Here is a 57,671-nt window from a genome sequence, read left to right on the forward strand (position 1 = left end):
CGGCCACAGCACGCTGGAACTGGCGTCGCCTGCTGACTGAGCTGGAAGCCGCAGCCGCCGGGGAAGAATCCAAGCCGAAGACGATCCACGCACAAAGACAAAGATAATTTGAAAAGACAAAGAAAAAGCAGCGCCTGCCACCCCGAAGGACGACAGGCGCTGCCCAAGCGGCGTCGACTACCGCCGTTTCACCATCTTCACCAGACCCTTGAACGTCTCCTCCAGCCCCGACGAGAACGGGTTGTCGTGGACCAGGTACGTCCACGTCGTGTTCGGGCGCTTCACGCCCGCCGCCGCCAACTCCGCCCCCTCCGGCCCGATCTTCGCCTCGGCGAACGTCTCCTCCGCCGCTTCCCACGAGTCCGGCACGATCCGGTTGAACGTCGGGATCGCCTCGCGGTGGAACTCGTCCAGCGGGTTCTGCCGGGCCAGCGCCCGCAGGTGGATGCCTTCGCGCAGGTCCGTCAGGAACGTCAGGTGTTCGCTCCACCGCTGGTCCAGGTGGTACAGCGTGATCAACCTGGCCGCCGAGACCAGGACTTCCTCGGGGACGTCCTCCTTCAGCTCCGCCGCCCTCTCGGGGGCGCGCTTCGCCAGTTCGTCCCACGCCGCGTCGGTCGTCAGGACGCGGTCGCGGTGGGCGACCAGGAGTTCCCGCTGGTGTTCGACCAGCTTGTTGTACCGCCACGTGTTCCGGTGGATCTCCAGGTGCACGCCCTCGGCGACCCGCTGCGCGTGTTCGACCGTGTGCAGCGTCCCGGCGTCGGTGATCCGGCCGTCGTCGTCCACCTCGGCGGGCTCGTCGTGGTCCGGCGCGAACTGCGTCACGACCTCGTCCTGCAACGAGCTGAAGAACACCGAGCCGCCGGGGTCGCCCTGACGCCCCGCGCGGCCGCGCAGCTGGTCGTCCAGGCGGCTCGACGTGTGGCGTCCGGAGCCCACGACGTAGAGCCCTCCGAGTTCCACGATCCGGTCGTGGTCCTCGCCGTCGTGGCCGCCCAGGCGGATGTCCGTTCCCCGCCCGGCCATCTGCGTCGACACGGTGATCCGCTCGAACGACCCCGCGTCGGCGATGATCGTCGCCTCTTCGGCGTCGTTCTTGGCGTTCAGCACGACCGGCTCCAGGCCCGCCGCGCGCAGCTTCGTCGACAGCCGCTCGGACTCGGCCACGTCCAGCGTGCCGACCAGGATCGGGCGGCCGGTCTCGTGGACGGCCGCGATCTCCTTGACGAGCGCGGCCTCCTTCAGCTCCAGCGTCGTGTACAGCCGGGGCTTCTCGTCGTCCCGCACGCACTCCTGGTTCGACGGGATGACCAGGACTTCCAGGTTGTAGAACGTCCGCAGCTGCTCGGCCACGGCCACCGCGGTACCCGTCATGCCGCACACCGTCGGGTAGCGGTTCAGCAGCGCCTGGACGGTGATCGAGTCCAGCACCTCGCCGGAGTCGGTCGCCGCGACGGACTCCTTCGCCTCCACGGCGGCCTGCAAGCCGTCGGGCCAGCGCTGCAACCGGGCGATCCGGCCGCGGGTGTCGTTGATCAGGTGGACCTTGCCGTCGCGCACGATGTAGTCGATGTCGCGGTGCAGCAGGACGTGCGCGTGCAGCGCCACGTTGACCTTCGACAGCGTCGTCTGCACGTGCTCGTCGGAGTACAGGTCGATGCCGCCCAACGCGCGTTCGACGGCCTCCGAGCCCGCGCCCGTCAGGTAGACGTTGCGCTCCTCGTCGTCGACCTCGAAGTGCAGGTCCTTGCGCAGCCGCCGCACCAGGTCGGCGATCACCGGGTCGGCGGCCTCGTTGGCGGTGGAGCCCGCCAGCACGAGCGGCACGCGGGCCTCGTCCACGAGCACCGAGTCGGCCTCGTCGACCAGCACCACGCGGGGCTCCGGGACGATCCGGTCGGCCTCGTCGACGGCCAGCCGGTCGCGCAGGACGTCGAAGCCGATCTCGCTGACCGCCGCGTACGTCACCTCGGCCTCGTAGGCCGCCCGGCGCTCGTCCGGCTTGGAGCTCTGGCTCAGCCACCCGACGGACACGCCGAGCATCTTGTACAGCGGACCCATCCACTCGGCGTCGCGCTGGGCGAGGTAGTCGTTGACCGAGGCCACGTGGACCTGGCCGCCGCTCAGCGCGAACCCGGCCGCCGCGATGGCGCCGGACAGCGTCTTGCCCTCACCCGTGGCCATCTCGACGACGTGACCCTCCAGGAGCCCGAGGGCGCCGAGGATCTGCACGTCGAAGGGGCGCAGGCCGAGCGCGCGGTCGGCCGCCTCTCTGGCCAGCGCGCACACCTCGACCAGCTCGTCCTTGCCGAAGGGCGCTTTGCCGCGCAGCTCCGTCGCCGCCTCGGTGAGCTCCTCGTCGGTGAGCGCGCCGACGCGCTCCTCGTGGGTGTTCACGGCGGTCAGCAGGGTCCGGTAGGGCGTGAGGTCGGCCGAGCCGGGGCGTTGTGCGAACCGACGCATCCGCTGCTTCAGCCGTGCCATGAGTGTGGTCACGGTGCCGAAACGTACGGCACGCGAGTTGCGTTCCCGGTGTGGTGGTGGCGCCGGAGCACGAGGACGCCACCACCAGCCCTGGGTCAGGCGGTGCCGACGTCCTTCAAACGGTACGCCGCCCCGAGCGTGATCAGGCTCATGACCACCAGGTACGCCGACACCGACGCCGACGTCCCGGTGCTCGCGAGCAGCGCCGCCATGACGAACGGGGTGCCTCCGCTGACCAGGATCGACGCCAGCTGGTACGCCAGCGAAGCACCCGAATAGCGCACCTCGGGGGTGAACAGCTCGGCGAGGAACGCGGCGATCGGGCCGTACACCAGACCGGACGCGCAGCTGTTGACGGTGATCGCCAGCAGGATCAGCCACAGCGAGCCGGTGTCGACCAGCCAGAAGTACGGGAACGCCCACAGCAGCATCACGGTCGCGCCCGCGAGGATCATCGGCCGCCTGCCGACCCGGTCCGACAGCGCGCCCGCGCCGATGATCACCGGGATGCTGATCAGGCCCGCGAGCATGCTGACGATCAGCACGTCGTTGCGGTTGATCCCGAGCGTCCGGGTGGCGTAGTCGAGCAGGCCCGCGATGCTCACGTAGTAGGTGGCGTTGCTGGCGAACATCAGGCCCGCGCCGAGCAGGATCGCCCGCCGGTGCGTGCGCAGCACCTGCCGCAACGGGGCCTTGGCGACCGCGTCCGGGTTCTCCGCCCGCCGCGCGGCGAGTTCCCGGAACACCGGGCTGTCCTCGACCTTCAGCTGCACGTAGAGCACGACCGGGAACAGCAGCGCGCTCGCCAGGAACGGCACCCGCCAGCCCCACGACAGGAAGTCGGCCGCCGAGAGCGTGCCGCCGACGACCAGGAACATTACGTTGCCGAGGATGATCCCGATCGGCACGCCGATCTGCCCGAACGTGCCCGCGAAGCCGCGCTTGCCCGCCCGCGCGGACTCGGTGAGCAGCAGCACGACGCCGCCCCACTGGCCGCCGACCGCGATGCCCTGGAGGAAGCGGAGCACGACCAGCAGCACCGGCGCGGCCACGCCGACGGCCGCCGTGGTGGGCAGGACGCCGATCAGGAACGTGGCCGCCGCCATCAGCAGCAGGCACGCCACCACCGCGGGCTTGCGCCCGAACCGGTCGCCGACGTGCCCGAACACCAGGCCGCCGATGGGCCGGGCCACGAAACCGGCCCAGAACGTGCTGAAGGACAGGAGTAACGCGATCAGCGGCGAGGCGTTCGGGAAGAACACCTTCGGGAACACGAGCGCCGCGGCGGTCGCGAAGACGAAGAAGTCGTACCACTCGATGCTGCTGCCCACGAGGCCCGCGGCCATCAGCTTGCGCAGCGACCTCTGTTCGGACCGGCTGGGGACTTGCAGGGTGTCCACGCGGTTGTCTCCTTCACCAGGTGTCGATGAACGGCCTTCGGTGACCGGCGGGCGGGGCGCCGGGGTCGGGGGTGAGGGACGCGGCGATCCAGCGCCGGGTGTCGGCGGGGTCGACCACGTCGTCGATCTCGAAGGCGGCGGCGAGGTTCAGCGCCTTGCCGTGCTCGTAGGAGGCGGCGACCATCCGGTCGAACGCGGCCTGCCGCTCGGCGGGGTCGGCGATGGCGTCGAGTTCGCGGCGGAACCCCAACCGCACGGCGCCTTCCAGGCCCATCGGGCCGAACTCGCCGCTGGGCCAGGAGATCGCGAACCGCGGTACGGCCAGGCTGCCGCCCGCCATCGCCTGCGCGCCGAGCCCGTAGGCCTTGCGCAGCACCACGAGCCCGAACGGCACGGAGAGGTTCGCGGCGACGACAACCATCCGGCTCAGGTGCCGCACGGTGGCCGTGCGCTCGGCGTCGGGCCCGACCATGAACCCCGGTGTGTCGCACAGGGACAGCACCGGCAGGGCGAACGCGTCGCACAGCTGGAGGAACCGCGCGGCCTTGTCCGCCGCGTCGGCGTCGATCGCGCCGCCGAGGTGCGCCGGGTCGTTGGCGATCAGCCCGATCGGCCTGCCCTCCACGCGGATCAGCGCGGTGACGATCCCGCGGCCGAACGCCCGGCGCAGTTCCAGCACGGAACCGGTGTCCGCCAGGGTGTCGACGACCGCGCGGACGTCGTAGGCGCGCAACCGGTTCTCCGGCACGGCGTGCCGCAGCGCCCGCTGGTCCGGGCACGTCCAGTCGGCCACCGGTCCGGCGAAGTACGACAGGTACTTCTTCGCCACCGCGACGGCTTCCGCCTCGTCGGCCACGGCGACGTCCACGACCCCGTTGGGCACCTGGACGTCCATCGGGCCGATGTCCTCCGGCCGGAACACCCCGAGCCCGCCGCCCTCGACCATCGCCGGGCCGCCCATGCCGATGTTCGCGTCCGCCGTCGCGATGATCACGTCGCACGTGCCGAGCAGCACCGCGTTGCCCGCGAAGCACCGCCCGGACACGATCCCCACCAACGGCACCGAGCCGCTGAGCTTGGCCATGGCGTGGAACGAGCCGGTGTCCAGGCCGCTGACCATCCCGTGGTCGGTGTCGCCCGGCCGCCCGCCACCGCCTTCGGCGAACAGCACCACGGGCAGCGTCCGCTGTTCGGCCAGCGCGAGCATCCGGTCGAGCTTGGCGTGGTTGCGCACGCCCTGCGTGCCGGCCAGAACCGTGTAGTCGTAGGACATCACCACGGTCTGGCGGCCGTCGACCGCGCCGATCCCGGCCACCAGCCCGTCGGCGGGCGTGCGGTCGACCAGTTCTGCCAACGACCTCCGCTGCCGCTGGGCCGCCAGCGCCAGCCCGCCGTACTCCACGAAGCTGTCCACGTCGCACAGGTCGGCGACGTTCTCGCGGGCCGTCCTGCGGCCGGTCGCGTGCCGCTTCGCCTCGGCGTCCGGGCGGCGGAAGTCGTGGCGCGCCAGCACTTCCGCGAGATCGGGCCGCACGGCGTCCAGGTCGACCGGCTCGTCGGGAACGGCGTCGGCGACCGTGCCGGACTCGGCAAGGGGAGCGCCCTCGGCCACCGCGTCACCGACCCGCACCAGCACCCGCCCGGACCCGGTGGGCACGACGTGCTGCATCTTCATCGCCTCGACCACGACCGCGCCGGGGTCGATGGCCACGACCGTCCCGGCGACGGGGGAGCGCGGGCCGTCCTGCGTGGTGGTCGTCAGCTCGTCGAGGAACCCGGTGTGCGCGTCGGTGAGGTCGAGGTCCAGCAGGGTGCGCAGGAACGGCAGGTTCGTCGGCACGCCGTCCACCCGGAACTCGGCCAGCGCGCGGCGGGCCTTGCGCAGCGCGGTGTCCAGGTCGTCCGCGTGCACGACGAGCTTCGCCAGCAGCGCGTCGAACCGGTCGCTCGCCCGGTACCCGCCGAACGCGTGGGTGTCGACCCGCACGCCCGGCCCGGTCGCGGGCTGGAACGCGGTCACCGTCCCCGCCGCCCCGAGGGTGATCCGCGCCTGCACCGCGCAGCCGCGTTCCCGGTGGGACAGGTCCGGCTCCTCGCCCGCCGCGACCTGGAGCTGCACGCGCACGAGGTCGATGCCGGTGACCTCCTCGGTCACCGTGTGCTCGACCTGGAGCCGCGGGTTGGCCTCCAGGAACACGAACCCGCCGTCGGGGGTCACCAGGAACTCGACCGTCCCGACACCCCGGTACGCCACGGCCTCCGCGATCCGCGCCGCCGCGTCGTGCAGCGCCTTGCGCAGGTCGGGCGCGAGCCGGGGCGCGGGAGCGATCTCCACGACCTTCTGGTGGCCGCTCTGGAGGCTGCAGTCCCGGTCGCCGAGCACGGTCGTGCCGACGATCTGCACCTCGACGTGCCGCGCGGGCGTGAGCAGCCGTTCCAGGAAGACGTCCCCGCTGCCGAACGCGGCCTCGGCCTCGGCGCGGCACCGGTCCAGCGCGGCGGCCAGGTCCTCGGCCCGGTGGACCTCCCGCATCCCCTTGCCGCCGCCCCCGGCGACGGCCTTGACCATGACCGGGCCGTGCGCGGCGAAGAACTCCCGAGCCCTCGTGAGGTCGTTCGTCCCCTCGACCACCGGGATGCCCAGCCCGACGGCCAGGTCCCGCGCGCGGCCCTTGTCGCCCAGCAGCTCCAGCACGTCCGGGCTCGGCCCGACGAACACCAGCCCGGCGGCGGCGCACGCCCGCGCGAAGGCCGCGTTCTCGGAGAGGAACCCGTAACCGGGGTGCACGGTGTCGCAGCCGTGGTCGAGAGCCGCGCGGACGAGCTGGTCGATGTCGAGGTAGGGGGCCGGACCCTCGCCGTCGAGCCGGACCGCCGTGTCGGCCAGCCGGACGTGCAGCGCGTCCGCCTCGTCGGCCGAGTGCACCGCGACGGTGCGAAGTCCCAGGTCGGCGGCGGTGCGCAGGACGCGGACCGCGATCTCCCCCCGGTTGGCCACGAGCAGTGCGGGCACGGAGACCTCCTGAGCGACCGCTTAGTATGTGATCGGTCCACCATCGTGGCAGTGGTCGCCGTTCCGCGTCTAGGTGGAACCAAAGGCCCCTGCCGGGCGTCAATGGGACACTTCACCCAATCGTGAACCCCCATTCCGCCCCAGGAGGTCCCCGTGGTGTTCAAGAGGATGTTGCGCGCGTTCGGAGTAGGCGGGCCCACGGTCGACACCGTGCTCACCAACCCGAACACGCGTCCCGGCGAGCTGCTGACGGGGGAGGTGCGCATCGCCGGGGGTGACCACCCTGCCGACATCGACCACGTCGCGCTCTCGCTGGTCACCAGAGTCGAGTTCGAGGGCAGCGACAGCGAGACCGTCCGCAACGTCGACTACGGCAAGGTCTACGTCGCCCAGCACATCACCGTCGCGCCCGGCCAGCACATGGCGATCCCGTTCCAGTACCAGGTGCCGCTCGAGTCGCCGATCAACGTCGTCGCAGGCCAGCAGCTCCACGGCATGACCCTCGGCCTGCGCACCGAGCTGGCCGTCCGCGGCGCCATCGACCCCGGCGACCTCGACCCGGTGGCCGTGCACCCGATCCAGTCGCAGGAGCGCGTCCTCGCCGCGTTCCTCCAGCTCGGCTTCCGCTTCACCCGCGCGGACAACGAGGCGGGGCGGCTGCACGGCGTCCCGCAGCAGCTCCAGTTCTACCAGGAGATCGAGTTCGTGCCGCCGCACCAGTTCATCTCCAAGATCAGCCAGGTGGAGCTGACGTTCGTCGCCGACCCGCACAGCCTGTGGGTCATCCTGGAGGCCGACCGCCGCGGCGGGATGTTCCGCGCGGGCGGCGACAGCTTCGGCCACTTCCACCTGTCCCACCACGAGGCCGTGAACGCCGACTGGGCCGGGATCATCCACAACTGGATGGACCAGACCGCGGGCCGTCGCGGCGTGTTCGGTCACTGAAGTGGGCGAATAAACCCGCTGTTCACGGCGCGAAAGCCCAGTTCGGTGGGATGATGATCGCCGGAGTCCCCGACACCGGGACCGGGCACTCCACCAACCCCGCAGGAGGAATCGTGGGCATCGGCAGCATCATCGGCGCTGTGGTCATCGGCTTGATCATCGGCCTGCTCGGCAAGCTGGTGGCGCCGGGCAAGCAGGCCATTCCGCTGTGGCTGACCATCGTGGTCGGGATCGTGGCGGCGTTCCTCGGGACGTACATCGCCCGGCTCCTCGGGGTCGAGGACACGCGGGGCATCGACTGGATCGAACTGATCGTGCAGATCGCCATCGCGGCGGTCGGGGTGACGTTGGTGGCAGGCGTGTACGGCAAGCGCGGCGTCCACTAGGACAGCAGTTCGAGCACAACGCCCGTCGACTCCTCGGAGTCGGCGGGCGTTGTGCTGTGCCGCAGGAATGCGGAAAGGAATTCCCCGGCTGTAACGCCGTCATCGGCACGTCGATAAACCGGAGACCCTGCGCGTCGACCATGCGGCGAGCAGGCCGAAAAGACCTTCGGGAATGCGCAAAGAACTACTCCATTGCGCGCTTGCGGGTCGAGAAATGGACGTGCTCGATGAATTCTCCGCATCTTGCCTCGACGACCGGGACTCGACCGGTCCGGCGATTAGACACCGCCCGCCGTCGCGCGACCGTCCTGGTGGCGGCCGCCTCCCTCCTGGCGGGCCCGATGACCGGGCAGGCGCTCGCCGCCCCGCCGCCCTCGGCCCAGTGCGGCGACGTCGTCACCACCGACATCAAGCTCACCGCCGACCTCCAGTGCTCCGGCCCCGGTCTCGTCGTCAAGGCGGGCGGGATCGTCCTGAACCTCAACGGCCACAGCATCACCGGGTCCGGGACCGCCACCGGGATCTCCGTGATCGGCCAGGCGAACGTCCGCGTTCGGAACGGCACGCTCTCGCGCTTCGGCCGCGGGGTGTTCCTCGCGACGTCGGTCGACGGCGAACTGCTCAACGTGACCCTCGCCGACAACACCACCGACAACGTCCAGACCGTGGACAACAGCACCAACCTCAAGCTGACCAACTGCAAGATCCGCCGCGGCAGGGTTCAGATAAACACGTCGTCCGGGCTGACCGTCGCCAACACCGAATTCTCCGGGGTCGGTCTCGAACTCGTGTCCTCCAGCCGGTCGCCGGTCATTTCCGGCTCCACCTTCACCGACAGCTCCGTGACCTACTCGACGAACGCGAACAACGGCTCGCTGACGAGGAGCACCTTCACCAGGTCGGGGATCAGCCTGCGCGAGGCGGACGACCTGACGGTGTCCGGCAACGTCTTCACCCAGGGGTACATCAGGGTGCTGAACGCCTGCCGCAACACCACGATCGCCGACAACCGCTTCAGCAACGGCGACCGCGCGGTCTTCGTCCAGCAGCCCGCCTCGTCCACCAACCTCCGGATCACCGGCAACAAGTTCACCAGGAACCAGATCGGCGTGGACGCGTCCGACACGTTCACCGGCCTGGAGGACGGGATCACGATCTCGGAGAACACGTTCACCGAGAACGCGGTCGCCGGGATCCTCCTCGAGTCCACGGTGAACCAGAGCCCCTACTGGGTGCGGATCGAGGGGAACACCCTGCGGTCCAACGGCCAGACGTCCGGCGGGAGGGTCGACTCCGCGGGCCGCCCGGTCAACGACGGGATCCACGTGACCGTCCCGGCGGGCGCTCCGGTGGAGATCACCGGCAACATCACCAGGACCAACGCCGACTACGGCATCGAGGCGGTTCCGGGCTCCGTGACGGACGGCGGCGGGAACACCTCCGTCGGCAACCCCTCCGGCTGCCTCGGCGTCACCTGCGCCTAGCGCTCAGCCCAGCGGGCGCAGCATCCGCAGCACCAGATCGGCGTAGAGGCCGCCGATCTCCCCCGGCGTCCGCTTCCCGTCCGGCCGGTACCACCGGGCCACGTCGATGCACAGCGACAGCACCGCCAGCGCCGCGCCGTTCTGGTCGGGCACCTGGAAGGCGCCGGACCTCACGCCGTCCTCGACGATGACCCGCACGTGGGTCTCGATCTTGCGGCGCAGCTCCGCCACGACGGCGTGGTGCTCCGGGGACAGCGCGCCCAGTTCGTACTGGACGACCCGTGCCGTGGTCCGGAACTCCGCGTGCCAGCTGGCGAACGCGGCGACCGTGGCGGCCATCCGGTCGGCGGGGTCGGGGTCCTGCACCGCGGTCAGCAGCTTCAGCGAGCGCTCGTGGCCGATCTTGCTGATCTGGAAGAGGAGGTCCTCCTTGGAGCGGTAGTGGATGTAGACGGCCGCCGGGCTCATGCCCGCGCGGGCGGCGATGTCCCTCGTCGTGGTGGCGTGGTAGCCCTTGTCGGCGAACGCCTGCGCCGCCGCGATGAGCATCCTGCGGGCCGCGTCCGGGGTGATGGCGTCGTGCCAGGACTGGTCGAGCAGGGCGAACTCGGCCTCACCCAGGCTGGTCATGTGTCCTCCGGACGTGTTGACAGAGGGGCGATCGTATAGCAATCTAAGCGCACGCTTAGCTCTAAGCAACCGCTTAGTATGTTCGTTTTCGGGGAGGCACTCGTGCAGCGGACGCTGTTCGACGCGGATCACCACGCTTTTCGGGAGTCGGCGCGCGAGTTCGTGGACCGCACGCTGCGGCCGAACTACGAGAAGTACGTCGAGCAGCGGTTCATCGACCGCGACGCGTGGCTCGAGGCCGGTCGGCAGGGGCTGCTGGGGCTCGAGGTGCCGGAGGAGTACGGCGGCAGCGGGGCGAACGACTACCGGTTCAACACCGTGTTCGGCGAGGAGCTGTGCAAGCTCAGCGCCGGTGTCGCCTCGTGCATCGGCATCCACGGCGACGTGGTCGCGCCCTACCTCGTCGACCTGGGCACCGAGGAGCAGAAGCAGCGGTGGCTGCCGCGGTTCTGCTCCGGGGAGATGACCACCGGGATCGGCATGACCGAACCGTCCGGCGGGTCGGACCTGGCCGCGCTGAAGAGCGTCGCCGTCCGCGACGGGTCCGACTGGATCCTCAACGGCTCCAAGACGTTCATCACCAACGGGTACTCGGCCGACATGATCGTCGTCGCCGCGCGCACCTCGCCGGAGAAGGGGGCGAAGGGCATCACGCTGTTCGCCGTCGAGACCGGGATGAAGGGGTTCGAGCGCGGGCGCAAGCTGGACAAGGTCGGGCAGCCGGAGTCGGACACGGCGGAGCTGTTCTTCTCGGACGTGCGGCTGCCCGCCGAGCAGGTCATCGGCGAGGTCGACCGCGGGTTCGTCTACATGATGGAGCGCCTGCCCCAGGAGCGGATCGGCGGCGCGATCTCGAACCTGGCGCACGCCGCGCAGATCCTCCTGGAGACGATCGAGTACACCAAGGAGCGCAAGGCGTTCGGCCAGTCCATCGGGTCGTTCCAGGCCAACAAGTTCCTGCTCGCCGAGCTGGTCACCAAGGTCGACGTGACGCAGGCGTACCTGGACCAGTGCACGCTGGCGCACACCCGCGGCGAGCTGACCGCCGTGGACGCGGCGAAGGCGAAGTACTGGAGCGCGGACGTGCAGAACGAGGTGCTCGACGCGTGCGTGCAGCTGCACGGCGGCTACGGGTACATGACCGAGTACCGGGTCGCGCGGGCGTGGATGGACGCTCGGGTCACGAAGATCTGGGCGGGGTCCAACGAGATCATGAAGGAACTCATCGGCCGCGACCTCGGTCTGTGACCACTCACCCGGAAAGGCTTTGCTGACATGGGAATCCTCGACAAGTTCCGCCTCGACGGCCAGGTCGCCATCGTCACCGGCGCGTCCTCCGGGCTCGGTGTCGCGTTCGCCAAGGCCCTCGCCGAGGCGGGCGCGGACGTCGTGCTCGCGGCTCGTCGCGCGGAGCGCCTCAAGGACACCGCGCAGCTCGTCGAGGACGCCGGTCGGCGGGCGCTGATCGTGCAGGCCGACGTGGCGCTGCCCGAGGACTGCCGTCGGGTCGCCGAGGAGGCCGCCGCGTTCGGGCCGGTCTCGATCCTGGTCAACAACGCCGGTGTCGGCACGGCCGTGCCCGCGTCGCGCGAGACGCCGGAGCAGTTCCGCGGCGTCATCGACGTGAACCTCAACGGCGCGTACTGGATGGCGCAGGCGGCAGCGGCGGCGATGGCGGGCGGCGGTTCCATCATCAACATCTCCAGCGTGCTGGGCCTGATGTCCGGTGGCCTGCCGCAGGCCGCGTACTCCTCGTCGAAGGCCGCGCTGCTCGGCCTCACGCGGGACCTGGCGGCGCAGTGGAGCTCCCGCAAGGGGATCCGCGTCAACGCCATCGCGCCCGGCTACTTCGAGAGCGAGATGACCGACACCTACCCGGACGGCTACCTGGAGGCGCACCTGAAGAGGGCGCCCATGGGCCGCGTCGGCGACGCCGAGGAACTGGCCGCTGCCGTGGTCTTCCTCGCGTCCGCCGCGGGCGGCTACGTCACCGGGGCCACGCTCGTGGTCGACGGCGGCCTGTCGATCGCGGGCTGACCGAGCCACTGGAAACCCCGCGTCCGGCGAAAGTCGGGCGCGGGGTTTCCGCATTCCTGCGACGATCTCCCGGTGAAACTGGATCGAGTGCTGGTGGTGGACGTCGAAGCCACCTGTTGGGCGGGGGAGCCGCCCGCGGGTCAGGTGTCGGAGATCATCGAGATCGGCGTGTGCGAACTGGACGTGGAGTCCGGGGAACGGGTCGGCAAGCACAGCGTGCTGGTGCGCCCCGAACGGTCGACGGTCAGCGAGTTCTGCACGTCGTTGACGACGCTGACCGCCGAGCAGGTCGCGGGCGGCGTCACCTACGCGGAGGCGTGCCGGTTGCTGCGCAAGGACTTCGGGTCCCGCGACCGGGTGTGGGCGAGCTACGGCGACTACGACCGCAAGCAGTTCGAACGGCAGGGCTCGTACCCGTTCGGGCCGCGGCACGTGAACGTGAAGACGCTGTTCGCGTTGACCAGGAGGCTGCCGCGCGAGGTCGGGTTGGACGCCGCGCTGAAGATCGCCGGCCTGCCGCTGGAGGGCACCCACCACCGCGGTGACGACGACGCGTGGAACATCGCCGCGCTGTTCTCGGGAATGCTGTTCCCGACCACCGGGTAGGTAGGCTTGGGCGGTGACCAACGGCACTGTCCCGGAACGGCTGATCGGCGCCGCCACCGAGTTGTTCGCGGCCAAGGGTTTCGACCGGGTGGCCGTGCAGGAGATCGTGGACCGCGCCGGTGTCACCAAGGGGGCGATGTACCACTACTTCGGGTCCAAGGACGACCTGCTGCACGAGATCTACGGCAGCGTCCTGCGGATGCAGACCGAACGGCTGGAGAAGATCGCCTCCGGCGACGGGCCGGTGGCCGAACGGCTGCACGCGGCCGCGGCGGACGTGATCGTGACGTCGATCGAGAACTTCAACCAGGCGAAGGTGTACTTCCGGTCGGCCGACCACCTCGCGGAGGACAAGCGCCTGGAGGTGCGGGCCGAACGCCGCCGCTACCACGAGCGCTTCCGCGCGCTGGTCGAAGAAGGCCAGAGCAGCGGGGTCTTCCGCGCGGACGTGCCCGCCGACGTGGCCGTGCACCACTACTTCGGCGCGGTGCACCACCTCGGCACCTGGTACCACGTGGACGGTCCGCTGTCGGCCGAGGACATCGCCCGGCACTACGCGGACCTGCTCATGGGGTCGTTGCGGGTGGCGTGACGAGGCCACGCCACCCACCCCGCTACGCCACGAACAGCACCACGGTCTCGGCAACGCAGCCGGGCTTCGGGTTGCCGTCGATCTCCACGGTCACCTTCACCACGGCCTGCTTGCCCGGCGGGAAGTCGACGACGTCGACGATCTCCGCACCGGCCCGCACCCGCGACCCGACGACCACCGGGCTGGGGAAGCGGACCTTGTTCAGCCCGTAGTTCACCCCCATCTTCAAGCCCTCGATGGTGTAGATGTCCTTCACCAGCAACGGGATCAGCGACAGCGTCAGGTACCCGTGCGCCACCGGTGCGCCGAACGGGCCCGCCTTGGCCTTCTCCAGGTCGATGTGGATCCACTGGTGGTCGCCGGTCGCGTCGGCGAACAGGTTGATCTCGTCCTGGGTGATCTCGTGCCAGTCGCCGTGCCCCAGGTGCTCGCCCTTGGCGGCGGCGTACTCGTCCAGCGAAGCGAAAACGCGCATCGGTGTGCCCCTCAGTCCTTCGGTCCGCCTGCGACGTAGATGACCTGACCCGACACGAACCCGGCCCCGTCGCTGACGAGGAACGAGACCGTGTGGGCGATGTCGTCCGGCGTGCCGACGCGGGCGACCGGGATCGCCGCGGCGGCGGCCTTCTTGAAGTCCTCGAAGTCCACCTTCATCCGCGCGGCGGTGGCGGCCGTCATCTCCGTGGCGATGAAGCCCGGCGCGATGGCGTTGACCGTGACGCCGAACTTGCCCAGCTCGATCGCGAGGGTCTTGGTGAAGCCCTGGAGACCGGCCTTCGCGGTGGCGTAGTTGGCCTGGCCGCGGTTGCCCAGCGCGGAGGTGCTGGAGAGGTTCACGATGCGGCCCCAGCCCTGCTCGGTCTGGAACTTCTGCACCGCGCGGCTCATCAGGAACGCGCCGCGGAGGTGGACGTTCATGACCGCGTCCCAGTCGCCGTCGGTCATCTTGAACAGCAGGTTGTCGCGGAGGATGCCCGCGTTGTTGACCAGGACGGTCGGCGCGCCGAGCTCGTCGGCCACCTTCTGCACGACCGCGGCGACCTGGTCCGAGTCGCTGACGTCCACGGCCGCGGCCAACGCGCGCCCGCCCGAGGCGTTGATCTTCTCGGCGGCGTCGGCGCAGCTCTGCACGTCGAGGTCGAGGAGCGCGACGGCGAAGCCGTCCTGGGCCAGTCGCCACGCGGTCGCGGCGCCGATGCCGCGCGCCGCGCCCGTGACGATCGCTACCCGCGAAGCGGTTTCTGCAGCCACTGGTTCCTCCTTGAACGTGAGCTAAGCAAGCGCTTAGAAAGTACTCCGCGCGGACTGGCCCGCGCCAGCCTGACGGCCTAGCATGACCACCAGGACCATACCGACTGGTCGGAATGTACGTCACGAGGAGGCAGTGCCGGTGGAGGACCGCAGGTTCGATGGCAAGGTCGCGCTGATCACCGGTGCGGCGAACGGGATCGGCGCGGGCGCGGCGAGGCGCCTCGCCGGGCTGGGCGCGCGAGTGGTCGTCGCCGACATCGACGGCGACCGGGGCAAGGTGATCGCCGACGAGGTCGACGGCCTGTTCACGCACTGCGACGTGCGCGACCCCGAGCACAGCAAGGCCGCCGTGGCGCTCGCGGTCGAGCGCTACGGCTCGCTGGACCTCATCGCGCTGAACGCGGGCATCTCCACCGGGTTCGGCCTCGGCGACGACTTCGACCCCGAGCGCTACCGCAGCGTCATGGGCATCAACCTCGACGGCGTCGTCTACGGCGTGCACGCCGCCCTGCCGGCGCTGCGCGAGAGCCGCGGCCAGATCATCGCCACGGCCAGCATGGCGGGCATCACGCCGACCCCGCTCGACCCGATCTACGGCGCCAACAAGACGGCCGTCGTCGGTCTCGTCCGCTCGCTCGCGCCCTCGCTGGTGCGCGACCACGTGCGCGTCAACGCGCTGTGCCCGTCGTTCGCGGACACCGCCATCATCACGCCGTTCCGCGCGCAGCTGGACGCCACGAACCTGCCGATCCTCGAGGTCTCCGACGTCGTCGACGCCTTCATGGCGATCGCGCAGTCCGACGGCACCGGCGACTGCTGGTTCGTCGTCCCCGGCCGCGAGTCGCAGCCGTTCACCTTCCGCAACGCCCCCGGTCCGCGCACCGCGACCGGTGACCGTCTGCCCGTCGACCCCGGCGCTTTCGCGACCGGTCAGGAGGCCTGAAACCCGTGCGCGCCATCCAGATCACCGAGTTCGGCGGACCCGAGGTCCTCACCGAGGTCGACCTGCCCGACCCTGTCGCGGGCCCCGGCGAGGTCCTGATCGACGTCCGCCGCGCGGGCCTCAACTACGCCGACACCCACCAGGCCGAGAACTCCTACCTGTCGAAGACGGTGCTGCCGATCGTGCCCGGCGGCGAGATCGCGGGCACCACGGCGGACGGCCGCCGCGTCGTCGCGCTGACCAAGGGCGGCGGCGGGTACGCGCAGAAGGCCGTCGCGCCCGCCGCGACCACGTTCGACGTGCCGGAGGGCGTGGACGACCTGACCGCGCTCAGCATGGTCGTCCAGGGCGCGACCGCGTGGCTGCTGCTGCGCCGCAGCGCCCACCTCCTGGAGGGCGAGAGCGTCGTCGTGCACGCCGCCGCCGGTGGCGTCGGCACGATCGCCGTGCAGCTGGCGAAGCTGTGGGGCGCGGGCCGCGTGATCGCGACCGCCAGCACCGACGACAAGCGCAAGCTCGCGCTCGACCTCGGCGCCGACGTCGCCATCTCCTCGACCGAGGAGAACATGACGGAAGCCTTGCAGGAGGCCAACAACGGCCGCCGCGTCGACATCGTCCTGGACATGGCGGGCGGCACGGTGACCGACCAGAGCATCGCCGCGCTGGCCCCGTTCGGCAGGCTCGCGTTCTACGGCATGGCCAGCCGCGAGAAGCCCGCCCCCGTCGACCCGGTCAAGCTGCTCGCGCGCTCCACGGCCGTCATCGGCATGTGGCTGCCGCACGCGTTCCGCCTGCCCGGCGGCGTCGTGCACCGCGCCATGGACGAGCTGTTCGGCCTGGTGCTGGACGGCAAGCTCCGCGCCATCCCCGGCGGTGAGTACGCCATGTCCGAGGTCCGCCGGGCCCACGAGGACCTGCGCGCCCGCCGCACCAGCGGCAAACTCCTGCTGGACCCCAACAGGTAACGCGAAGGGCCCCCACCGTCGTGCTCGGTGGGGGCCCTTCGTCGTCGTCCTACGTCAGTCGCTCAGCTCGGCCAACGCCTGCTTCACCTTGGCCAGCTCGGCTTCGAGCTCTTCCATGCGGGTGCGGTGCTGGTCGCGCGCCGCTTCGAGCACGGTCTCGATGCCGCTGAAGATGTCCTCGTGCAGCTCCTTCGCGGCCTTGGACACCGCGATGGCCGGGATGGTGAGGCCCTGCACGACACGCTGGGTGCCGTGCAGCAGGTCGGCCTGCCAGTCGCCGTCCATGGTCCCGGTCACCGTGAGCGTCAGCTCGACGGTCCGGGTCTTCTTGGCCGTGCTCTTGGCCCGCTTGACCGGCTTGGCGGGCGCCTCGTCCACAGCGGGCTCGGCGGTCGCGTCAGCAGCCACCTTCGCAGCGGCCTCGTCCACCGGCTTCGCCGCGGGCACCGACTCCACAACGGCCTCGGGGGCCGCCGGAATCTTGGCTTCCACCGCGTCTACCTGGTCACTCTGCTCCGTGAGCGTGTTAGACACGTTCTGGTTTCCTCTCTGGCAATACCGGCTCGACCCGGCCACAGCATAGAACACTTGTTCGATCCGGGAACCCCAGGCTCGGACGAACGTCCCGGCCAACCGCGGTCGTGCGACCCATCTTCCCACCCACGAACGAGCCACCAACAAGGACCACACACCAGAGCCCGAGCGGCCAAGGTGGTAATTGATCATCAACAGGCCAAGGCCAAGGCCGAAGACAGACCCAGGGCTGATCGGCAACCACAAGCGGTCCCTGGGCAAAGCGGTGGCCCACCACCAGAGAGCCAGGGACGGTGGTGACCGGGCTGGAACTCAAGCCCGCATGCCGACCCCGCTGGAACCGACGGTCGCAGGCCACGGAACGTGGCCGATTTTACTTGGGGATTTTGGCCTTAAAATTGGAGATCGGGCAGGGCTTTGGGGCACTGCCTTTTGGCCCGATCAAGGTCAAAATGAGGGGACCCAAGTAAAATCGGCCACAGCACGCTGGAAGTCGAAGCCGCCGGGCGACCCACACCAATCCGCCGGCCACCAACCGGCCATCTCCGAACCGGCGGCCGCCGACGGACCACATCGGAACCCGCAGCCACCGACCAGACCACGCCGGAACCCCCAGCCGACCCCCCGGCTCCAGGCGAACCACAGCGGCCCAGGGGTCCCCCGCAAGTGAGAACCCCCCGACGCACACGCTACGACAGGGGTACGACATTTCCGGCCACCGACAACTCCCAGGCCTGAAAACCCCACCACAGCCCGGAAACCCACCCGGAACCCCAGCCGAAAACCCTCACAACCCCACAGCCCGCTGCCTCTCCACCTCCTCAACCCCCGGCACCGCCTTCAACCGACCCATCGCCGACTCCGCGACACCCCCGGTCACCATCCCCAGGGCTTCCATCACGTCGTCCACGACCATCCCGGCCGCCTTCAACCCGGCGACGACGGCGTCCACCCGCCCCAGGCTCGAATCGGCGATCGACACCACGACCTTGACCACCGACCGACCTCCGGGGGGTGCGGGCACTCAGGGAGCTTGCACCAATCCTGCACCGACATCCGTGGATGGCAAGGGCAACCGTCGAGCCGTCTGCGCCAACCGCGCCCACAGCTCGAACCCCCGCGCCCCGTACTTCTCCGCCATCAACGCCGCCACTCCCGCCACGTGCGGCGTGGCCATGCTCGTCCCCTGCAACCTCTTCGTCCCCGGCGCGGCGTTCCACGACGAGTACACGTCCACCCCAGGCGCCACGACGTCCACGGCCCCGATCGTGTCCACGGTCCCGCACGAGAAGAACGCGATGGCCCGCCCGACGTCCACCGCCCCGACAGCCATGATCGACGGGCAGTTCGCCGGGTGCCCGGTCGGCGCCACCGTCCCAGGCCGACGGCTGTCGTTCCCCGACGCGGCGACGATCAACGTCCCCTTCGCCAACGCCCGCGCCGCCGCCTGCTCGAAGATCGTCGAGTACGGCGTGCCCGGCCGAACGGTCGCCCCCAGCGACATCGACACCACCGCGCACCCGTTCGCGATGGCCCACTCGATGCCCGCGAGGATCCCGCCGTCCGATCCGGACCCGGCGTTGCTCAACACCTTCCCCGCGTAGATCTCCGCCTCGTACGCCACGCCGTACCCCGGCCCGGACGCGGGCCGCCGAGGCCCGCACGACGTCCCGATGCAGTGCGTGCCGTGCCCGTGCGCGTCGTCCACCGTCTCGCCGGTGATGAACGAGCTCGTCGTCACGGTCCGGCCGACGAAGTCCGCGTGCGCCACGGTGAACCCGGTGTCCAGCACCGCGACCCGGATGCCCCGCCCGGTGGCGGTGCTCAGGTTCGCGCCGATGGCCTGGAGGCCCCAGGTGAACACCGACTCGTCCACGGCGGCCACGTCGGAGTCGGTCGACGTGGACGTGATCGCGTGCACCACCCGCTCGGCTTCCACGGCGAGCACCGGGCCGGGCTCGTCGACCGCGCGGTTCAGGCCCGGCACCTGGTCGGGGCTCGCGTCCACGACCGCGATGCCGAGTTCGTGGAAGATCACCCCGTCCGAGCCCGCGATCTGCTCGGCGACGGTGTCCGCGGTGGTCGCGACCTGGATGCCTGCTACCCGGTCCAGTTCGCGCACACCCGCGGCGGTGGCGTTGTTCTCCAGGAGCACCAGGTAACGACCAGTGGTCTCGGCGCTCGTCGGCTGTGACATGACGACCCCCTTCGGGGACGGTGGCGGCGGTTCTGACTCCTGCCCATTAGTGAGCCGCGCCACACCCCTCAGATACCGGGGTTCACCCGAACGTCGCAGAGCCGTTCAGGCGGTTGCCGTCTCCCGCACGCCGCGGCGCTTGCGCACCAGGCCCACCACCGGTTCCACGATGCGCGCCGTCACCGGGCCGAGCACGGCCATCAGCAGCACGTACGCCGTCGCCAGCGCGGCCAGCTTCTCGTCCACCGCGCCGGACGCCACGGTCAGCCCGGCGATCACGATGGAGAACTCCCCGCGTGCCACCAAAGCCGCTCCGGCACGGGCCCGGCCCATCTTCGCGATGCCCTGCCGCTTCGCCGCCCACCAGCCGGTCGCGACCTTCGTCAGCGTCGTCACCACGGCCAGCGCGACCGCGACGCCGAGCACCGGCGGGATCGACGCCGGGTTGGTGTTCAACCCGAACACCACGAAGAACATCGCGGCGAACAGGTCGCGCAGCGGTTCGAGCATCCGGGTCGCGTTCTCCGCCGTCGAGCCGGAGATCGCGATGCCGAGCAGGAACGCGCCCACGGCGGCGGACACCTGGAGCTGCGAGGCGATGCCCGCCACCAGCAGCGCCGACCCGAGCACCTTGAGCAGGAACACCTCGGCGTCCGGCGAGTCCACGATCGCGGACACGTACTTCCCGTACTTCAACGCGATCACCAGCACGACCGTGATCGCGGCCAGCGAGATGCCCACCGCGCTCAACCCGCCGAGGAAGCTCACGCCCGCCAGCACGGCGGTCAGGATCGGCAGGTACACGGCCATCGCCAGGTCCTCGAACACCAGCACCGACAGCACGACCGGCGTCTCCCGGTTGCCGAGCCGCCCGAGGTCGCCGAGGACCTTCGCGATGATGCCGGAGGAGGAGATGTAGGTGACGCCCGCCATCGCGAGCGCGCCGACCGGGCCCCAGCCCAGCAGCAGCCCCGCGACCGCGCCCGGCGTCGCGTTCAGCACGATGTCGAGCACCCCGGCCATCCACGACTTCTTCAAGCCGGTGACCAGTTCGCTCGCCGAGTACTCCAGGCCGAGCAGCAGCAGGAGGAGCACGACGCCGATCTCGCTGGCGATGTGCGTGAACTCCTCGATGCCGTCCAGCGGGATCAGCCCGCCGTGGCCGAAGGCCAGTCCGCCGATCAGGTAGAGCGGGATGGGGGAGATGCCGATCTTCCAGGCGACCCGGCCGAGCAGGCCCAAGCCGAAGAAGACCGCCCCGAGTTGGATCAGTGCGATCGCTGTCGTGTGCACGGGTGCTCAGCCACCACCCAGGATCTCGGCGGACTGCGAGAGGCCGTCCGACGTGCCGACGACCACGACCAGGTCGCCGCCGGTGAACACGAAGTCCGGGCGGGGCGAGGGGTGCACGGTGCCCGCGCGCACGACGGCGACGATCGACGCGCCGGTGCGGGTGCGGAGCTGGGTGTCGCCGAGTTCCCTGCCGTCGTACTGCGAGCCGGGGACGATCGGGAACTGCTTCGTGTCGATCCCGGTGACCTCGCTGTGCTGGTTCGCCAGGTGCGCCACCAGCTGCGGCGCGCCGAGCAGACCGGCCAGCGTCCCCGCTTCCTGCGGGGTCAGCGGTATGGACGCCGAGCACGCGTCGGGGTCGTCGGTCTTCGAGATGATGAACTCGAACTTGCCGTCGCGGTAGGTGATCACCCCGATCCGGCGGCCTGCTCGGATCATGAAGTCTTGACGGGTGCCGATTCCCGGTAGCGGCGTGACCTCGACGTTCACAGTCTAAAGCCTACTTTACGTCCCATGACGGGACCGGCCGCCGCAGTACCGTGCCCGGATGACGGGATGGCTTCAGCCGGTGCGGCGTGGATGGGTCGTGCGGGACCGGGTACCGGGTCCGGACGTGGACGAGTTCGCCGAGCCGGACCGGGTGGTCCGCGCACTGGCCGCCCCCGGCGGCGGTCGCGGGACACTGCTGGCCGTGCAGCACCCCCACCGCACGCCCGCCGCGCTCGCCGCCGGGACGGGCCTGCTGGAGTCGCTGCCCGCGGCCCGCGCGGCGCTCGCCGAGCTGCTGCGCCAGTCGTACCGGCAGGTCGACGACGTGGTCGCGCCGTACTGGGTGGACGGTCCGGACGGGACCGCGTGCGGCCTGCTCTGCATGGTCGACCCGGCCGCGGTCGACGCGGACGGGATCAGCCGGGTGCGGCACAGCGAGCAGGTGTACCCGGACGTCGTCGCCGAACGCGCCCGCGTGCTGGCCGGGCTCGGGGTCGCCACCAGCGCCGCGATGCTCGTGCCGGTCGCCGAGCGCGACGAGCTGACCGGGCTGCTGCACGCCGAGTTCGTCCACGAGCCCGCGGTGTCGTTGGTCGACTCGGGCGGGCGGCGGCACCGGCTGTGGCTGGTCGGCCCTGGCGAGGCCCAGGACACGCTGCTGGAGGCCGCCGGGGCGCACCAGCTGCTGGTCGCCGACGGCAACCACCGGGTCGCCGCCGCGGCCGCCGCCGGGCTCAGCGGCCTGCTCGCGCTGGTCACGGCCGGGCCCGCGCTGCGGATCGGCCCGATCCACCGCGCGCTCGTGGACACCGGCCTGACCGCCGACGACCTGGCCTCGGCGTGGCGCGCGGTCGGCCTGCGCGTCGACGACCTGCCCGCCGTCGTGCCGCCGGAGCCGGGCGTGGTCGTCGTGGTGTGCCCGGACCGGGTGCTCCGCGTCGAGCTGCCGACCCCCGGCATCGACCACGCGGCCGTGGAATCCGTGCTGCTGGCGAAGGCGCTCCGCCTGGACCCCGAGTGCGCGCAGGTGCGGCCGGTGACCGACGAGCGGTGGCGGTCCGTCGCCGCCGACGCGGTGCTGCTGGTCGCGCCCGTCCCGCTCGCCGACGTGCTGGCCGTGCACGCGGCGGGGGAGAGGATGCCGCGCAAGAGCACCTACTTCACGCCGAAACCCCGCAGCGGCCTGTTGCTCGCGGATCTCGGGAGCGGTGACCGTTAGAGTCGGCCGAATGGCGGTACGAGCGATTCGCGGTGCGACCCAGATCGACGCGGACGACCGGGAGCAGGTGCTGGAGGCGACAGCCGAACTGGTCCGGGAGGTGTTGACGCGCAACGGCCTCACCAGCGACGAGGTGATCAGCGTGATCCTCACGGCGACCCCGGACCTGGTGTCGGAGTTCCCGGCGTACGCGGCGCGGCAGGCCGGTCTGGACGACGTGCCGCTGCTGTCCGCGACCGAGATGGCGGTGCCCGGCGCGATGCCGAGGGTGATCCGGCTGATGGCGCACGTGGACACCGACCTGACCCGGTCCGAGGTCAAGCACGTCTACCTGAGGGGCGCCGCGGCCCTGCGGACCGACCTGAAGCAGCGGTGACGCCCCCGCGTTGAACCGGTGACGGCTCGTGACCGTTCGGATGAGTACGGTGGAAAACGGCCGATCACGGGGAGCGGGGTTCGTTCGTGCGCAAGGCGATCGTCACGGGGGGAGCGAGCCGCCTCGGCGGCGCGATCACGTCGGCCCTGGTCAAGGACGGCTACGAGGTCGTGGCGACCTACCGGTCGGGCCGTGAGCGGGTCGAGGCGCTGGGCGTGCGCGCCGAGCGGTTCGACTTGGCCGACCCGGACTCGGCCGAGGCGCTGCTGGAGCGCACCGGGTCGGTGGACGTGCTGGTGCACAACGCTTTCGCGTGGTCCCAGGACCCGCGCGCCCTGGTGCGCGCCAACGTCGAGGGCATGCTGGACCTGGTCGGCACGTTCCTGCCCGGCATGACCGAGGCGGGCTGGGGCCGGGTGGTGCTGCTGTCCAGCGCCGTCGTCCGCGCGGGGATCCCAGGGCTGGGCGCGTACGCCGCCGCCAAGGGCGCGGTGCACGCCGCCGCGCGCAGCCTCTCGTGGAACGGCGGCCCCGCGGGCGTGACGGTGAACGTGGTCGTGCCCGGCCTGATCGCCAGCGAGCGCACCGAGGCGGCCGTCGACGACTTCGCCGACCACGTCGCCGACGTGGAGTCGCGGACCCCGCTCGGCAGGCTCGCCACGGCCGACGAGGTCGCCGCCGCCGTGCTGTTCTTCTGCTCCGAGCAGGCCTCCGGCGTGACCGGTCAGGAGCTGTTCGTCGACGGCGGCAAGGACTAACCACGCCTGCTGCGCGCGTGACGCTCCGCACCAGGCACAATGGGGGGCTGTGGGCGTGGGGACCTCGCCGCCCGCGTCATCGACATCAGGAGGAAGTCGCGGTGGGACAAGGTGAGCTGCGTGGCGTGGTGGCCCTCGACGGGCCTTCCGGCACCGGCAAGTCCTCCGTGGCGCGCCGACTGGCGGCCATCCTGGGCGCCCGGTACCTCGACACCGGCGCGATGTACCGCGCCGTGACCCTGGCGGTGCTGCGCGCCGGGGTCGACCCGCTCGACACCGAACGGGTGATTTCCATCGCTCGGTCGTCGCGGCTGGAGCTGGGCACCGACCCGGCCCGCGCGACCACGACGCTGGACGGCCAGGACGTCGGCGCGGAGATCCGCGGCGCGGACGTGACCCTCGCGGTGTCGCCCGTGTCGGCCGTGCGCGAGGTCCGCGAACTCCTCGTCGCCGAGCAGCGGCGGATCATCGCCGAGGCCGACGGCATCGTCGTCGAGGGCCGCGACATCGGCACCGTCGTCGCGCCGGACGCCGAGCTGAAGGTCTACCTGACGGCGTCCGCCGAAGCGCGCGCACAGCGCCGCACCAGGCAGGACACGGCCGCGGGCCGGACCGCCACCGTCGACGCGGTGCTCGCCGACGTGCAGCGCCGCGACACCTACGACTCGACGCGCGCGGTGTCCCCGCTGCGGCCCGCCGACGACTCCGTCGAGGTCGACACGACGTCGCTGGACCTCGCGGGCACCGTCGCCGCCCTGCTCGACCTGGTCGACCAGCGCGGCCTCCGGGTGGCGGATCGGGTGACCAGGTGACCGCTCAACTCCCCGACGGGGCGTCGGCGGGCTGGACGGACTTCGGCCGGTGGATCGCGCGGTACCCTTACGCGCTGCCGTTCCGCGTGCGGGTGCACGGCCGGGAGCACGTACCGTTGACCGGTGCGGTCGTGGTCGTGGCCAACCACAGCTCCATGGCGGACGGGCCGCTGCTCTTCGGAGCGCTGCCGCGCCGGGTGGTGTTCCTGATCAAGCAGGAGATGTTCGCGGGACCGCTGGGCTGGTTCCTGCGCAAGATCGGTCAGCTGTCGGTGCGCCGCGGCGTGCCCGACCGGGCGCCGCTGCTCGCGGCGTTGAGGGTGCTCCGCGCCGGTGGCGTGGTCGGCGTCTTCCCCGAGGGCACGCGCGGCAGCGGCGACGTGGCCGACGCGCAGCACGGGGCCGCCTGGCTGGCCAGGTCCTCGGACGCGGTCGTGCTGCCGGTGGCCTGCCGGGGCACGCTGCGCCCGGAAGGCGCCCGGCGCCGTTTCCTGCCCGTGGTCGACGTGCTGGTCGGCGAGCCGTTCGAGGTGCCCCCTGGGAAGGGCAGACAGGCCCTCGACGTTGCCACCGAGCAGGTGCGCGACCGCCTGGCCACCCTGGTGGCCGAACTGGACGATTTTCGCGACAGAAGTGTGAGTGGAGAAGCAAAGTGACGGACTTGGACGGCACGTGGACGGACGAGTCCGACTGGTCGGGCTTCGACGGCGACGGCTTCGAGGACGGCGAGGAGGCGGCGGTCCCGCAGCCGACGCTGGCCGTGGTCGGCCGCCCGAACGTGGGCAAGTCGACCCTGGTGAACCGCATCATCGGCCGTCGTGAGGCGGTCGTGCAGGACGTGCCCGGCGTGACCCGCGACCGCATCGCCTACGACGCGCTGTGGAACGGCCGCAAGTTCACCGTGGTCGACACCGGCGGCTGGGAGCCCGACGCGACCGGCCTCCAGGCCGCCGTCGCCGCGCAGGCCGAGCTGGCGATGGAGGCCGCGGACGTCATCCTGCTGGTCGTGGACGCGACCGTCGGCTACACGGCCACCGAGGAGGCCGTGGCGAAGATCCTGCGCCGCTCGAAGCGCCCGGTGCTGCTGGTCGCGAACAAGGTCGACGACGAGCGGCTGATGGCCGAGACGGCGTCGCTGTGGTCGCTGGGCCTCGGCGAGCCGTGGCCGGTCTCCGGTCTGCACGGCCGCGGCTCGGGCGACCTGCTCGACGAGATCCTGAAGGCGCTGCCGGAGTCCCCGCGCGACGACTTCAACCCCGTCGCGGGCCCCCGCCGCGTGGCGCTGGTCGGCAAGCCGAACGTCGGCAAGTCCAGCCTGCTCAACCGCCTGACCGGCGAGAACCGCTCGGTCGTCGACGCGGTCGCGGGCACGACCGTCGACCCGGTCGACTCGATGGTCGAGTTGGACGACGAGGTGTGGCGCTTCGTCGACACGGCAGGCCTGCGCAAGCGCGTGAACTTCGCCAGCGGCGCCGAGTACTACGCGTCGCTGCGCACCAAGGCGGCGATCGACTCTGCCGAGGTCGCGATCGTGCTGCTGGACGCGAGCGAGCCGATCAGCGAGCAGGACCTGCGCGTGCTGACCATGGCCGTCGAGTCCGGCAAGGGCATCGTGCTCGCGATGAACAAGTGGGACCTCGTGGACGAGGACCGCCGCAAGGAGATGGTCCGCGAACTCGAACGCGGCCTCGTGCGCGTGCCGTGGGCGGAGACGGTCAACATCTCCGCGCTGACCGGCCGCGCCGTCCGCAAGCTGGCCCCGGCGCTGCGCACCGCGCTGGCGTCGTGGGACACCCGCGTGCCGACGGGCAGGCTGAACACGTGGCTGACGGCGCTGATCGCCGCCACGCCGCCGCCGGTCCGCAGCGGCAAGCAGCCGAAGGTCCTGTTCGCGACCCAGGCCTCGACCAGGCCGCCGACGTTCGTGCTGTTCACCTCCGGCTTCCTGGAGGCGGGCTACCGCAGGTTCATCGAGCGCAAGCTCCGCGAGGAGTTCGGCTTCGTCGGCAGCCCCGTCCGCATCTCGGTGCGCGTCCGCGAGAAGCGCGGCTTCAGCGGCAAGCCGGGTGCCAAGGGCGGCGGCAAGGGCGGCAAGAAGTAGCAGACCAGGTTGCTCCAGGAGGCCGAATGAGGTCTCCTGGGCGACGTGGCCGTGCGAGTGGTGCTGGCGGACGACGAGCCCCTGCTCCGGCGGGGGCTCGCGGTCCTGCTGGAGACCGACGACCGCATCCGGGTCGTCGCCGAGGCGCCGGACGGCGCCGAACTGCTCGACGTGGTGTCCCGAGTTCACCCGGACGTGGTCCTCGTGGACGTGCAGATGCCGGGCGTGGACGGCCTTGAGGCCCTGCGCCGCCTGCACGAACTGGCAGACCCGCCCGTCGTGGCCATCCTGACCACGTTCGATCTCGACGACTACGTCGCCACCGCCCTGGACCTCGGCGCCCAGGGCTTCCTGCTGAAGGACGCCGAACCCGACGCCCTGGTCCGCGCGGTCCTCGACCTGGCCGCGGGCGGCGCCGTCCTAGACCCGCGCATCACCGCCCGCCTCCTACCCCGCCTGAGGGGCACGGGCCTGCGCGAGAACCACCAGCTGGCAGGCCTCACGGGCCGAGAACGCCAGGTGCTGTCCCTCGTCGCGGCAGGCAGACCCAACGCCGCCATCGCCCGCGACCTGGGCCTCACCGAGGCCACCGTGAAGAGCTACGTCTCCACCCTGTTCACCAAGCTGGGCGTGGAGAACCGCGTCCAAGCCGCCTTGGTGGCCCAGCGAGCGAACGGCGACGCCTGGTGATCCTCTCCCGCAGATTCGCCCTGGAACTGCTCGCCGTAGGCGTCCCGGCGGGCTTGGTCCTCATGGCGGGCACGTACCCGTTCCCCTGGTCCGTCCCCACTGCCCTGCTGGCCTGCCTAGCCCTCCCACTGCGCCTCCGCTGGCCGTGGCTGACGGTCCTGCTCTGCGTCCCCGCCCTCTGCGGCGGCCTGGGCTGGCCCCCAGCGGTGGTCGCCCTCTACCGCGCCGGCCGCCGCACCAAGTCCCAACCGGTCATCCTCGCCTGCGTCACAGCGGCCACCCTGATCCCGGCCACGTTCGTCATCGCCCACGAGGGCCTGTCCGTGAACCGGACCGTCCTCACCCTCGCGTACACGTTCTTCCTGTCCGCGGCCCCAGCCGCCATCGGCGCCCTCATCACCGCCAGACACGACCTCACAAAGAGCCTCGCGGAAACCGACAGGGCCCGCGAAGCCGAGTGGGAGGCAAGAGAAGCCACCGCCCGCTCAGCGGAACGCGCCAGGATCGCCAGGGAAATCCACGACGCGGTAGGCCACCACGCCACCCTCATAGCCGTCGAGTCAGCCGCCTTGGCGGCCACCACCACCGAACAACACACCAAGGACACCGCACTACGCGTACGCGCCCTGGCCAAGGAAACCCTTGCCGAGATGCGCGCCGCCCTAGGCCTCCTCAACGCCCCCAGAGAACCAGCGGAGGGCTACGACCACCTCCCCCTCCTGGTCGACCGGGCAAGAGCCGCAGGCCTCCCCGTCACCTACGACAACCACACCAGAACGCCACCTTCCCCAGCCGCAGGCCGCGCCCTCTACCGCGTAGTCCAAGAAGCCTTGACCAACGTCACCAAACACGCCCCAGGCACCCCAGTCCACATCACCCTGACCAGGAGAAACAGCACCATCAGGGCCACCATCACCAATGCACCCCCCACCACAGTCCCCCCACCCCCAGACCACGAGGGCACCGGCCTGCACGGCCTCTCCGAACGCGTGACTCTCCTGGGCGGCACCCTCACCACCACCCGCCATCCAGACGGCGGCTTCACCGTGGAGGCCTCCCTACCCACCGGTAGGACGAAAGTTGACCAAAAAGACTCGACTTATGGCGGTAGTGAACGAAACACCGCCAACGCATAGTTGGCGAGGTCGGTCGAGCTGTCGGGGGATCGACCGGGACCGAGGGGAGCAGAGGCCCGCACCACGCGGGCCTCTGCTATATCCGCAGGTAAACCCCATGATCACCAAAACCAACCCCCCACGTCAGCAGTCCGATGTGGATGCGCTAAGCTTTCAGCACACGCCTCACGGGGTGTGTGGCCGGGACGTGGCGCAGCTTGGTAGCGCACTTGACTGGGGGTCAAGGGGTCGCAGGTTCGAATCCTGTCGTCCCGACGGTCTGAATCAGCCCTGCTGAACAGGTATCTTGCCTGCTCGGCAGGGCTTTTTCGTGTCTTCGATGGATCATGGCTTGATCTAGACAGCCCGTGGTTGGGGACCATCTGGGGACCTGCGTGATTGCCTGAGTGACAACGTTGGGCCACTGGCTGATGTCAGATGTTGGCGCAGTGGGTGTTTCGAGATGCATCGTCTCTGTGTGTCGGGTACCTCCTGCGACGGACACGGCAAACTAGGCTCAGGCAGTGGACAGGGAACTGGCTAGGCGGTTGCGGTGGTTCGATGACGGCGCGCCTCGGTTGCGGCTAGTACTAGACAAGCTCCAACTGAGCGACAGGCTTCCTGCTGATCGCGATTACTACGCCTGTCCTTGCTGTCTAGTGGCGTTTCCACGCGAGGCGGTTGCTGCTCGCGTCCTCACCGACGAGCATGTGCCAGCAGACGGTGTTGGTGGCCGTCGACTACTGCTAACGTGCGACACCTGTAACAATAGTTCGGGTACTAGCTTTGATTCCCATGCGGTGCGAAGGTCTCATGTTGACGACTTTGTGCTTGGGGTTGCAAATGGGCGTACTCATAAAGTGACTTCTTATATTGACGGTATTCCGTTGCGAGGCACGATTGAGCGCACCAAGGGTGGAGGTCTTCAAATATTCGGGATTCCCAAGCAAAATGATAAAAAAGTAATGGAAGCTTACTTCAAAAAACTGCATAGTTACGCACAGGATGACCATCCTAAACCTGATCATTCTTTTGTTGTGCATTCTCGCTATGATGAGAGACGTGCTCGTATTTCGTGGATTCGATCTGCGTACCTGGCGGCATTTGCAGGTTTGGGGTGGAAATATATTTTTCGCCCGGTCATGAAGCCTGTGAGAGATCAACTTAAACAACCGAATGATGAGATACTTCCAACCTATATGGCGCGGGATATTAATGCCTTGTCATCAGGTAGGAGGATCATGATAGTTAGCCATCCGCCCGAACTTCGGTCTGTCGCCATAACGATGGGTCAATATACGGTCTTTCTGCCCGCCCCGTTTGACTCCACGACGTTTGAGGTTCTGAACAAGGAAATCTGTCGTAGGCGAGACGGTGGCGACGCACTAAACGTGAATATTCGCGGTAAAACAGTGCCATGGCCAAAGTTTCCGACTTACTTTTTAGACCCACCATACTAGCTTGAAGCCCGTTGGGCAGAGGGACTAGACGGCTCGGAGTTGAGAACCGCTCAGAGTACGGTCAGTGTTCAGGTAGGCCGTGAGCGAGTCGCCTGCGTCGTGGATGGTCTGGAGATCCGGGTGCAAGTACCGCTGTGTGGTGGTCAGTGATCCGTGTCCCGCAATCTTGCGGAGAACGTGCAGAGGAACGCCTGCGTCCGCCATCCATGTGAGCCCGGTATGCCGGAGATCGTGCCGCCGGAGGTGTTCGTATCCGAGCTTGGTGACCACCTCATCCCAATGCGTCGCGTCCCGGAGAACCGCCGTCGAGATCAGCCCACCGCGAGCACCGGTGAACAATCAAGGCGGCCCCCTCCGGGGGCCGCTGGCCGTTGGTGCCCGTTCCGACGACGGAGACCGACGCCCCAAGCTCTCTACCCCGCCCAAGGCCACCTCCGGCGGCCGGGCGGGGCAGGCGAGGAAGGGCACCGGTCACCATCGCCGGAGGAGGTACGGCCAGCGGCCCCCGGAGGAAGCCGCGAAAGTTCCACCCAGTTCTAGAACATGCCCTCGCCGGGCAGGCAGGTTTCCGGGATGGTTGGGGATGCTGAATGTTCTATTCCAGCGGGGGCCGGTGCTGCGCCATCCCGTCGACCTCCCGGAGGGCTATCACGTCTGTCGAGGGTCTGCGAACTTGGTACCTCCCCTTGATTTTCAGCGTATGTCGCGGACCCTCGACAGACGTGATAGGGCTAGGCCAGGTCGACGGGATGGCGCAGCCCCTCGATGGGAATTGAGCGCGACGGGGTGCGGGTGCCAGCATTTCTCGCGGGACGCGGCTATGCTTATGGAGTCGAGCTTAAGAAAGCTCTTTGGGTGGCTTTATCGACGCAGAGGGGCGCTTCTCTGCGATGCTCAAGTCAACCGCGATATCGCCGGGGTTGTAGATTCCAAGAATTGGAACATGTGCGTTCACTTTGCGAGCGAGCTCGTGGAGCGCTTCTCGCGCGAATGGATATACTGCAATCATGGCAGCTCTATTTATGAACTCTTGCAAGATTTCATCAGAAATGCTAAGCGGTTCTGTGAAAGAGTAAAAAGCGGCTACGTCAACAACGTACTGAGAGTCGTTGCTCTCAATTTCAAGCCTTGCTCTAAAATTGATGTGATCTGGGCTTTTTTGAATGGAGAAAAGCCACTCCTGAGTTGGCTCTTCTGAAGTGTTCTCACTTTCTTCGGTAGTGGTGAAATCCCCAGGGAAACCAGCATTCAGGCGGGCGGACGTTTCGTAGAACTGAATTGCGTCCAGGGATGCAAAATTTAGCACCTCTAATGCTGAGTCGACACTTTTCATCTGAGGCCTTATCCTACTACTTCAAAATCAGACGCCAGCCAGTTGCGTGGTCCGATTTTACCTTTGGCGTGTGTGGGGATGCGCTCGCTCACTACAAGTGTGTCCTCGGTGGGCTTGCCGGGCCAAGCGTGACCAGCGTAGATCTTGAGGCGTGGTTGTGTGATCTGGATGGGCTGAATGAATTTTCTAATGTTGAGCCAACGGTTTACCTCGGTTATTTCTTCACGGTTCACGAATAGTAGGTCGTCTGCTTCCTTTCCGACCAGGCGAAGCCATTCATTCACTTCGCCCCATAGCCAAATGCCTCCCGCAACATTGCTGTATGACGGAGGGAACGGTTGTTGCTTCTGCCTGTCGCCTCTGATCCATTGGCCGACAGCTTGAGGGGTTGCGTCAATTCGGTCTGCGATATCTCCGCGGGTGACAAAGTCTTCGCGAAATTGCTTGACTACTACATTATAACGACTTTCAAGGCGTGCGACTGCTTGCTTGGCGGCTGTTGCGCCCGACTCGGCTTCGTAGGTAATAGTTAAAAAATGAGACTCTCCGTGTGCGGAGTACAAAGCATCGTATTTGGAGCTAATGTCTTCTATGACATTGTTTTCTATAGGCTCCACGGTAAACGTAAGCTCGTACTGGCCCATGGCTTCCCCTGTCCTAGGTCAGTGTGGTTCCTCACCGTACCACTGCTGTTTCCGATGCGAAACGGTCTTAACTCGATCGTGGCCGGGGACGACCGTCCAGCGCATGTTGATCAGGGCAGTGGCCAGCTTCGCGTTTGATGCGTTTGGCGTGGCTGCCGGGGTTCTGTGGCGTACCGTCCACGCGGACCCAGCCCTCACCGCACGGGCACAGAAGTCGGAAGCCATGTCCAAGATCGTCAATGGTCCAACTTCTGCTGTCGACTAGCTGGATGACAACCCGGTCGACCTCGGTGTCTTTGTGGTACTTGCCCAACCGTGCCCCCTACGAGCCTGAGGCCCGCTTACGCTGTGGATCATGTCTAGGGTGGCAATCGTACGCATGCTCATGGGCGAATCATGTCGCCCACTCGGGTGGACTAACGGGAAAATTTGCTGTCTGTAACCTGATTGGCCCATCGGTTGGACCTATCAGTGCAGGTGAAATGGCCCTGTGGTGTACATGGGCTACCCGGCGAGTACGAAGACAAACTGGTCAGAATTGCCGGTAGCGCTAGACGTGCCAACTTGAAGTTGGCAGATTGTGCGAGCGTCACCTTCACGATCATCAGCTTCGCCGGATGGTGACTCAGTTATCCGCAATAGTGCGGTCAGTAGGTTGACTCGCTGGGTGAAATGTCTGCGATTCACAGGACGGACGCACTCGTCCGAGTCGCTGTCCGGTTACTCAATGAGTTTATAGTAGGTTGAGCAAGTGGCCAAGTTGCCCAAACAGTGTTCGACCATCTGGGGAGATCTCGTTTTGCCGGGTAGGTCGATGCTCATCCGCAGCTGCTGTATGGCAACCCTCTTGGCTGATCGCGACCGCGAGTGAACTGCATGTTCGGCCGGGTCTCGTTGGCGGACTCAGGCACCCCACCATCTACGATGGTGGGGTGCCTGAGTCTGGCGACCACGACTGTGTCAAGGCGGATGCAACCTAGAGTGTTTGACATTGGGTGCCGCAGACACACCACCTGCGGGTTGCTGGCAGCGTTGGGGACCGCTTGGGGACCAAACGGTTGTCCCACGTGCCCACGGCATGCGCGATGATGAACGAGCCGCACCGTGCTGTACCGCGATTGACGTGCGAAAACCCTTTGTCCCTTGATCTGGGGGTCAAGGGGTCGCAGGTTCGAATCTTGTCGTCCCGACGGTCTGAAAATGCCCGCTGATTCTGGAGTAACAGTCCAGAATCAGCGGGCATTTTCGTGACTTTGAAATGATGTTCGCTTGATCATCTATTTCATGATCAACAGGTGGGGCGAATCAGGAGGCGGTGGCTCCTTCGTCTGGGCTGGCGGTGCATGGGTTGCCACGAACGGGTGAACCTGTCGCGCTGTCCCGAACTGCGCTGAGGTGGTGGGATGTGGTTTGAATGGGACTGGATTTGGCGTTGTGGGTATGGGCGGTGGATCTAGGCTGTATCGCATGATCGAGGATGACGCTGGTGGCGGGCGTAGGTTCAAGGTTAGTGCGGAGATTGAGTTGGACGTGATCGACTCGGCGGCGTTGGAGCGAGCGGCGCTGGCGTATGTCGACGAGATGGTGTTCGTGGTGGACGAGGATTCTGAGCAGGCTCAGGAAGAGCTTCGGGATGCTGAACGCGAGGGTGTTGTTGGAGATCCGGCTGCCGCTCTGTCGCTCTTGCTGGATCCGGACGCCGTCGTCTCCGTCGAAGGCGTTGAGGTGGGTGGGGTCAGGTATTCGGTTGGAGAGGTCGGAGCGGATGGTCCTTCGCGGACGACGGTGCCTGACTTCGCCGCGGTGTTCGACGTGTGCAGGTGTGAGCGGTCTTCCTGTGAGCGGTGTACCGGCTTCCAGGTGACTCCCCGCACCGGTGCCGTGTTGTGGAGCATGGCGGGGCTGCTGGCCGATCATGCGTACGACGACGTGATCGAGTACGGCGACGACCCGGTGACGGCCGCGTCCCAGTGGTCGTTGTTCGACGAGTTTCCCCGGATCACGTGGGGGCAGAACGCGATCTGGCGTCGTCAGGCGGCGCGGGCGTTCGATGATCTGGCCGAGGATCTGGTGGCCGGGCGATGGCCGCAGCCGTGTTGTGCCGCGGAGGAGATGGCGCTGCACCTGGTGCTGCGGTATGCGGGCGACGCGGTGGATGACGGCTGGTCGGGTCTGGAGGACGACTTCAAGGCGCTGCCTGAGCACAGTGATGACCTCGACTGGGACATGCTGGGAGAAGTTCTGTTCCAGGACATCGACATTCTCGAGCTGTTCGATCCCAGCCGGGATGGGCTCGAGAACCCGGACGACGAGGAGAACCGGTACCTCGGCATGGGTGACTACACCCCGCCCGCGTGGTTCACGCCGTTCGACAACATGTCGCCGCGTGATCCTCGCAGGCCGTTCCGACGCTGACCGAGCGGAAGGCCTGAAACCGAGTGTCGATCTTGTGGTCGGGGATCCACGCCGAGCTCGGTGTCCCACCGCGCCCGCTGACCTAGGAGATGATCGAGACCGCAGTCGGCATGCGGGTTCGCGAGGCGGTGGACCTGGAGTGGAAGCTCGTCGCGATCCGCGGATGAGAAGTGGGGCCAGACGAGACCGGGACCACGTGCGGGTTGCCACATCGCGATAGCGCGCACACGCGGTGGATGAGAGGGAACGTGCGGATGGAGAACGCTTCGCACGTCGGGTAACGGACGCCGCGTTGGACGAGCGGTTGGAGGATGTCCGCTTGCGCCTTGGCCTCGTAGACAGCGCATGGCTCGTTGTCTACGAACGAAAAAGTCACGCTGTCCTAACTCGTTGCAACCGCACCCCATCAGAACTCCGTCGTGGCAGCGGTTATGCGAGCTCTGAAGCTGGCCGACGAAAGCTGCTCGACCAAGTCGGGTAGGCGATCGCGTTGATCTCCACCCACGCTCGTTGCCGCGGCCATCTGAGCGAGATGTGCCGCCGATCCACCAGGAGGAGATCGGCGCGAGCGCTGATGCGCTGTACCGGCCGGGCTGACCTCGTTGGTGAGGTCCGTCTTGGGTGTGCTGCTGCTGGGGTGGACAGGCAGTGGGGGCGGCAGTTGGGCGGCAGGTCGGGGTGGTGGGGCGGGGGTGAGGGGGGTGGGTTCGTAGCGTTTGAGTCACCTGAGATGGCAGGGGGCTTGGAGAGTTTATGGGCTTGTTACTGGATTCTGCTGAGTTGGATGATGTGGTCGTTGCTGGTGGGTTGGGGTTTGTTGGTGGTGTTACTACCAATCCGACCTTGTTGCGGCAGGTTACCGATGAGCCGGTGAAGCATGTTGCCGAGTTGTTGGGGGCCAGTGAGTTTCCCGATGTCTACTACCAGCCGACTGGGTTTCGTGGGGAGTTGATTGACGAGGCGCTTGAGGTTTGGGCGCTTGATCCTGAGCGGATTGTGGTCAAGGTGCCTGCTACGCCTGGGGGTGCTGTGTTGGCCTCTAGGCTTGTCGCCAAGGGGGTCAGGGTTTCGTTGACCGCCGCGCAGGCTGCCAGTGCGATGATCGTGGCTGAGGCTGTTGGGTGTGCGAGTGTGATCCCTTACGTGGATCGGGCTTGGCGGGATCCGCGTATTGACAACGATCTGGTGCGGTCGTTGGTGGGTATGCGGCGTGGGTCGACGCTTGTTGTTGCTGCGTCTATGAAGAACGTTGGGCAGCTTACCCAGGCGTTTGTGGATGGGGCCGATTCCGTTACGGCGCCGTTGGCCGTGCTTGAGCAGGTGTTGAACCATCCCGCCGGGTTGGAGGCCGAGTTGGCCTTTGCCGGTGAGTACGGGGGCTGACGTGTACCAGGCCGTGCTCTTCGACATGGATGGTGTTGTGGTCGACACCGATGCCTCTGTTGCCGAGTTTTGGCAGGAATTGGCGCGGGACAACGGGTTCACGATCAGTCCTGAGCAGTTGGACCGGCATGTGTACGGGCGGTCCGCACTGCACACGTTGCGCGAAGTGTTTCCGGAGTTGCCCGCGCCGCGGTACGGCGAGGTCTTCGAAGCGATGCGGGTGAACAACGAAACGCTGCGCTACCAGGCGATTCCTGGTGTGCTGTCGCTGCTGCGGGAGTTGGGTGCGGCTGGGGTGCCGTTGGCGTTGGTGACCGGGGCGCAGTCGCACAAAGCGACGGCGGTGCTGGGGCAGTTCGACGCGGAGTTCGACGTGGTGCTCACCGCGGAGGACGTCGAGGCCGGTAAGCCCGATCCGCGGTGCTACCGGCTTGCAGCGGAACGGCTTGGTGTGCCGATCGAGCGGTGCGTTGTGTTCGAGGACGCGTTGAGTGGTGTCACGTCCGCTGTGAGTGCTGGTGCCACGTGTGTCGCGCTTGCTGCGCCTCAGCGGGATGACGATGTGCGTGCGGCTGGTGCGGCCGCGGTGATCCGCGACTTCACCGGGACCGCGTTGCGGGGGCGGACGTTGAGCGTGGGGGAGAGGGAGTTTCCCCTTGCCCCGGACGATCTGTTCGTCGCGCCGGTCGATCGGTGGGACGCGGCTGCCAACGAGTTGGTGGGGCGGGACGCGGTGATTCACCGCTCGCACCTCGTCGGTGCGGATGAGGCGTTGACGAAGGAAGGGGGCGGCAACTTCTCCTGCAAGGGGGTTGCGCCCGATCAGCACGGCAGGCCTACGCGTGTGCTGTGGATGAGCGCGTGGGGGTGTGACGGCGCTACGACTACGGGTGAGGACTTCCCCGTTCTGCGGCTGGATGAGTTGCTGCCACTGCTGGATGGGGGGCAGATTGACGAGCGGCGGATGATCGAGCACCTGGTCGCCAGTGGGCTCGTTGGTGAGCAGCGGCGGCCTGGTATCGAGACGTTGACGCACGCGTTCATCCCCGCCGCGCACGTCGACCACTGCCACCCCGACGCGGTCATCGCGCTCACGTCGTTCCCCGGCGGTCGCGAGTGCGCCGAGGAGGAGTTCGGCGACGAGGCGATCTGGTTCGACTACCGGCAGTTCGACGTGGACGTGGCGCGGGAACTCGCCACGAAGATCAGGGCGAACCCGCGCTGCCGGTTCGTGCTGCTCGCCAACCACGGGCTGTTCACGTGGGCCGACACCAGTGAGCAGTGCTACCGCAACTCGTTGGAGGCGGTCGCTCGCTCGACCGCCGCGCTCGGCAGGGCGATCACCCGGTCCGCCGACCTCGGCGGTTGCGCGGTCGAGCCGTTGGACGAAGCCGAGGCGGACGAGGTGCTCGCCGAGGTGTTGCCGGTGCTGCGTGGTGCGATGGACAACCCCGTGCTGCACGTGGACCGCGGCCCACAGGCGGTCGCGTTCGCGTCCTCCGTGCGTGGGCCTGAACTGAGCCAGCGTGGGCCTGGCTGCCCGGATCACGTCGTCACGACCGGGCACCGGCCGTTGGTGCTCGCGCCCGGCGAGGCGGTGCTGGACGGTGTCGCCCGCCACCGGGAGTGGTACAACGCGACGTTCGAGCGTCACGTGACTCCGGGGACCGACAAGCGCGGTGACGCGCCGCGCGTGGTCGTGCTGCCGGGGGTCGGGGTCGTCTCCTCCGGCGCGGACGCGGCGAAGGCCCGGCTGTGCGCGGACCACTTCGCCCAGACGATGACGGTCATCCGGGCGGCCGACGCCGTGGGCGGGTACGTGACGCTCACCGAGGCGCAGAGCGTCTCCGACGAGTACTGGCCGTTGATCCGGCTCAAGCCGCAGCTCGTGCCGAGGGACGGCAGGCTCGCGGGCAAGGTCGTGCTCGTCGCCGGTTTCGACGACGAAGACACGGCGCTCGTCGCGGCACGGCTCACGGAGTCCGCCGCGCACGTCGCGCTGGCGGGCGACGACCCCGGCCGCATCGCCGCCGCGGCGGCGGACATCCAGCGGCGGCAAGGCGAACGGCGCGCGGTCGCGCTGCCGTGCGGGCCCGACCGGCCCGACGAGGTGGTGCGAGCGGCCGTGCTCGAACTCGGCGGGTTCGACCTCGTCGTCGACCTGACGCCCGATGGGGCAGTCGCACGGGCGGCTCTGCCCGTGTTCGCCGCGCAGGCCCTCGGCGGGTCGGTGCTGCTGGCGCCGCCCGGCGGGCGGACGCCGGACGTGACCGCGTGGGACGGCGCCGCCGTGACGGTCAACGCCGTCGCGTCGGGCGACCCGGAGTCCGTCGCCGAGGCCGCCCTGTTCTTCACCACCACGGACATCTGGCAGGGCGCGGTGCTCCAGCCGCGCCCCCGCCGCGACAGGCAGGAGACCCGATGAGCCTCACCACGGACAAGAAGGCCACCGCCGAGCTGATCGGGCTCGACGGGTTGGTGCCCAACGGCTTCCGGCTGCTGGCGTCCTGCTTCGACGCCCACCACACGATCGGCGGGGGCCTCTTCGCGATCGGCGACACGGTCGAGGAGATCGACCGGATCTCCAGCTCCGGCCTGCACACCACCGACGGGCTGCTGTTCCGCTGCCTGTGGAGCGCGGACGGCAGTCCGGCCGAGCTGGTCGTCTACGACGAGACGGGGGTCCGGCGCTACCACCGGCTCGACAACGTCTCGACGCCGCACGACATCCTGGTCGTCGACGGCAACGTGCTGGTCGCCGCCACCATGCAGAACGAGGTGCAGTGCGTCAGCCCCGACGGCGAGGTCGCCTGGCGCTGGCAGGCTCCCGGCGAGGCCGACAGCTGGCACCTCAACAGCCTCGCCCGCTACGGCGACCGCACGGTCGTGTGCGGGTTCGGCGAGTTCCTGCGCCGCCGCGGCTGGGACGAGAACGGCAAGCCCGCGAGCGGCCGGGTCGTCGACCTGGAGACCGGCGAGCCGATCCTCGAAGGGCTGAAGGCGCCGCACAACCCCTGGTACGAGGACGGCACGTGGCTCGTCTGCGACTCGGCCGAGGGCGAGCTGGTCGAGATCGACGACACCACCCGCGAGGAGACGCGGCGGCTCACGCTGCCCGGGTGGCCGCGCGGTCTCGTCGCCACCGACGAGCACCTGTTCATCGGGTTGAGCCCGCACCGCCACGCGGCCTCCTCCGTGGAGACCGCCGCGGTCGCGGTCGTCGACCGGGCGAACTGGTCCGTGCTGGGACTGGTGAACCTGCCCGCCCGCGAGGTGTACGCGCTGGCCCTCGCGCCTGCCGCCCTCGTGGAAGGCGCGCGGCAGGGCTTCGGTGCCAACCAGACGCGGGTGCACGAGCAGGGCCAGCTCCAGATGTTCGACCGGCTCGGCGTGCGGCCCCGGCGGCTCTGGGCCGTCGGCGACCCGCTCTCCGACGACGAGTGCCAGGCGACGATCACGCTGGACGGTCCGGTGGTCGACGACGTCGAGGCGGGCAGCCTGCTGACGCTCGACTGCCTGGTGCGCAACACCGGCGCGGGCATGTTGACGCCAGCGCCGCCGTTCCCGGTCCGGGTGGTGCACCGGTGGCTCGACGTCGACGGCGTCGAGGTGCCGACCCAGGCGATCCGCTCGGCGCTGCCCCAGTCGTTGCCGCCGGAGGCCGTGACGCGCGTCCCGGTGCGGACCCGCGTTCCCGACGCTCCCGGCGCGTACCGGCTGCGCGTCACGCTCGAGCAGGACGGCGGCGCGCCGTTCGACGAGATCGACCCGACCTGCGTGCTGGACCTGGAGCTGACCGCGGTCGCCGGGCACGTCGACCACGAGGCGTTGAGCGGGTTCGGCCTGTACGCCTCCGAGGTCCGTGCCGCGTGCGCGGCCGGTGGCACCGTCTCCGACGTGGTGAAGGCCTTGCTGACGCGGCCGACCGGCACGCCGAACGGCCTCACCATCGGTCTGATCGAGGAGAACGGGACCGCCGCGTTCGTCGACGCGGTCGCCGCGGTGCTGCGCGGGTCGGCGTCGGCGATCGAGCACCTCGTGCTCGACGCCATCCCGGAGTTCGACGACGTGCTGCTCACCGGCGCCGAGGCCGTGGCGCTCGCGCTGCACCGCTGCGGCACGCGGGTCGCCTTCGCCTACGCCGGGACGTCCGAGCTGGCGCTGTGCGACGCCCTCGCCCGGCTCGACCTGCTGGTCAACGGCCGCGGCGACCGCGAGTCGCTGTTCGAGGCGGGTGGCGCGAGCAGGCTGCGCCCCGGCACGGGCGCCGCGATCCTGCACGGCGCGCGTGGCCTCACCAACGCGCTCGGCGCGCTGGCCGACGTGCGGCGCAACGAGATGGGCGTGCTCGCGGTGGTCGGCATGCCGTCCACCGGCTCGCAGCCGTTCCTGCCGCCGCACGGCGAGACGGACCTCATCGCGACCTCCGGCTCCTTCGCCAAGTCGTGGTTCGAGCTCGGCGCCGTGCCGAAGGACCACGACGGCCGTCAGGAGACCGTCGAGCGCTTCGCCACGTCGCTGCTCCAGGCCGTCGAGGACGTCCGGCGGGCGCCGTACGGCCCGGTCCTGCTCGCCGTGCCGCAGGACGTCGCCGAAGCGGAGTGGATGCCGCTCACGGCGCTGCCCGCGTTCCCGCCCGTCGAGCCGCTGGGCTGTGACGCCGCCGCGCTGCGCGACGCCGCCGAGGTCCTCGCGACCGCCCGCAGGCCCGTCGTGCTGGTCGACGACTACGCGCTCGTCCACCCCGGCGCGACGGCCGCGCTCGCGGCGTTCTGCGCCCGGACCGGTGCTCCGGTCCTCCAGGTCAAGTACCGGCGCGGCCCGATGCTGTTCGAACGCCTCGGCACGACCGACGTGCCGGAGTTCATCGGCTGGTACGAGCCGAAGTCGGACCAGCACCGCGCGGTGCTGGAGGCCGCCGACGTGCTGATCACCGTCGAGGACCGCAACATGTACCCGAGGGTCATCGGCGAGCTGCCCGGTTCGTGCCGCAAGATCGCGGTGACGTCCAAGCCCGCCGCGGCGGAGAAGAACGGCTACCTCGGCGCGGGTGACGTGCTCGTCGCCGGTGACGTGGTGACGTCGTTGCGGGAGTTGACCGACGAGGCCCCGGACGCGGGTGGCCGCTGGTACACCGACGTGCTGGCGGCGGAACGTCCGCTCGCGGCGCTGGAGGTCCCGGCCGAGGCCTCGGTGATCCGCCGCGGTGTCGCTCGGGCGATCGGCGACGTGGCCGCCCGTTCCGCGCGGCGCGCGGTGCTGGTGGACGACAGCCAGATGTTCGGCGGCCTGCTCGCCGAGGAGTACGACCAGTTCCCGCCTGGGCTTCGGGTGTTCGGCGGGCACGGCGGGTTCGTCGGCTGCGGCATCACCGTGGCGACGGGGCTCGCGCTGGGCGAGCCGTCGGCGAAGGTGTTCTGCTGCCTGGGAGACCAGGGCTTCACCAACTCGGTGCAGGGCCTCGCGGCGGCGGTGCAGGAGAACGCGCCCGTCACGTTCATCGTGTGCAACAACGGCGGCGCGGTGTCGCTGCGCAAGCAGTCGCGGCCGACGGGGTGGCTCGACGGCGGCCACGGCCAGTACCTCGACAACGCCGCGGGCATGCGGTACGTGGACATCGCCGAGGCGTGGGGCGTGCGGAGCTGGCGGGTCGACCTGAGCGGCTGGCTGGACCGCGACCGCAGCGCCACGCGGCTGGAGACGTTCGCGGAGGCGCTCCAGGTGGCCACCGACGACTCCGGCCCGACGCTGATCGAGCTCGTGCTGCCGTCGGACCCCGAGTTCTGGACCGGTGTCTGGATCACCGAGGGGTTCGAGGCCACCAAGAAGGCCGAGGCCGCCCATGCGTGAGGTCGACTTCGGCACCGCGCCGCTGACGCCCTACCGCGACGTGCTGGGCGCGGAACGGCTGGACCGGCTGCGGGAGGCCGCCGAGCACGTCGCCGTCGCACTGCACGGCCGTCGGGTCTGGAACGTCAACTCCACGTCGGCCGGTGGTGGCGTCGCCGAACTGCTGCACGCGCTGCTGCCGCTCGCCCGCGCCGTCGGCATCGACGCCCGCTGGCTGGTGATCGACGGCGACCCGGAGTTCTTCGCCATCGCCAAACGCCTGTGCACCAGGCTGTACGGCGCGCCGGGCGACCCGGAGCCGCTCGGGTCCGAGCAGCTGCGGCACTACCGGAAGGTCACCGAGCTGAACGGCACGGCGCTCGCCGAGTGGGTGCGACCCGGTGACGTGGTGGTCGTGCACGAGGCCCAGCCCGCGGGACTGGTCGACGTCGCCCGCAGGCTCGGCGCCACGGCCGTCTGGCGCAGGCACATCGGCCGCGACGTGCCCAACGAGCACACCCGCGACGGGTGGGCGTTCCTGCGCCGGTTCGTCGAGCACGCCGACGCCACGGTGTTCCTCACCGAGCAGCACCGCCCGGACTGGGCTCCCCGGCCGCACATCATCCCGCCGTCGATCGACCCGTGCGCGCCGAAGAACATGGAGCTGACCGAGCGGGAGGTCCTCGACGTCCTGCGGTGCACCGGCGTGCTGGGCGGCGGTGACGGGGAGCCCGTCACCGTGCGCCCGCCGGTGGGGGAGCGGATCGAGGTGCGGCGCCAGGTGACGGCGGTCCGCGAAGGACCGCCGCCCCCGGCGACCGTGCCGATGGTGGTCCAGGTGTCCCGGTGGGACGAGCTGAAGGACATGGAGGGCGTGCTGCACGCGTTCCTGGCCGCCGACGTGCCCGGCTCCTACCTCACGCTGGCGGGGGCCGACGTCGAGGGCGTCGCCGACGACCCGGACGCCGCGCGGTTCTTCGACGACTGCTGTCGCCGGTGGGCGGCGCTGCCCGAGGAGGACCGGAGGCGGGTGCAGCTGCTCTGCCTGCCGATGGAGGACCTGCGGGAGAACGCGGTCGTCGTCAACGCGGTGCAGCGGCACGCGACCGTGGTGGTGCAGAAGAGCCTCGCGGAGGGGTTCGGGCTCACCGCCACCGAGGCGATGTGGAAGGGCCGCCCGCTGGTGGCCAGCGGGGTCGGCGGGCTTCGCGACCAGGTCGTCGACGGGGAGTCCGGGCTGCTGCTCGGCGACCCGCACGACCTCGGCGCGGCCGCCGGGCTGATCAGGCGGCTGCTCACCGACCCGGAACTCGCGCGACGGCTGGGAGAGGGGGCGCGGCGGCGGGTGGACGAGCACTACCTGCCCGACCGGCACCTCCTCGACTGGGCGAACTTGATCGGATCCGCGGTAGCGATGGAGGTGGTGTGATGCGCAGGCTCGGACGGAACGGACCGGTCGTCTCGGACATCGGTCTCGGCTGCATGGGGATGTCGCAGTTCTACGACACCTGGGACGACGCCGAGTCGATCCGCACGATCCACGAGGCGATCGACCTCGGGATCACGATGCTGGACACGGCCGACATGTACGGCCCGTACACCAACGAGAAGCTGATCGGCCGCGCGGTGCGGGACCGCAGGGACGAGGTGGTCATCGCCTCGAAGTTCGGGAACGTCAAGAACGGCGAGGGCGACGTCGTCGGCGTCAACGGCAACCCCGAGTACATCCGGACCTCGTGCGAGGGGTCGTTGCGCAGGCTCGGGGTCGACACCATCGACCTCTACTGCCAGCACCGGGTGGACAAGGCGACGCCGATCGAGGAGACCTGGGGCGCGCTCTCGGAACTCGTGCGGGAGGGCAAGGTCCGCCACCTCGCCATCTCCGAGGCGTCCGCCGACACGGTCCGGCGCGCGCACGCCGTGCACCCCGTCGCGGCGGTGCAGACCGAGTACTCGATGGTGAGCCGGGACCCCGAGTCCGGGCTGCTGGACGTGCTGCGCTCGCTGGGCATCGGGTTCGTCGCCTACGCGCCGCTGGGCCGGGGCATGCTCACCGGGCGGTTCACGGCCGTCGACGACCTGCGCGCCGACGACTTCCGCCGCACGCTGCCCCGCTTCCAGCCGGAGAACCTGGCGCACAACAACGAGGTCGTGACGAGGGTCGCCGACCTCGCCCGCTCCCGCGGCGTCACGGTCGCGCAACTCGCGCTGGCGTGGGTGCTGTCGCGGGGCGACGACGTCGTGCCCATCCCCGGCACGAAGAACTCCGTGCGGCTGAAGGAGAACGTCGCCGCGCTGGACATCGTGCTGACGGCCGAGGAGCTGGAGCTGCTCGACGCGGCGGCGCCGCCCGGCAGCGTGGTCGGCGACCGGTACCCCAACATGGCGAAGGTGAACGTCTAGATGGCCGCCGACGAGTGGTGGCGCGACGCCGTCGTCTACCAGGTCTACCCGCGCAGCTTCGCCGACTCCGACGGCGACGGGATCGGCGACCTGCGAGGGGTCGTCGACCGGCTGGACCACGTGGAGCGCCTGGGCGCCGACGCGATCTGGCTGTCCCCCTTCTACCCGTCGCCCCAGGTCGACTTCGGCTACGACATCAGCGACTACGAGTCGGTCGACCCGGAGTACGGGACGCTCGACGACTTCGACGACCTGGTCGCCGAGGCGGGGCGACGCGGCCTGCGGATCGTCGTCGACCTGGTGATGAACCACACCTCCGACGAGCACGCGTGGTTCGTGGAGTCGCGGTCGGACCGGTCGAACCCCAAGCGGGACTGGTACATCTGGGCCGACCCGCGTCCGGGCGGCGGTCCGCCGAACAACTGGCTCAGCTCGTTCGAGAAGTGCGGGGCCGCGTGGACGTTCGACGACCGGACGGGCCAGTACTACCTGCACAGCTTCACGGCCGGGCAGCCGGACCTGAACTGGCGCAACCCGGACGTGCGGGCGGCGATGGGCAAGGTGTGGCGGTTCTGGCTCGACCGCGGCGTCGCGGGGTTCCGCATCGACGTCGCCCACCGGTTGATGAAGGACCCGGACCTGCGGGACAACCCGCCGGAGGTCGCGCACGCCCGGCGGCACTTCTCGCACCCGGTGGTGCGGCAGCGCAACCTGGACCTGCCCGAGACGCACGACGTGCTGCGCGAGCTGCGCGAGGTGCTCGACGGCTACGGCGACCGGTTCGCGCTGGGCGAGGTGCCGATCAGCGACGACGCCCGGCTGGCGGAGTACTTCGGCGGCGACGGCATGCAGACGGCGTTCCACATCGCGTTCTGGGAGCAGCCGTGGGACGCGTCGGCGTTCCGCGCGTGCGTCGACGGGCTGGCCGGTCGGATGCGGCCGGGGTCGTTGCCGACGTACGCCCTTGCCACGCACGACATCTCGCGCACGGTCAGCAGGTACGGGGCCGCGCGGGCCGGGGTCGCCGCGATGATGATGCTGACCCTGCGCGGTGTCGCCTGCGTCTACTACGGCGAGGAGATCGGCATGTCCGACGCCCCGCCGGACGAGGCGCGCGACGTCGACGGCAGGGACGGGCAGCGCACGCCGATGCAGTGGGACGACACCGGCGGCTTCACCACCGGTGAGCCCTGGCTGCCGATGGCCCCCGGCCACGGGGAGGTGAACGTCGGGCGGCAGCTCGACGACCCCGACTCGCTGCTGTCGCTCTACCGCCGGGTGATCGCGTACCGGCGCGGCAGCGAGGACCTGAGGCGCGGCGGGTACCGCTCGCTCGACACCCCGCCGGGCGTGTTCGCCTACCTGCGCGGCGAGAACCTGCTGGTGGCGTTGAACTTCACCGGCAGGCCCGCGTCGTTCACCGTGCCCGGTCACACCGAGGGCCGGGTCGAGCTGTCCACCCGGACCGACCGGACCGGTGTCGTCCCGCTGCGGCTGGAGCCGGACGAGGGCCTGGTGCTGAGGCTGGGACCGGTCCGGTGAACCGGAACTGGGCGGGCAACATCACCTACGCGGCCGCCGAGATCGCGCGACCGTCCACTGTGGAGGAAGTGCGCGGACTCGTCGGGTACGGCCGTCACGTGCGGGCGCTCGGCACAAGGCACTCGTTCAACGACCTCGCGGACTCGCCCGGCGGCACGCTCGTGTCGCTGGCCGAAATGCCGCCGGTCGTCGAGGTCGACACGGCCTCGGCGACCGCGCGGGTCGCCGCGGGCCTGACCTACGCCGACGTCGCGCCGGTGCTGGACGCGCACGGGTTCGCCCTGCCCGCGATGGCGTCGTTGCCGCACATCAGCGTCGGCGGCGCCGTCGCGACCGCGTCCCACGGCTCCGGCGTGCGCAACGGCGCCCTGTCGTCGTCGGTGGCCGAGTTGGAGCTGGTGACGGCGGGCGGCGACCTCGTGCGGATCCGCAAGGGGGACGACGACTTCGCGGGCGCTGTCGTCGGGCTGGGCGCGCTCGGCGTCGTGACCCATGTGGTGCTGGACCTGGTGCCGTCGTTCGACGTCCGGCAGCGCGTGCACGAGGTGCTGCCCCTCGACGTGCTGGACGACCACTTCGCCGAGCTGATGTCGTGCGCGTACAGCGTGTGCCTGTTCACCGACTGGCGCGCGCCGCTGCTGACCCAGGTGTGGGTGCAGGAGCGGGTGGACGAGCCCGCGGCGCTCGACGTGCCGTGGTTCACCGCGGCCCCCGCGTCCGGACCCCGGCACCCGGTGGACGGGATGCCCACCGGCAGCTGCACCACGCAGGGCGGTGTGCCGGGCCGGTGGTTCGAGCGGCTGCCGCACTTCCGGGCCGACCAACCGCCCAGCAGCTCGGGCGACGAGCTCCAGTCGGAGTACATGATCGCCGCCGTGGACGCGGTCGCCGCGCTGCACGCGCTGGACGGCGTCCGGGACCTCATCAGGCCGGTGCTCCAGGTCTGCGAGGTCCGCACGGCCGCGGCCGACGGGTTCTGGCTCAGCCCGTGCGGCGGGCGGGCCACCGCGAGCATCCACTTCACCTGGACGGCCGACCTGGCGGCGGTGCTGCCGGTCGTCGCGCTCGTGGAGGACCGGCTCGCGCCGTTCGCGGCGAGGCCGCACTGGGCCAAGACCTTCACCGCCACGCCGGACGCGGTGGCGGCGCTCTACGACCGGCTGCCCGACTTCTGCGACCTCGTGCGCCGGTACGACCCGGTGGGGAAGTTCGGCAACGCCTTCACCGACCGCCACCTCGGCGCGCACGTCTGACGACCTCCGGGAGGAACGATGACCAACGTCGCCAATCAGGAACCGCTGACCACACCGTTGACGATCATGGGCGGCGGGACCGTCTGGTTCACCGGGCTGCCCAGCGCGGGGAAGAGCACGCTCAGCCGGGCCGTGGCCGACCGGTTGTCGACCGGCAGGGTCGAACTGCTGGACGGGGACGAGGTGCGGCAGAACCTGTCCGCCGGTCTCGGGTTCTCCCGCGCGGACCGCGAGGCCAACATCGAGCGGATCGGCTTCGTCGCCGACCTGCTGGCCCGCAACGGGGTGCTGGTGTTCGCGGCGGTGATCTCGCCGTACCTCGACGCCCGCGCCAGGGTGCGGGAGAGGCACGAGCGCAGCGACACCCCGTTCATCGAGGTGCACGTCGCCACGTCGGTCGAGGAGTGCGCCTCGCGGGACGTGAAGGGCCTGTACGCCAAGCAGCGCAGCGGTGAGCTGACGGGCCTCACCGGCGTGGACGACGTGTACGAGGCCCCACCCGAGCCCGATCTGCGGCTGGACACCAGCGGCAACACGGTCGACGACAGCGCCGACGCCGTCGTGGCGCTGCTGTGGGAGAGGGGGATGCTGCGATGACGCTGTCCATCGAGGACACCCGACGAAGCGACCGCGAGGCGGCGCTCGCCGACCTGGAGGACGAGTCGATCCACGTCCTGCGCGAGGTGGTGGCGACGTTCGACCGCCCGGTGCTGCTGTTCAGCGGCGGCAAGGACTCGATCGTCATGCTGCGCCTGGCGGAGAAGGCGTTCTGGCCGGGCCGGATCCCGTTCCCCGTCATGCACGTCGACACCGGCCACAACTTCCCCGAGGTGATCGAGTTCCGCGACCGCCGGGTCGCGGAGCTGGACGTGCCGCTGGTCGTCGCGTCCGTGCAGGAGTCCATCGACACCGGCCGGGTCGTCGAGACCCCCGGCAAGGCGCGCAACCCGTTGCAGACCGTGACGCTGCTGGACGCGATCGCCGAGCACCGGTTCACCGCCGTGCTCGGCGGGGCGCGGCGCGACGAGGAGAAGGCGCGGGCGAAGGAGCGGATCTTCTCGGTGCGCGACGAGTTCGGCCGGTGGGACCCGCGGAACCAGCGGCCGGAGCTGTGGGACCTCTACAACGGCAGGCACCGCCCCGGCGAGCACGTGCGGGTGTTCCCGCTGTCGAACTGGACCGAGCTGGACGTGTGGGGCTACATCCGGCGCGAGGCGATCGCCGTGCCGGACATCTACTTCGCGCACCGCAGGGAGGTGGTGGCGCGCGACGGGATGCTCGTGGCGGTCACGCCGTTCACGCCGGTGCGCGACGGCGAGCGGGCGCGGGTCGAGACGGTGCGCTACCGCACGGTCGGCGACACCACGTGCACCGGCGCCGTCGCGTCCACGGCCGCGACCGTCGACGAGGTCGTCGACGAGGTGGCGGCCAGCACGCTGACCGAACGCGGCGCCACCCGCGCGGACGACCGCACGAGCGAGGCCGCCATGGAGGACCGCAAGCGGGAGGGGTACTTCTGATGCCGGGATTGCTGAGGGTCGCGACCGCGGGGAGCGTCGACGACGGCAAGAGCACGCTCATCGGCAGGCTGCTGCACGACTCCAAGGCGGTGCTGGCCGACCAGCTCCAGGCCGTCACCGACGCCAGCAGGCGCCGCGGCTACCGGGAGACCGACCTCGCGCTGCTGGTGGACGGCCTGCGCGCCGAGCGCGAGCAGGGCATCACCATCGACGTGGCGTACCGGTACTTCGCCACGCCGCGCCGCACGTTCGTGCTGGCGGACACGCCGGGGCACGTCCAGTACACGCGCAACATGGTCACCGGCGCGTCCACCGCGGACGTCGCCGTGGTGCTGGTGGACGCCCGCGCGGGGATGCTCGACCAGTCGCGGCGGCACACGACGATCGCCGGGCTGCTCGGCGTGCGGCACGTCGTGCTGGCGGTGAACAAGATGGACCTGGTGGACTTCCGCGAGGACGTCTTCGACGACGTCGTGGCGGACTTCGCCGAGGTGGCGAGCAAGCGCGACGTCCGGTCGTGGTGCGCGGTGCCGATCTCCGCGCTGCGCGGCGACAACGTCGTCACGTCGTCGGACAGCACTCCCTGGTACGCCGGGCCGCCGCTGCTCGCACACCTGGAGGAGCTGGAACTGCCCCCGGCTCCCGCGGTGGGCGGCCGGTTCGCGGTGCAGCTGGTGATCCGCCCGCGCACCGACCCGCACCCGGACTTCCGCGGCTACGCGGGCCGGGTCGCGGCGGGCACCCTGCGGGTCGGCGACGCGGTCACCGTGCAGCCGGGTGGGTGGACGACGTCGGTGACGGACATCGAGACCTTCGACGGTCCGCTGCGGTCGGCGTCGGCGGGGCGGTCGGTCGTCGTCCGCATCGCCGACGACGTCGACGCCGGCCGCGGGGCGATGCTCAGCACCGGCGTGCCGGGGACCGCGACCACCGAGGTCGAGGCCACCACGTGCTGGCTGGCAGAGGCCCCGCTCCGTCCCGGAGCCCGGTACGCGGTGCGGCACACGACCAGCGAGTCGCGGGCCGTGGTGAGCGCGGTGCGCAGCAGGCTGGACGTGTCCACGTTCCGCACCGATCCCGCGGAGGCGTTGGGGCTCAACGACATCGGCGCCGTCCGGCTCCGCTTCGCCGACCCGCTCGTGGTCGACCGCTACCGCGACAGCCGGGCCACCGGCGGCTTCCTGCTGGTCGACGAGACCAGCGGCGCCACCGTCGGCGTCGGCATGATCGACGCCATCACCTGACGCACAGCGGCAGCGAGGCGAGCCTGCCGCGGACCGCGCCCGCCTCGGGCGTGCCCATCTCCTCGTAGTGGGTGAGCGCGAGCCGCCAGTGCTCGGCGGCGGCGCAGGTGTCGGACAACTCGACCAGCACGCGGGCCGCGCCGTCGAGGGAGTGGGCGATCTCCAACCGGAAGTCGACGTCCTCGGCGATCTCGCGGGCGCGGACGTGCCGCTCCAGCGCCACGTCCAGCTCGCCCCGCGCGAGGTGCACGTGGCCGAGGACGTTGATGACCGACGCGGCGGTCGCCTGGTTGTCGAAGTGGCGCAGCAGCGAGGACGCGCGGAGGCCGAGGTCCCTCGCCTCGTCCAGCCTGCCGGTCCGGCGGCACACGTCGGCGTAGCGGGCGAGTGCCAGCGCCTCCTCGTTCGGGCGGCGGGCGAGGCGCAGCGCCTCGTCGAGGGTGCGCCGGGCGGTGGTGAAGTCGCTCATGGCGGCCTGCGCGGTCGCCATGTTCACCAGCACGGCGACCTCGCGCGGGCGTTGGCGCGCCGCGCCCTCCTCGACCGCGAGCCGGTGGTGCGGCAACGCCTCCTCGTACCTGCCGAACTCGTTGAGCAGCCTGCCGATCCCGCCGCGGCACGTGCGGAGCAGCGTCGCGTCCCCGGTCTCGTCGGCGACGGCCAACGCGGTCTCGACGCACTCGAGCGCCTCCCGCAGCCTGCCGAAGTGCCAGTGCGGCGCCGCGAGCCGGAGCAGCGCCCACCCCTCCAACGTCCGGTCGCCCAGCGTGCGCGCCGAGTCCACCGCGATCTCCTGCGCGTCCAACACGTCCCGCATCCGGCCGCGGAGCCGCAGGTACGGGCGCAGCGCGTCGGACAGGTGGAAGGCGTGCTCGTGCAGGCCGTGGTCCCGCGCGGAGCGGACCGCCGCGAGCAGGCCGCGGCACTCCGCGTCGAACCACCCGACCGCGGCGGCCCGCTTCCGCAGCTCGGGCAGGCGTTCGGGCGGGTACCGGTACCGCGGCCGGGTGCGCGTCCGGCCGGGGACCAGCACGGTCGCGGCGGTGGTGGCCGCGGCCAGGTAGTGGTCGAGGAGCCGGTGCACGGCGGTCGTGCGCAGCCGCCGCGACTCGACGCGGTCCACCAGCGACCGGGCGAAGCTGAAGACGAGTTCGTGCAAGCCGTAGCGGCCGGGCGCGTGCTGCACGAGCAGGCGCATGTCGAGCAGTTCCTCCAGCACCGGTTCCGTCTCGCCGAGGGGCAACGCGGCCAGCGCCGCGGCCGCCCGCACGTCGAACTCCGGTTCCGGCAGCAGGCCGAGCAGCCGGAACACCCGCTGGTGGTCCGGCTCCAGCGCGTCGTAGGAGAGCCCGATGGCCGCCGCGACGCTGCGGTCGCCGACGGACAGCTCGCCGAGCTTGCGCTCCTGGACCCGCAACCGGTCCACCAGGTAGCCGATCGACCACTTCTCCCTGTTGTGCAGGCGGGTCGAGGCGATGCGGATCGCGAGCGGCAGCCGGTCGCACACCTCGACCAGGTCCCGCGCGGCCTCCGGTTCCCGTTCGACGCGGTCGGTGCCGAGGATGCCGACGAGCAGCCGCAGTCCGTCCTCCACGGGCGGCGGTTCGAGCGACACCGACAACGCGCCGTCGACGCCGGTCAGCCTCGACCTGCTGGTGATCATCACGAGGCCGTCCGGCGTGCCGGGTAACAGCGCCAGCACCTGCGCGGTGTCCGCGACGTTGTCCAGCAGCACGAGGATCCGGCTGCCCGCGGTGCGCATCCGCCACAGCTCCGCCCGCGCCGCGAGCCCCTCCGGCAGCTCGTCCTCCGGCACGCCCGCCTCGCGCAGCAGCACGCCGAGCGCCTCCACGGGGTGCATCGGCTTCCGGTCGACGGCGTACCCCTGGAGGTCGACGTAGAACTGCCCGTCGGGGAACCGGTCGGCCACCTGGTGCGCGACGTGCACCACGAGCGAGGTCTTGCCGACGCCCGCCATGCCGTCCAGCGCCACGATGGCCAGTCCGACGCACACCTCGACGCACGCCCGGATCCGGTTCTGCTCGTCCACACGGCCGACGAAGTCCGCCATGTCGTACGGCAGCGCCCGCGGCGGGCGCGCGACCGGGGGAGCCGCCACCACCGCCGGTGAGGGGCCGTCGAGTTCGGGTTGGTTGCGCAGGATGCGCTCGTGCAGCCGCGCCAGCTCCGGGCCGGGGTCCAGGCCCAGCTCCTCCCCGAGCAGTCTGCGGCCGTCCTCGTACACCTGCAACGCCTCGGCCTGCCTGCCGGACCGGTAGAGCGCCAGCATCAGCTGGCCGCGGGGCGTCTCGCGCATCGGGTGCTCGGCGAGCAGCGCGTGCAGGTCGGGGATCAGCTCCCGCGAACCCCCGGTGTTCAGCCGCGCCTCCATCAGCTGCTCGGCCGCGGCCAGTCGCCGTTCGGCCAGCACGGTCACCGCCGCTCGGACCACGGGGCTGTCGATGCCCGCCAGCACCGGCCCGCGCCACAGCGCCAGCGCGGCCTGGAGGTGCTCGATCACGCTCTCGGGCTCACCCGCCGCCGCGGCCTCCCGCGCCCGCCGCACGTGGGCGTCGAACACGCCGAGATCGGTGTCGCCCTCCGCGACGACGGCCCGGTACCCGGCGCCGTCGGTGACGATCAGGCCAGCCCCGCCGGGGAGTCTGCGCCGCAGCTCGGCGACGATCTTGCGCACCTGCGTGGTCGCGGTCATCGGCGGCCGCTCGCCCCAGGCGGCCTCGACGAGCCGGTCCACCATCACGGCGTGGTTGTTCTCCAGCAGCAGCACGGCCAACACGCATTCGGCCCGCGCGCCCCCCACCGGAATCCTCGTGGACCCCGACCACACCTCTAACGCGCCGAGCAAGCGAACTTCCACCATGTTCCCCCTATGGCTTCGACCGCCGGAATTCCACAGCGTCGGGAATGGCGTCCCCATTGCCGCCAATGCTTGACTTCACCACGCCGAACCGCGGCAAAACGTTTCACCGCCCGGATCACCCGTATTGAGCAGCGGGTGGTTGCGGAAGGTGACCGGAGTCGAAACGGAATCGATGCGGTACACGGGCGCCGCACGCTGACGTGACGGGTTGCACCTAGACGTGACCGTCTACTGGGGTGGAGTTGGCATGGCCGCACACGCGAATCGGCATCTCGGCCGATTGCTCAGGGACTTCCGGGTCGACCGCCGTCTCACGCAGCGGCAATTGGCGAAAGAATCGGGCGTGAGCATTCGCACCATTCGCGATATCGAACGGGGGGACTCGCAACAGCCGCGCCGGGAAACCGTCCGGCTGATGGCGACCGCGCTCGCGTTGAGCAGCGGGGAACTCACCGAACTGGAGGCCGCCTCGGGTCGCAGCGCCACCAGGGACGACCTCAAGCTCGCGTTCGAGTCCGCTCCGCTCGCGCCTCCGTCGCCCATCGACGCGCTCATCGGCAGGCACGCCGAGGTCGCCGCGCTGACCGCCTCGCTGCGGATGGGCAGCCAGCGCCTCGTGACGATCACCGGGATCGGCGGCGTCGGCAAGACCCGGCTCGTGCTGGAAGTGGCGGGCAGGCTGCACGAGGCGGACGGCGTCGCGGTCCTGTGGGCGTCGTCGGACTCGCTCTACCCGACGGAGCCGCGGGCGTCCGAACAGCTGTCGACCGTGCTCAGGTCTGGGATCGACGGCCTGCTCGGCTCGACCGAGGGCGGGGGCGCCGAGCTGGACGGCGTGATCGTCGGCCACCCCACGCTGCTCGTGCTCGACGGCCAGCGGGCGAACCGGCTGCGCGTGGACCGGATCATGACGCTGCTGCGCGACTGCGCGGGCATGCGGGTGGTCATCACCTCCTCCGGCCCGCTCGACCTGCACGGCGAACGCGTGTTCCCGCTCGCCCCGCTGGCCGTTCCCGAGCACGCGAGGGCGGCGGACCTGGCCGGTCTCGTGCGCGTGCCGTCCGTCGAACTGCTCACCCGCTACGTCCGCCAGGTGCGGCCGGGGTTCCGGCTGACCGACGAGAACGCGCACGCGGTGGTCGAGCTGGCCCGGTGGGCCGACGGCATCCCGGCGGCACTGGAAGCGGTGGCGTCCTGGTTCACCGTCTACGAGCCCGCGGCGCTGTGCGAGCAGGTCGACGCCGACCCGTTCGCCTTCATCGAGGGCCTGCGCGAACGGCTCGACGAACGGCTCGGCGCGCTCGCGGGCGGTGAGCGGTTCCTGCTCGGCAGGCTCTCCGACCTGGAGCGCACCTGGACGGTCGCCGAGGCCGCCGCCGCGTCGGGACTGCCTTCCACGGCGTGCGCGCGCTCGGTGCGGAAGCTGCTGGCGCAGGGCGTGGTCCGCCCGGCGGGCAGCGCGGACCGGTCCCGGTTCCGCGTGCTCAACCTCGTCCGCTGCCTGCGGTCCGGCCGTCCGGTCGGCGTGGGCGCGGCGTGACGAACAGGAGCGGTCGATGACACCACGCGTCACGGTGATCGGTGCGGGCGCGGCGGGCACGACCACCGCGGCGCGCCTGCTGGACCTCGGCGCGCGGGTCGACCTGGTCGACCCCGCCGAGCGGCCGGGCAGGGGAGTGGCCTACCGCACGGACGACCCCCGACACCTGCTCAACGTCGTCGCGGGCAAGATGAGCGCGCTGGACGACGACCCAGAGGATTTCGCGCGCTGGGCGGGCGTCGGACGCACGGACTTCGTGCCACGCCACGTCTTCGGCGCGTACCTCGCCGACCACCTCGACCGCGCGGCGAGTCGCCACCCCGGTCTGCGGGTCGTGCGCGACCGGGCCGTGGGGCTGGCCGTCGACGGCGGTGTGCGGACCGCGACGGCGTCCGGCGAGGTGCTGGCCGCGGACGCCGCGGTGCTCGCGCTCGGACCGGTCGACCGGACGTGCTCCGGGTGGCTGCCCGAGGACGTGCCGGCCGCCCCCGCGTTCGTGCCGGACCCGTGGGCCGAGGGCGCGCTGGCCGGAATCGACGACGACGCCGACGTCGTGCTGGTCGGCACCGGGCTGACGGCCGCCGACCTCGCGCTCAGCCTGAACCGCCCCGGTCGCGTGGTGCACGCGGTGTCGCGCACCGGTCTGCTGCCGCGCAGGCACGCCGCACGGCAGGCGCGGCCGATGCCGCCACCGGAGGTGACCGGGTGCGCCGGGCTGGACGACGTTCGGCGCGTGGTGTCCGGGCACGTGCGCGAGTCGGTGCGGCTGCACGGCGACTGGCGCCCCGCGCTGGACAGCCTCCGCCCGGTCACCGCGCAGCTGTGGGCCGGGTTGCCGTTGCCGGACCGGTCGCGGTTCCTCGCCGAGGACCTGCGGTCGTGGGAGGTGCACCGGCACCGGATGCCCGGCGTCACCGCCGGCGCGCTCGTGCGGATGCGCCGGGAGGGCACGCTGCGATGCCACGGCGCGGGGATCACCGACGTGCGGCTGTCGGGCGACCGGGTCGTGCTGCGGCTCGGCGACGGCGACGTGCTGACCGCGGGAGCCGTGGTCAACTGCTCGGGCGCGCGGGACGACGTGCGGCGCAGCACCGATCCGCTGATCACCGACCTGCTCGCGAGCGGGGCCGCCACGCCCGGTCCGCTCGGCCTCGGGTTCGACACGGGCCCCGACGGCAGGCTGCGCGGCGGAAGTCCACTGTGGACGCTCGGCGCGCTGCGGCGGGGGAACCTCTGGGAGACGACGGCCTTCCCGGAGATCCGCGGCCAGGCGAGCACCGTGGCGAAGTCCGTTCTCACCTCACTGGAGGAGCTCACGTGCCAGCGCTAGCCGAGCACGCCAAGGGGATCGTCGAGCACCGGCTGCCAGGCGAGTTCCGCCGCGCCGACGAGACTGCCGTGCGCCAGGGTCGACCCCACCAGCGGCACGCCGCGGCCGCGCCCCCACAGGCTCCGGTCGGCGACGAGCGCGGCCACCCGGTCCGGGTCGAGGTCGAGCAGGTGGCGGTGCAGGCCGCCGAGCACGACGCGGTCGGGGTTGAGCACGTTCACCAACCCCCCGATCCCCGTGGCCAGTCGCTCGACGACGGTGTCCGCCGCGGCGCGCACCAGCGGGTCCGTCGCGTGCTCGGCGCGCAGCAGGTCGATCGCCTGGCGCAGCAGCGGGACGTCCGGGACCGGCACGCGTCCGGCCGCCTCCAGGAGCGCGGGCGGGTCGGCCTCGACGTCGAGGCAGCCCCGGTTGCCGCAGTGGCACGGCCTGCCCTCCGGGTTGACGGTCAGGTGGCCGACCTCCATCGACAGGCCCGAACTCCCGGTGTACAGCCTGCCGCCGACCACGAACGCGCCGCCGACGCCGCGGTGCCCGGTGGCGATGACCAGCAGGTGGGTCGCGCCTCGACCGGCGCCGTGCCGGTGCTCGGCGAGCGCGCCGAGGTTGACGTCGTTGCCGACGAAGCAGGGCGCGTCGATCCCGGCGCGCGCGACCTGCTCGGCGAAGGCGGCCCGGACCGGCGCGCCCACCGGCCACGCGACGTGCAGCGGGTTGAGCGCCGTGCCGTCCGGTTCCGCGACGGCCGACGGCACCGCGAGCCCCGCGCCGACGCAGTGGCGGCCGCTCGCCCGCAGCAGGGCGTTCCCGGCGTCGACGGCCGCCCCGAGCACGTCCGCCGGGTCCGCGGGCACGTCCCGGCGACCCGCCGTCGTCGCGACGACCTCCCCGCCGAGGCCCACGATCGCCGCCCGGAACCCGTCGACGTGCACCTGCGCGGCGAGGACCACCGGTCCGTCCGGGTCGATCGCCAGCCGGTGCGACGGCCTGCCCTGGCTCGCGGCGGGACCACCCGATCGGGTGTCGACGCTGATCAGCCCGAGCGCGGCCAGCTCGGCCGTGACCGCGCCCGTCGTGCCGCGGGTGACGCCGAGTTCCGCGGTCAGGCGGGATCGCGTGCGCGCCTGACCGAGGTGCACCGCGGTCAACGCCCGCCCGAGGACGGCGTGCCCACGCGTCAACTTCTGCCGACTCTCCACCGCACCCCTACACTGAGTTTGTGCCTCCGATGAACAAATTATCCACCACGGAGAATCCGACCGCACCGGCGGTGCTGGTCCGGCTGCGGATCGCGATCACGCTGTTCTTCGCGCTCGGCGGGTTCCTGTTCGCGGGCTGGGCGGTGCGCATCCCCGCGATCAAGGAGCAGACCGACGCCTCGCCGGGCGCGCTCGGCCTCGCGCTGTTCGCGATGACGGGGTCCGCGGTCGCCACGATGAGCTTCGCGGGCGGCCTGTGCAGACGCTTCGGCAGCAAGCAGGTCACCATCGCGACCGCCGCGCTGCTCTCGGTCAGCGTCGTGCTGCCGACGTTCACCCACTCGGCGCCCACGCTAGGCCTGTCGCTGCTGCTGTTCGGCGTCGCGTACGGCGGCATCGACGTGGCGGTCAACAGCGTGGCCGTCGACCTGGTCGCCGCGATGAACCGCCCGGTCATGCCGAGCCTGCACGCGGCGAACAGCCTCGGCAGCCTCGCCGGAGCGGGCCTCGGCGGCCTGCTGGCGTCCTTCCTGTCGCCCACGGCGCACATGCTGCTGCTCGCCCCGATCGGGCTGGTGGTCACGGTGGTCGCGGGCCGGATGCTGCTCGCGCACCCGTTGCCCGGATCGCACGGGACTGACGACGACTCCCCGGTGCGGCGGTTGCTGCCCCGGTTCAGCGTGGGCGTGCTGCTGTTCGGCCTGATCGGCCTGTGCGCCGCCTACAGCCAGGGCGCGCTGGACAGCTGGGTGCCGCTGCACATCAGCGAGGACCTGGGCGGCAGCCAGGGCGTCGCCGCGGCGGGCTACGCGGTCGTGCAGGGCACGATGACCGTCGGCAGGGTGTTCGGCGTGCGGTTGCTGGAACGCCTGGGACAGACCAGGGTCGTCGTCTTCGGCGGGGCGCTCGCCTGCGCGGGCACGCTCGTCGCGGCACTGGCGCCGCACCTGCCGCTGGTGTTCGCGGGCCTGGCCGCCACCGGCATCGGCCTGGCCAACATCTTCCCGGTCGCCATCGCGCGGGCGGGTGCGCTGGGCGGTCCGAACGGCGTCGCGGTGGCGTCGACCCTGGGCTACGGCGGCATCCTGCTGGCACCGCCGACCATCGGCTTGCTGGCGAACGAGGTCGGCCTGCCGCTGGCGCTCAGCCTGATCTCCTTCATGGTCGCGGCGGCCGCCACGATCGGTTTCGTGGTGCGCCGCCGCTGACCCGGCTGTCAGGCGCTCACGCGCCCGCCTCCCGCACGGCGGCGAGGATCGGCTCGCTGTGCTCGGGCGCGCAGATCAGCAGATCGGGCAGGTAGGGGTGGGCCTGGTTGTACTCCAGCGGCGTCCCGTCGACCCGCGAGGCGTGCAGCCCGGCCGCGAGGGCC

Annotated in this window: 49 protein-coding genes and 1 tRNA gene (1 of these 50 running past the window's edge); 33 read left to right on the forward strand and 17 right to left on the reverse strand. The window is 70.2% G+C overall.

What is annotated here, in order from left to right:
• Nucleotides 1–177: 177 nt before the first annotated feature.
• The 3 genes from secA2 to ACFWW9_RS17270 form a co-directional block, all read right to left on the reverse strand.
• Nucleotides 178–2,499 carry an accessory Sec system translocase SecA2 gene (secA2, locus tag ACFWW9_RS17260; RefSeq protein ID WP_390378029.1) on the reverse strand — a complete coding sequence of 774 codons (2,322 nt, stop codon included), beginning with the start codon at nt 2,497–2,499 and terminating at the stop codon, nt 178–180.
• Nucleotides 2,500–2,582: 83 nt separating this feature from the next.
• Nucleotides 2,583–3,887 carry an MFS transporter gene (locus tag ACFWW9_RS17265; RefSeq protein WP_390378032.1) on the reverse strand — a complete coding sequence of 435 codons (1,305 nt, stop codon included), beginning with the start codon at nt 3,885–3,887 and terminating at the stop codon, nt 2,583–2,585.
• 13 nt (nt 3,888–3,900) lie between these two features.
• The gene (locus ACFWW9_RS17270) at nt 3,901–6,900 is read right to left on the reverse strand and encodes a carboxyl transferase domain-containing protein (protein WP_390378035.1); all 3,000 of its coding nucleotides are present in this window, start codon (nt 6,898–6,900) and stop codon (nt 3,901–3,903) included.
• A 153-nt stretch (nt 6,901–7,053) separates the two neighbouring features.
• Here ACFWW9_RS17270 and ACFWW9_RS17275 point away from each other — a divergent pair, with 153 nt between their 5' ends.
• The 3 genes from ACFWW9_RS17275 (at nt 7,054) to ACFWW9_RS17285 (ending at nt 9,715) form a co-directional block, all read left to right on the forward strand.
• The gene (locus tag ACFWW9_RS17275) at nt 7,054–7,845 is read left to right on the forward strand and encodes a sporulation protein (protein WP_390378038.1); all 792 of its coding nucleotides are present in this window, start codon (nt 7,054–7,056) and stop codon (nt 7,843–7,845) included.
• A 113-nt stretch (nt 7,846–7,958) separates the two neighbouring features.
• The gene (locus tag ACFWW9_RS17280) at nt 7,959–8,231 is read left to right on the forward strand and encodes a GlsB/YeaQ/YmgE family stress response membrane protein (RefSeq protein WP_390378041.1); all 273 of its coding nucleotides are present in this window, start codon (nt 7,959–7,961) and stop codon (nt 8,229–8,231) included.
• A gap of 227 nt (nt 8,232–8,458) precedes the next feature.
• Nucleotides 8,459–9,715 (forward strand): nitrous oxide reductase family maturation protein NosD, encoded by a 1,257-nt coding sequence (locus ACFWW9_RS17285; protein WP_390378044.1) that lies wholly within the window; start codon nt 8,459–8,461, stop codon nt 9,713–9,715.
• Nucleotides 9,716–9,718: 3 nt separating this feature from the next.
• On the opposite strand, the gene ACFWW9_RS17290 is transcribed toward ACFWW9_RS17285, so the two are convergent.
• Nucleotides 9,719–10,345 carry a TetR/AcrR family transcriptional regulator gene (locus ACFWW9_RS17290; protein WP_390378047.1) on the reverse strand — a complete coding sequence of 209 codons (627 nt, stop codon included), beginning with the start codon at nt 10,343–10,345 and terminating at the stop codon, nt 9,719–9,721.
• 102 nt (nt 10,346–10,447) lie between these two features.
• On the opposite strand from ACFWW9_RS17290, the gene ACFWW9_RS17295 reads away from it, so the two are divergent.
• The 4 genes from ACFWW9_RS17295 to ACFWW9_RS17310 all read left to right on the forward strand — a co-directional run bounded on the left by ACFWW9_RS17295 (nt 10,448) and on the right by ACFWW9_RS17310 (nt 13,580).
• The gene (locus ACFWW9_RS17295; protein WP_390378050.1) at nt 10,448–11,593 is read left to right on the forward strand and encodes an acyl-CoA dehydrogenase family protein; all 1,146 of its coding nucleotides are present in this window, start codon (nt 10,448–10,450) and stop codon (nt 11,591–11,593) included.
• Nucleotides 11,594–11,620: 27 nt separating this feature from the next.
• Nucleotides 11,621–12,382 (forward strand): SDR family NAD(P)-dependent oxidoreductase, encoded by a 762-nt coding sequence (locus ACFWW9_RS17300; RefSeq protein WP_390378052.1) that lies wholly within the window; start codon nt 11,621–11,623, stop codon nt 12,380–12,382.
• A 72-nt stretch (nt 12,383–12,454) separates the two neighbouring features.
• Nucleotides 12,455–12,988, forward strand: coding sequence for an exonuclease domain-containing protein (locus ACFWW9_RS17305; RefSeq protein WP_390378055.1), 534 nt, complete (start codon nt 12,455–12,457; stop codon nt 12,986–12,988).
• Between the two features lie 13 nt (nt 12,989–13,001).
• Complete coding sequence (locus ACFWW9_RS17310) at nt 13,002–13,580, forward strand: TetR/AcrR family transcriptional regulator (RefSeq protein ID WP_390378058.1); 579 nt, start codon at nt 13,002–13,004, stop codon at nt 13,578–13,580.
• 22 nt (nt 13,581–13,602) lie between these two features.
• Here the strand turns inward: ACFWW9_RS17310 and ACFWW9_RS17315 are convergent, their stop codons facing one another.
• Together ACFWW9_RS17315 and fabG are read right to left on the reverse strand one after the other, a co-directional pair.
• Nucleotides 13,603–14,055, reverse strand: a complete 453-nt coding sequence (locus ACFWW9_RS17315) for a MaoC family dehydratase (RefSeq protein ID WP_390378061.1) — start codon at nt 14,053–14,055, stop codon at nt 13,603–13,605.
• Nucleotides 14,056–14,066: 11 nt separating this feature from the next.
• Nucleotides 14,067–14,831 carry a 3-oxoacyl-ACP reductase FabG gene (gene fabG / locus ACFWW9_RS17320; protein WP_390378064.1) on the reverse strand — a complete coding sequence of 255 codons (765 nt, stop codon included), beginning with the start codon at nt 14,829–14,831 and terminating at the stop codon, nt 14,067–14,069.
• A gap of 139 nt (nt 14,832–14,970) precedes the next feature.
• Between fabG and ACFWW9_RS17325 the strand changes: the two genes are divergently transcribed.
• Together ACFWW9_RS17325 and ACFWW9_RS17330 are read left to right on the forward strand one after the other, a co-directional pair.
• On the forward strand, nt 14,971–15,774 hold the full coding sequence (locus ACFWW9_RS17325) for an SDR family NAD(P)-dependent oxidoreductase (RefSeq protein ID WP_390378067.1): 804 nt from the start codon (nt 14,971–14,973) through the stop codon (nt 15,772–15,774).
• Between the two features lie 5 nt (nt 15,775–15,779).
• Nucleotides 15,780–16,739 carry a zinc-binding alcohol dehydrogenase family protein gene (locus tag ACFWW9_RS17330; protein ID WP_390378070.1) on the forward strand — a complete coding sequence of 320 codons (960 nt, stop codon included), beginning with the start codon at nt 15,780–15,782 and terminating at the stop codon, nt 16,737–16,739.
• 54 nt (nt 16,740–16,793) lie between these two features.
• On the opposite strand, the gene ACFWW9_RS17335 is transcribed toward ACFWW9_RS17330, so the two are convergent.
• From ACFWW9_RS17335 to ACFWW9_RS17355, 5 genes are all read right to left on the reverse strand, one after another.
• Nucleotides 16,794–17,231 (reverse strand): DUF6319 family protein, encoded by a 438-nt coding sequence (locus ACFWW9_RS17335; protein ID WP_390378073.1) that lies wholly within the window; start codon nt 17,229–17,231, stop codon nt 16,794–16,796.
• 829 nt (nt 17,232–18,060) lie between these two features.
• On the reverse strand, nt 18,061–18,270 hold the full coding sequence (locus tag ACFWW9_RS17340) for a hypothetical protein (protein ID WP_390378076.1): 210 nt from the start codon (nt 18,268–18,270) through the stop codon (nt 18,061–18,063).
• Between the two features lie 27 nt (nt 18,271–18,297).
• Entirely contained in the window at nt 18,298–19,470 is a 1,173-nt protein-coding gene (locus ACFWW9_RS17345; RefSeq protein ID WP_390378078.1) for a S8 family serine peptidase, read from the reverse strand.
• A gap of 105 nt (nt 19,471–19,575) precedes the next feature.
• Entirely contained in the window at nt 19,576–20,763 is a 1,188-nt protein-coding gene (locus ACFWW9_RS17350; protein ID WP_390378081.1) for a cation:proton antiporter, read from the reverse strand.
• A 6-nt stretch (nt 20,764–20,769) separates the two neighbouring features.
• Nucleotides 20,770–21,252, reverse strand: a complete 483-nt coding sequence (locus ACFWW9_RS17355) for a cation:proton antiporter regulatory subunit (protein ID WP_390378084.1) — start codon at nt 21,250–21,252, stop codon at nt 20,770–20,772.
• 58 nt (nt 21,253–21,310) lie between these two features.
• Here ACFWW9_RS17355 and ACFWW9_RS17360 point away from each other — a divergent pair, with 58 nt between their 5' ends.
• From ACFWW9_RS17360 to ACFWW9_RS17405, 10 genes are all read left to right on the forward strand, one after another.
• Nucleotides 21,311–22,471 (forward strand): DUF1015 family protein, encoded by a 1,161-nt coding sequence (locus ACFWW9_RS17360; protein ID WP_390378087.1) that lies wholly within the window; start codon nt 21,311–21,313, stop codon nt 22,469–22,471.
• Between the two features lie 10 nt (nt 22,472–22,481).
• On the forward strand, nt 22,482–22,847 hold the full coding sequence (gene aroH, locus ACFWW9_RS17365; protein ID WP_390378090.1) for a chorismate mutase: 366 nt from the start codon (nt 22,482–22,484) through the stop codon (nt 22,845–22,847).
• 86 nt (nt 22,848–22,933) lie between these two features.
• Nucleotides 22,934–23,605 carry an SDR family NAD(P)-dependent oxidoreductase gene (locus ACFWW9_RS17370; protein ID WP_390378093.1) on the forward strand — a complete coding sequence of 224 codons (672 nt, stop codon included), beginning with the start codon at nt 22,934–22,936 and terminating at the stop codon, nt 23,603–23,605.
• A gap of 101 nt (nt 23,606–23,706) precedes the next feature.
• Complete coding sequence (cmk, locus tag ACFWW9_RS17375; RefSeq protein ID WP_390378096.1) at nt 23,707–24,417, forward strand: (d)CMP kinase; 711 nt, start codon at nt 23,707–23,709, stop codon at nt 24,415–24,417.
• The gene (locus ACFWW9_RS17380; protein ID WP_390378099.1) at nt 24,414–25,073 is read left to right on the forward strand and encodes a lysophospholipid acyltransferase family protein; all 660 of its coding nucleotides are present in this window, start codon (nt 24,414–24,416) and stop codon (nt 25,071–25,073) included. The genes cmk and ACFWW9_RS17380 overlap by 4 nt, the downstream gene beginning before the upstream one ends.
• Complete coding sequence (gene der, locus ACFWW9_RS17385; protein ID WP_390378102.1) at nt 25,070–26,518, forward strand: ribosome biogenesis GTPase Der; 1,449 nt, start codon at nt 25,070–25,072, stop codon at nt 26,516–26,518. Before ACFWW9_RS17380 ends, der begins: the two co-directional genes overlap by 4 nt.
• 45 nt (nt 26,519–26,563) lie before the next feature.
• The gene (locus tag ACFWW9_RS17390) at nt 26,564–27,208 is read left to right on the forward strand and encodes a response regulator (protein ID WP_390378104.1); all 645 of its coding nucleotides are present in this window, start codon (nt 26,564–26,566) and stop codon (nt 27,206–27,208) included.
• The gene (locus ACFWW9_RS17395) at nt 27,205–28,344 is read left to right on the forward strand and encodes a sensor histidine kinase (RefSeq protein ID WP_390378107.1); all 1,140 of its coding nucleotides are present in this window, start codon (nt 27,205–27,207) and stop codon (nt 28,342–28,344) included. Before ACFWW9_RS17390 ends, ACFWW9_RS17395 begins: the two co-directional genes overlap by 4 nt.
• A 181-nt stretch (nt 28,345–28,525) precedes the next feature.
• Nucleotides 28,526–28,599: transfer RNA gene (locus tag ACFWW9_RS17400), tRNA-Pro, on the forward strand.
• Nucleotides 28,600–28,847: 248 nt separating this feature from the next.
• Nucleotides 28,848–29,783, forward strand: coding sequence for a hypothetical protein (locus tag ACFWW9_RS17405; protein ID WP_390378110.1), 936 nt, complete (start codon nt 28,848–28,850; stop codon nt 29,781–29,783).
• Between the two features lie 24 nt (nt 29,784–29,807).
• Here the strand turns inward: ACFWW9_RS17405 and ACFWW9_RS17410 are convergent, their stop codons facing one another.
• The 3 genes from ACFWW9_RS17410 to ACFWW9_RS17420 all read right to left on the reverse strand — a co-directional run bounded on the left by ACFWW9_RS17410 (nt 29,808) and on the right by ACFWW9_RS17420 (nt 31,760).
• Nucleotides 29,808–30,053 (reverse strand): tyrosine-type recombinase/integrase, encoded by a 246-nt coding sequence (locus tag ACFWW9_RS17410; RefSeq protein ID WP_390378231.1) that lies wholly within the window; start codon nt 30,051–30,053, stop codon nt 29,808–29,810.
• Nucleotides 30,054–30,621: 568 nt separating this feature from the next.
• Nucleotides 30,622–31,116 carry a hypothetical protein gene (locus ACFWW9_RS17415; RefSeq protein WP_390378113.1) on the reverse strand — a complete coding sequence of 165 codons (495 nt, stop codon included), beginning with the start codon at nt 31,114–31,116 and terminating at the stop codon, nt 30,622–30,624.
• Between the two features lie 8 nt (nt 31,117–31,124).
• Entirely contained in the window at nt 31,125–31,760 is a 636-nt protein-coding gene (locus ACFWW9_RS17420; protein WP_390378115.1) for a hypothetical protein, read from the reverse strand.
• 1,467 nt (nt 31,761–33,227) lie between these two features.
• Here ACFWW9_RS17420 and ACFWW9_RS17425 point away from each other — a divergent pair.
• The 11 genes from ACFWW9_RS17425 (at nt 33,228) to ACFWW9_RS17475 (ending at nt 49,349) form a co-directional block, all read left to right on the forward strand.
• Nucleotides 33,228–34,175, forward strand: coding sequence for a hypothetical protein (locus tag ACFWW9_RS17425; RefSeq protein WP_390378118.1), 948 nt, complete (start codon nt 33,228–33,230; stop codon nt 34,173–34,175).
• Between the two features lie 753 nt (nt 34,176–34,928).
• Nucleotides 34,929–35,558, forward strand: coding sequence for a transaldolase family protein (locus tag ACFWW9_RS17430; RefSeq protein ID WP_390378121.1), 630 nt, complete (start codon nt 34,929–34,931; stop codon nt 35,556–35,558).
• Nucleotides 35,542–37,983, forward strand: coding sequence for an HAD-IA family hydrolase (locus ACFWW9_RS17435; RefSeq protein ID WP_390378124.1), 2,442 nt, complete (start codon nt 35,542–35,544; stop codon nt 37,981–37,983). The genes ACFWW9_RS17430 and ACFWW9_RS17435 overlap by 17 nt, the downstream gene beginning before the upstream one ends.
• Complete coding sequence (locus tag ACFWW9_RS17440) at nt 37,980–41,408, forward strand: DUF4915 domain-containing protein (protein ID WP_390378127.1); 3,429 nt, start codon at nt 37,980–37,982, stop codon at nt 41,406–41,408. The genes ACFWW9_RS17435 and ACFWW9_RS17440 overlap by 4 nt, the downstream gene beginning before the upstream one ends.
• Nucleotides 41,401–42,816, forward strand: coding sequence for a glycosyltransferase (locus tag ACFWW9_RS17445; RefSeq protein WP_390378130.1), 1,416 nt, complete (start codon nt 41,401–41,403; stop codon nt 42,814–42,816). The genes ACFWW9_RS17440 and ACFWW9_RS17445 overlap by 8 nt, the downstream gene beginning before the upstream one ends.
• A complete protein-coding gene (locus tag ACFWW9_RS17450; protein WP_390378133.1) occupies nt 42,816–43,790 on the forward strand; it encodes an aldo/keto reductase in 975 nt (324 codons plus the stop codon). Before ACFWW9_RS17445 ends, ACFWW9_RS17450 begins: the two co-directional genes overlap by 1 nt.
• On the forward strand, nt 43,791–45,332 hold the full coding sequence (locus ACFWW9_RS17455) for an alpha-amylase family glycosyl hydrolase (protein WP_390378136.1): 1,542 nt from the start codon (nt 43,791–43,793) through the stop codon (nt 45,330–45,332). It begins immediately after the preceding gene.
• Nucleotides 45,329–46,585 (forward strand): FAD-binding protein, encoded by a 1,257-nt coding sequence (locus ACFWW9_RS17460; protein ID WP_390378139.1) that lies wholly within the window; start codon nt 45,329–45,331, stop codon nt 46,583–46,585. The genes ACFWW9_RS17455 and ACFWW9_RS17460 overlap by 4 nt, the downstream gene beginning before the upstream one ends.
• A gap of 18 nt (nt 46,586–46,603) precedes the next feature.
• The gene (gene cysC, locus ACFWW9_RS17465; RefSeq protein WP_390378142.1) at nt 46,604–47,182 is read left to right on the forward strand and encodes an adenylyl-sulfate kinase; all 579 of its coding nucleotides are present in this window, start codon (nt 46,604–46,606) and stop codon (nt 47,180–47,182) included.
• Nucleotides 47,179–48,105: a sulfate adenylyltransferase subunit CysD gene (gene cysD, locus ACFWW9_RS17470; RefSeq protein ID WP_390378145.1), complete on the forward strand. Its 927-nt coding sequence runs from the start codon at nt 47,179–47,181 to the stop codon at nt 48,103–48,105. Before cysC ends, cysD begins: the two co-directional genes overlap by 4 nt.
• Nucleotides 48,105–49,349, forward strand: a complete 1,245-nt coding sequence (locus ACFWW9_RS17475; protein WP_390378149.1) for a sulfate adenylyltransferase subunit 1 — start codon at nt 48,105–48,107, stop codon at nt 49,347–49,349. The genes cysD and ACFWW9_RS17475 overlap by 1 nt, the downstream gene beginning before the upstream one ends.
• Here the strand turns inward: ACFWW9_RS17475 and ACFWW9_RS17480 are convergent.
• Nucleotides 49,342–52,170 (reverse strand): BTAD domain-containing putative transcriptional regulator, encoded by a 2,829-nt coding sequence (locus tag ACFWW9_RS17480; protein ID WP_390378152.1) that lies wholly within the window; start codon nt 52,168–52,170, stop codon nt 49,342–49,344. The two genes, ACFWW9_RS17475 and ACFWW9_RS17480, sit on opposite strands and share 8 nt — an antisense overlap.
• Nucleotides 52,171–52,477: 307 nt before the next feature.
• Between ACFWW9_RS17480 and ACFWW9_RS17485 the strand changes: the two genes are divergently transcribed.
• Together ACFWW9_RS17485 and ACFWW9_RS17490 are read left to right on the forward strand one after the other, a co-directional pair.
• The gene (locus tag ACFWW9_RS17485) at nt 52,478–53,770 is read left to right on the forward strand and encodes a helix-turn-helix domain-containing protein (RefSeq protein WP_390378155.1); all 1,293 of its coding nucleotides are present in this window, start codon (nt 52,478–52,480) and stop codon (nt 53,768–53,770) included.
• A gap of 16 nt (nt 53,771–53,786) precedes the next feature.
• Entirely contained in the window at nt 53,787–55,100 is a 1,314-nt protein-coding gene (locus tag ACFWW9_RS17490) for an FAD/NAD(P)-binding protein (RefSeq protein WP_390378158.1), read from the forward strand.
• Here ACFWW9_RS17490 and ACFWW9_RS17495 read toward each other — a convergent pair.
• Nucleotides 55,097–56,299 (reverse strand): ROK family protein, encoded by a 1,203-nt coding sequence (locus tag ACFWW9_RS17495; protein WP_390378161.1) that lies wholly within the window; start codon nt 56,297–56,299, stop codon nt 55,097–55,099. The genes ACFWW9_RS17490 and ACFWW9_RS17495 overlap by 4 nt on opposite strands.
• Before the next feature lie 29 nt (nt 56,300–56,328).
• On the opposite strand from ACFWW9_RS17495, the gene ACFWW9_RS17500 reads away from it, so the two are divergent.
• Nucleotides 56,329–57,507 (forward strand): MFS transporter, encoded by a 1,179-nt coding sequence (locus ACFWW9_RS17500; RefSeq protein WP_390378164.1) that lies wholly within the window; start codon nt 56,329–56,331, stop codon nt 57,505–57,507.
• Between the two features lie 16 nt (nt 57,508–57,523).
• On the opposite strand, the gene ACFWW9_RS17505 is transcribed toward ACFWW9_RS17500, so the two are convergent.
• A protein-coding gene (locus ACFWW9_RS17505; RefSeq protein ID WP_390378167.1) for a 3'(2'),5'-bisphosphate nucleotidase CysQ crosses the window boundary here: on the reverse strand, nt 57,524–57,671 show its 3' end. Its footprint extends 596 nt past the window's final position; 148 of the gene's 744 nt are visible here — the last part of the coding sequence; the start codon falls outside the window, past its right edge; the stop codon is at nt 57,524–57,526.

Source organism: Umezawaea sp. NPDC059074, assembly GCF_042738955.1.
Lineage (GTDB): Bacteria > Actinomycetota > Actinomycetes > Mycobacteriales > Pseudonocardiaceae > Umezawaea.

What these genes read in the sequence shown, in the direction of transcription:
- ACFWW9_RS17285 (WP_390378044.1), top strand. Translation starts at nt 8,459, where the DNA reads ATGAATTCTCCGCATCTTGCCTCGACGACCGGGACTCGACCGGTCCGG.
- ACFWW9_RS17290 (WP_390378047.1), bottom strand. Translation starts at nt 10,345, where the DNA reads ATGACCAGCCTGGGTGAGGCCGAGTTCGCCCTGCTCGACCAGTCCTGG.
- ACFWW9_RS17300 (WP_390378052.1), top strand. Translation starts at nt 11,621, where the DNA reads ATGGGAATCCTCGACAAGTTCCGCCTCGACGGCCAGGTCGCCATCGTC.
- ACFWW9_RS17315 (WP_390378061.1), bottom strand. Translation starts at nt 14,055, where the DNA reads ATGCGCGTTTTCGCTTCGCTGGACGAGTACGCCGCCGCCAAGGGCGAG.
- ACFWW9_RS17345 (WP_390378078.1), bottom strand. Translation starts at nt 19,470, where the DNA reads ATGTCACAGCCGACGAGCGCCGAGACCACTGGTCGTTACCTGGTGCTC.
- ACFWW9_RS17360 (WP_390378087.1), top strand. Translation starts at nt 21,311, where the DNA reads ATGACGGGATGGCTTCAGCCGGTGCGGCGTGGATGGGTCGTGCGGGAC.
- aroH (WP_390378090.1), top strand. Translation starts at nt 22,482, where the DNA reads ATGGCGGTACGAGCGATTCGCGGTGCGACCCAGATCGACGCGGACGAC.
- ACFWW9_RS17415 (WP_390378113.1), bottom strand. Translation starts at nt 31,116, where the DNA reads ATGAAAAGTGTCGACTCAGCATTAGAGGTGCTAAATTTTGCATCCCTG.
- ACFWW9_RS17420 (WP_390378115.1), bottom strand. Translation starts at nt 31,760, where the DNA reads ATGGGCCAGTACGAGCTTACGTTTACCGTGGAGCCTATAGAAAACAAT.
- ACFWW9_RS17425 (WP_390378118.1), top strand. Translation starts at nt 33,228, where the DNA reads ATGATCGAGGATGACGCTGGTGGCGGGCGTAGGTTCAAGGTTAGTGCG.
- ACFWW9_RS17430 (WP_390378121.1), top strand. Translation starts at nt 34,929, where the DNA reads ATGGGCTTGTTACTGGATTCTGCTGAGTTGGATGATGTGGTCGTTGCT.
- ACFWW9_RS17440 (WP_390378127.1), top strand. Translation starts at nt 37,980, where the DNA reads ATGAGCCTCACCACGGACAAGAAGGCCACCGCCGAGCTGATCGGGCTC.
- ACFWW9_RS17445 (WP_390378130.1), top strand. Translation starts at nt 41,401, where the DNA reads ATGCGTGAGGTCGACTTCGGCACCGCGCCGCTGACGCCCTACCGCGAC.
- ACFWW9_RS17450 (WP_390378133.1), top strand. Translation starts at nt 42,816, where the DNA reads ATGCGCAGGCTCGGACGGAACGGACCGGTCGTCTCGGACATCGGTCTC.
- ACFWW9_RS17455 (WP_390378136.1), top strand. Translation starts at nt 43,791, where the DNA reads ATGGCCGCCGACGAGTGGTGGCGCGACGCCGTCGTCTACCAGGTCTAC.
- cysC (WP_390378142.1), top strand. Translation starts at nt 46,604, where the DNA reads ATGACCAACGTCGCCAATCAGGAACCGCTGACCACACCGTTGACGATC.
- cysD (WP_390378145.1), top strand. Translation starts at nt 47,179, where the DNA reads ATGACGCTGTCCATCGAGGACACCCGACGAAGCGACCGCGAGGCGGCG.
- ACFWW9_RS17475 (WP_390378149.1), top strand. Translation starts at nt 48,105, where the DNA reads ATGCCGGGATTGCTGAGGGTCGCGACCGCGGGGAGCGTCGACGACGGC.
- ACFWW9_RS17485 (WP_390378155.1), top strand. Translation starts at nt 52,478, where the DNA reads ATGGCCGCACACGCGAATCGGCATCTCGGCCGATTGCTCAGGGACTTC.
- ACFWW9_RS17490 (WP_390378158.1), top strand. Translation starts at nt 53,787, where the DNA reads ATGACACCACGCGTCACGGTGATCGGTGCGGGCGCGGCGGGCACGACC.
- ACFWW9_RS17500 (WP_390378164.1), top strand. Translation starts at nt 56,329, where the DNA reads ATGAACAAATTATCCACCACGGAGAATCCGACCGCACCGGCGGTGCTG.